46 protein-coding genes and 2 pseudogenes (1 of these 48 running past the window's edge) are annotated in these 54,920 nt (G+C 62.5%); 23 read left to right on the top strand and 25 right to left on the bottom strand.

Annotated elements, in window-relative coordinates; translation table 11 throughout:
• The 4 genes from QSJ30_RS13075 to QSJ30_RS13090 all read right to left on the bottom strand — a co-directional run.
• On the bottom strand, nt 1–457 hold the 5' portion of the coding sequence (locus QSJ30_RS13075) for a GreA/GreB family elongation factor (protein ID WP_285609946.1). The gene continues 14 nt to the left of window position 1, outside the view; the window shows 457 of its 471 coding nt (coding positions 1–457); its start codon is at nt 455–457; the stop codon falls past the left edge of the window.
• A gap of 50 nt (nt 458–507) precedes the next feature.
• A complete protein-coding gene (locus tag QSJ30_RS13080) occupies nt 508–1,488 on the bottom strand; it encodes a lysophospholipid acyltransferase family protein (RefSeq protein WP_285609953.1) in 981 nt (326 codons plus the stop codon).
• A gap of 67 nt (nt 1,489–1,555) precedes the next feature.
• On the bottom strand, nt 1,556–2,653 hold the full coding sequence (locus tag QSJ30_RS13085; RefSeq protein WP_285609955.1) for a glycosyltransferase family 9 protein: 1,098 nt from the start codon (nt 2,651–2,653) through the stop codon (nt 1,556–1,558).
• Nucleotides 2,654–2,673: 20 nt separating this feature from the next.
• A complete protein-coding gene (locus QSJ30_RS13090; protein WP_285609957.1) occupies nt 2,674–3,975 on the bottom strand; it encodes an arginine deiminase in 1,302 nt (433 codons plus the stop codon).
• Nucleotides 3,976–4,173: 198 nt separating this feature from the next.
• On the opposite strand from QSJ30_RS13090, the gene QSJ30_RS13095 reads away from it, so the two are divergent.
• Together QSJ30_RS13095 and QSJ30_RS13100 are read left to right on the top strand one after the other, a co-directional pair.
• Nucleotides 4,174–4,755, top strand: coding sequence for a peroxiredoxin (locus tag QSJ30_RS13095; RefSeq protein WP_285609960.1), 582 nt, complete (start codon nt 4,174–4,176; stop codon nt 4,753–4,755).
• A gap of 151 nt (nt 4,756–4,906) precedes the next feature.
• Nucleotides 4,907–5,518, top strand: coding sequence for a lysophospholipid acyltransferase family protein (locus QSJ30_RS13100; RefSeq protein WP_285609961.1), 612 nt, complete (start codon nt 4,907–4,909; stop codon nt 5,516–5,518).
• A gap of 3 nt (nt 5,519–5,521) precedes the next feature.
• On the opposite strand, the gene QSJ30_RS13105 is transcribed toward QSJ30_RS13100, so the two are convergent.
• Nucleotides 5,522–8,392: a DUF748 domain-containing protein gene (locus QSJ30_RS13105; protein ID WP_285609964.1), complete on the bottom strand. Its 2,871-nt coding sequence runs from the start codon at nt 8,390–8,392 to the stop codon at nt 5,522–5,524.
• A gap of 153 nt (nt 8,393–8,545) precedes the next feature.
• Here QSJ30_RS13105 and QSJ30_RS13110 point away from each other — a divergent pair, with 153 nt between their 5' ends.
• The 3 genes from QSJ30_RS13110 to QSJ30_RS13120 all read left to right on the top strand — a co-directional run bounded on the left by QSJ30_RS13110 (nt 8,546) and on the right by QSJ30_RS13120 (nt 11,511).
• On the top strand, nt 8,546–9,865 hold the full coding sequence (locus tag QSJ30_RS13110) for a cyclic 2,3-diphosphoglycerate synthase (protein WP_285609966.1): 1,320 nt from the start codon (nt 8,546–8,548) through the stop codon (nt 9,863–9,865).
• A 68-nt stretch (nt 9,866–9,933) separates the two neighbouring features.
• Nucleotides 9,934–10,998: an NADH:flavin oxidoreductase/NADH oxidase gene (locus QSJ30_RS13115; protein WP_285609967.1), complete on the top strand. Its 1,065-nt coding sequence runs from the start codon at nt 9,934–9,936 to the stop codon at nt 10,996–10,998.
• Between the two features lie 333 nt (nt 10,999–11,331).
• Nucleotides 11,332–11,511, top strand: a complete 180-nt coding sequence (locus QSJ30_RS13120; protein ID WP_285609969.1) for a CsbD family protein — start codon at nt 11,332–11,334, stop codon at nt 11,509–11,511.
• Between the two features lie 242 nt (nt 11,512–11,753).
• Here QSJ30_RS13120 and QSJ30_RS13125 read toward each other — a convergent pair whose 3' ends face one another.
• Complete coding sequence (locus tag QSJ30_RS13125) at nt 11,754–12,458, bottom strand: ComF family protein (protein WP_285609971.1); 705 nt, start codon at nt 12,456–12,458, stop codon at nt 11,754–11,756.
• Between the two features lie 113 nt (nt 12,459–12,571).
• On the opposite strand from QSJ30_RS13125, the gene QSJ30_RS13130 reads away from it, so the two are divergent.
• The 8 genes from QSJ30_RS13130 (at nt 12,572) to serC (ending at nt 22,623) form a co-directional block, all read left to right on the top strand.
• Nucleotides 12,572–14,080: an amino acid permease gene (locus QSJ30_RS13130; protein WP_285609973.1), complete on the top strand. Its 1,509-nt coding sequence runs from the start codon at nt 12,572–12,574 to the stop codon at nt 14,078–14,080.
• Between the two features lie 9 nt (nt 14,081–14,089).
• A complete protein-coding gene (locus QSJ30_RS13135) occupies nt 14,090–15,553 on the top strand; it encodes a heparan-alpha-glucosaminide N-acetyltransferase domain-containing protein (protein ID WP_285609974.1) in 1,464 nt (487 codons plus the stop codon).
• A gap of 13 nt (nt 15,554–15,566) precedes the next feature.
• Nucleotides 15,567–16,811: a hemolysin family protein gene (locus QSJ30_RS13140; protein WP_285609975.1), complete on the top strand. Its 1,245-nt coding sequence runs from the start codon at nt 15,567–15,569 to the stop codon at nt 16,809–16,811.
• A 384-nt stretch (nt 16,812–17,195) separates the two neighbouring features.
• Nucleotides 17,196–18,470, top strand: coding sequence for a glycoside hydrolase family 113 (locus tag QSJ30_RS13145; protein WP_285609976.1), 1,275 nt, complete (start codon nt 17,196–17,198; stop codon nt 18,468–18,470).
• Nucleotides 18,471–18,493: 23 nt separating this feature from the next.
• Nucleotides 18,494–19,216 carry a response regulator gene (locus QSJ30_RS13150; protein ID WP_285609977.1) on the top strand — a complete coding sequence of 241 codons (723 nt, stop codon included), beginning with the start codon at nt 18,494–18,496 and terminating at the stop codon, nt 19,214–19,216.
• A 169-nt stretch (nt 19,217–19,385) separates the two neighbouring features.
• Nucleotides 19,386–20,627: a DUF1015 domain-containing protein gene (locus QSJ30_RS13155; RefSeq protein WP_285609979.1), complete on the top strand. Its 1,242-nt coding sequence runs from the start codon at nt 19,386–19,388 to the stop codon at nt 20,625–20,627.
• A 12-nt stretch (nt 20,628–20,639) separates the two neighbouring features.
• Entirely contained in the window at nt 20,640–21,512 is an 873-nt protein-coding gene (locus tag QSJ30_RS13160; protein ID WP_285609981.1) for an NAD(P)-dependent oxidoreductase, read from the top strand.
• 10 nt (nt 21,513–21,522) lie between these two features.
• Nucleotides 21,523–22,623 carry a 3-phosphoserine/phosphohydroxythreonine transaminase gene (gene serC, locus QSJ30_RS13165; protein ID WP_285609983.1) on the top strand — a complete coding sequence of 367 codons (1,101 nt, stop codon included), beginning with the start codon at nt 21,523–21,525 and terminating at the stop codon, nt 22,621–22,623.
• Between the two features lie 54 nt (nt 22,624–22,677).
• Here serC and QSJ30_RS13170 read toward each other — a convergent pair whose 3' ends face one another.
• From QSJ30_RS13170 to QSJ30_RS13180, 3 genes are all read right to left on the bottom strand, one after another.
• On the bottom strand, nt 22,678–23,553 hold the full coding sequence (locus tag QSJ30_RS13170) for an acyltransferase (RefSeq protein WP_285609985.1): 876 nt from the start codon (nt 23,551–23,553) through the stop codon (nt 22,678–22,680).
• Nucleotides 23,554–23,670: 117 nt separating this feature from the next.
• On the bottom strand, nt 23,671–24,042 hold the full coding sequence (locus QSJ30_RS13175) for a metallopeptidase family protein (RefSeq protein WP_285609987.1): 372 nt from the start codon (nt 24,040–24,042) through the stop codon (nt 23,671–23,673).
• A 245-nt stretch (nt 24,043–24,287) separates the two neighbouring features.
• Nucleotides 24,288–24,410: a hypothetical protein gene (locus QSJ30_RS13180; protein WP_285609989.1), complete on the bottom strand. Its 123-nt coding sequence runs from the start codon at nt 24,408–24,410 to the stop codon at nt 24,288–24,290.
• Nucleotides 24,411–24,502: 92 nt separating this feature from the next.
• On the opposite strand from QSJ30_RS13180, the gene QSJ30_RS14515 reads away from it, so the two are divergent.
• From QSJ30_RS14515 to QSJ30_RS13195, 5 genes are all read left to right on the top strand, one after another.
• Entirely contained in the window at nt 24,503–24,742 is a 240-nt protein-coding gene (locus QSJ30_RS14515; RefSeq protein ID WP_420798790.1) for a multiubiquitin domain-containing protein, read from the top strand.
• On the top strand, nt 24,702–25,889 hold the full coding sequence (locus QSJ30_RS13185) for a ThiF family adenylyltransferase (RefSeq protein ID WP_285609991.1): 1,188 nt from the start codon (nt 24,702–24,704) through the stop codon (nt 25,887–25,889). The genes QSJ30_RS14515 and QSJ30_RS13185 overlap by 41 nt, the downstream gene beginning before the upstream one ends.
• Nucleotides 25,886–26,290: a ubiquitination-like system serine protease family protein gene (locus tag QSJ30_RS14520; protein ID WP_476620520.1), complete on the top strand. Its 405-nt coding sequence runs from the start codon at nt 25,886–25,888 to the stop codon at nt 26,288–26,290. Before QSJ30_RS13185 ends, QSJ30_RS14520 begins: the two co-directional genes overlap by 4 nt.
• 871 nt (nt 26,291–27,161) lie before the next feature.
• Nucleotides 27,162–27,431 carry a type II toxin-antitoxin system Phd/YefM family antitoxin gene (locus QSJ30_RS13190; RefSeq protein WP_285609993.1) on the top strand — a complete coding sequence of 90 codons (270 nt, stop codon included), beginning with the start codon at nt 27,162–27,164 and terminating at the stop codon, nt 27,429–27,431.
• A gap of 4 nt (nt 27,432–27,435) precedes the next feature.
• Nucleotides 27,436–27,903: a type II toxin-antitoxin system VapC family toxin gene (locus QSJ30_RS13195; protein ID WP_285609995.1), complete on the top strand. Its 468-nt coding sequence runs from the start codon at nt 27,436–27,438 to the stop codon at nt 27,901–27,903.
• Nucleotides 27,904–27,908: 5 nt separating this feature from the next.
• Here QSJ30_RS13195 and QSJ30_RS13200 read toward each other — a convergent pair.
• A pseudogene (locus QSJ30_RS13200) lies at nt 27,909–28,049 on the bottom strand (IS1595 family transposase); the annotation flags it as partial.
• Between the two features lie 459 nt (nt 28,050–28,508).
• Nucleotides 28,509–29,696: a DUF6161 domain-containing protein gene (locus QSJ30_RS13205; RefSeq protein ID WP_285609997.1), complete on the bottom strand. Its 1,188-nt coding sequence runs from the start codon at nt 29,694–29,696 to the stop codon at nt 28,509–28,511.
• A gap of 148 nt (nt 29,697–29,844) precedes the next feature.
• Between QSJ30_RS13205 and QSJ30_RS13210 the strand changes: the two genes are divergently transcribed.
• Nucleotides 29,845–30,603, top strand: a complete 759-nt coding sequence (locus tag QSJ30_RS13210) for a DUF6988 family protein (RefSeq protein WP_285609999.1) — start codon at nt 29,845–29,847, stop codon at nt 30,601–30,603.
• An 84-nt stretch (nt 30,604–30,687) separates the two neighbouring features.
• On the opposite strand, the gene QSJ30_RS13215 is transcribed toward QSJ30_RS13210, so the two are convergent.
• From QSJ30_RS13215 to QSJ30_RS13235, 5 genes are all read right to left on the bottom strand, one after another.
• Nucleotides 30,688–31,488, bottom strand: a complete 801-nt coding sequence (locus tag QSJ30_RS13215) for a HEPN domain-containing protein (protein WP_285610001.1) — start codon at nt 31,486–31,488, stop codon at nt 30,688–30,690.
• A 3-nt stretch (nt 31,489–31,491) separates the two neighbouring features.
• Nucleotides 31,492–34,347, bottom strand: a complete 2,856-nt coding sequence (locus tag QSJ30_RS13220) for a class I SAM-dependent DNA methyltransferase (RefSeq protein ID WP_285610003.1) — start codon at nt 34,345–34,347, stop codon at nt 31,492–31,494.
• A 120-nt stretch (nt 34,348–34,467) separates the two neighbouring features.
• Entirely contained in the window at nt 34,468–37,401 is a 2,934-nt protein-coding gene (locus QSJ30_RS13225; protein ID WP_285610005.1) for a helix-hairpin-helix domain-containing protein, read from the bottom strand.
• 131 nt (nt 37,402–37,532) lie between these two features.
• Nucleotides 37,533–38,207 (bottom strand): SOS response-associated peptidase, encoded by a 675-nt coding sequence (locus tag QSJ30_RS13230; protein ID WP_285610007.1) that lies wholly within the window; start codon nt 38,205–38,207, stop codon nt 37,533–37,535.
• A gap of 192 nt (nt 38,208–38,399) precedes the next feature.
• Nucleotides 38,400–38,630, bottom strand: coding sequence for a helix-turn-helix domain-containing protein (locus QSJ30_RS13235; protein ID WP_285610009.1), 231 nt, complete (start codon nt 38,628–38,630; stop codon nt 38,400–38,402).
• Between the two features lie 106 nt (nt 38,631–38,736).
• Between QSJ30_RS13235 and QSJ30_RS13240 the strand changes: the two genes are divergently transcribed.
• Both QSJ30_RS13240 and QSJ30_RS13245 read left to right on the top strand, forming a co-directional pair.
• Complete coding sequence (locus tag QSJ30_RS13240) at nt 38,737–39,147, top strand: hypothetical protein (RefSeq protein ID WP_285610010.1); 411 nt, start codon at nt 38,737–38,739, stop codon at nt 39,145–39,147.
• A gap of 174 nt (nt 39,148–39,321) precedes the next feature.
• The gene (locus tag QSJ30_RS13245; protein ID WP_285610011.1) at nt 39,322–40,026 is read left to right on the top strand and encodes an antitoxin Xre/MbcA/ParS toxin-binding domain-containing protein; all 705 of its coding nucleotides are present in this window, start codon (nt 39,322–39,324) and stop codon (nt 40,024–40,026) included.
• A gap of 47 nt (nt 40,027–40,073) precedes the next feature.
• Here the strand turns inward: QSJ30_RS13245 and QSJ30_RS13250 are convergent, their stop codons facing one another.
• Entirely contained in the window at nt 40,074–41,015 is a 942-nt protein-coding gene (locus tag QSJ30_RS13250) for a hypothetical protein (protein ID WP_285610012.1), read from the bottom strand.
• Nucleotides 41,016–43,559 carry a hypothetical protein gene (locus QSJ30_RS13255; RefSeq protein WP_285610015.1) on the bottom strand — a complete coding sequence of 848 codons (2,544 nt, stop codon included), beginning with the start codon at nt 43,557–43,559 and terminating at the stop codon, nt 41,016–41,018. It abuts the gene before it with no gap.
• 679 nt (nt 43,560–44,238) lie between these two features.
• On the opposite strand from QSJ30_RS13255, the pseudogene QSJ30_RS14525 reads away from it, so the two are divergent.
• Nucleotides 44,239–44,415: pseudogene (locus QSJ30_RS14525) on the top strand (XRE family transcriptional regulator); the annotation flags it as partial.
• Between the two features lie 6 nt (nt 44,416–44,421).
• On the opposite strand, the gene QSJ30_RS13260 reads toward QSJ30_RS14525, so the two are convergent.
• From QSJ30_RS13260 to QSJ30_RS13290, 7 genes are all read right to left on the bottom strand, one after another.
• Nucleotides 44,422–46,521 (bottom strand): AAA family ATPase, encoded by a 2,100-nt coding sequence (locus QSJ30_RS13260; protein WP_285610017.1) that lies wholly within the window; start codon nt 46,519–46,521, stop codon nt 44,422–44,424.
• Nucleotides 46,518–46,910 carry a hypothetical protein gene (locus QSJ30_RS13265; RefSeq protein WP_285610018.1) on the bottom strand — a complete coding sequence of 131 codons (393 nt, stop codon included), beginning with the start codon at nt 46,908–46,910 and terminating at the stop codon, nt 46,518–46,520. The genes QSJ30_RS13260 and QSJ30_RS13265 overlap by 4 nt, the downstream gene beginning before the upstream one ends.
• Before the next feature lie 20 nt (nt 46,911–46,930).
• Nucleotides 46,931–47,329: a hypothetical protein gene (locus QSJ30_RS13270; RefSeq protein ID WP_285610020.1), complete on the bottom strand. Its 399-nt coding sequence runs from the start codon at nt 47,327–47,329 to the stop codon at nt 46,931–46,933.
• Nucleotides 47,329–49,239: a hypothetical protein gene (locus tag QSJ30_RS13275; RefSeq protein WP_285610022.1), complete on the bottom strand. Its 1,911-nt coding sequence runs from the start codon at nt 49,237–49,239 to the stop codon at nt 47,329–47,331. Before QSJ30_RS13275 ends, QSJ30_RS13270 begins: the two co-directional genes overlap by 1 nt.
• On the bottom strand, nt 49,236–50,978 hold the full coding sequence (locus tag QSJ30_RS13280; RefSeq protein WP_285610024.1) for a hypothetical protein: 1,743 nt from the start codon (nt 50,976–50,978) through the stop codon (nt 49,236–49,238). The genes QSJ30_RS13275 and QSJ30_RS13280 overlap by 4 nt, the downstream gene beginning before the upstream one ends.
• A gap of 74 nt (nt 50,979–51,052) precedes the next feature.
• Nucleotides 51,053–52,216: a tyrosine-type recombinase/integrase gene (locus tag QSJ30_RS13285; protein ID WP_285610026.1), complete on the bottom strand. Its 1,164-nt coding sequence runs from the start codon at nt 52,214–52,216 to the stop codon at nt 51,053–51,055.
• Nucleotides 52,217–52,460: 244 nt separating this feature from the next.
• A complete protein-coding gene (locus QSJ30_RS13290; RefSeq protein WP_420798791.1) occupies nt 52,461–53,429 on the bottom strand; it encodes an integron integrase in 969 nt (322 codons plus the stop codon).
• Between the two features lie 498 nt (nt 53,430–53,927).
• Between QSJ30_RS13290 and QSJ30_RS13295 the strand changes: the two genes are divergently transcribed.
• A complete protein-coding gene (locus QSJ30_RS13295; protein WP_285610028.1) occupies nt 53,928–54,317 on the top strand; it encodes a hypothetical protein in 390 nt (129 codons plus the stop codon).
• Nucleotides 54,318–54,920 lie beyond the last annotated feature (603 nt).

The raw sequence follows: 54,920 nt of genomic DNA on the forward strand, positions 1-54,920 counted from the left end.
GAATGGTCTTCAGTTCCAGGATCTCGAAGCGCCGGGCACCCGCGGGGATCTGGACCCGCACTTCACTGCCCTCTTCCTGGCCCACCAGCGCCATGCCGATGGGGGAGCTGATGCTGAGATGCTGCGGGTGGCCATCGAGTTCCTCGGGGAGCACCAGCTTGAAGGTGAACTCCTCCTCGGAATCCAGGTCCAGGATCGTGACTTTGGAGCCGTAGGCGGCCCGGGACTTGGGCAGCCGGCTGATGTCCAGGCTGGCCACTTCGGAGATGCGCTTCTCGAGGGTGACCAGCTTGTTCTGGAACATGTCGCGCTTGGCGAGGGCCTGCTCGTATTCGGCATTTTCCGAGAGGTCGCCCTGGCCGGCCGCGCGGGCGATCTCCTGGGGGATGTCCACCAGGAGGGCCTGCTTGATGTCCTTGAGTTCCTGTTCGAGCTTCACAAGCACGTGCTTGGGCATGGGGATGTCCTGGAAAGGGAGGTCAAAAAAAGGCGGGCCGAAGGGCCCGGTCAAACAAGGGGTGGTTGAATCGATTCTACCCACTCCCGGGGCGGAAGCGGAGCCGGGAGGGGATGGCCTTCCCCGGGCCGGGTCTTGAAGCGGCGGTGCATCCAGAACCACCAGCGGGGGTCCTTGCGGATCTGGGCCTCGATGCGGGCGGTCATGAGCTGAGTGGCCACCCAGGCGTCCCGGGCCGCGTCCCCGGTGACCGGCACCTGGAAGGGGGGCTCGAAGCGCACGGTGGTGGTGCCGTCCGGGTTGGGCCAGCTGAAGACCGGCAGCACCGGTAGGTCATAGCGGGCGGCCAGGCTGCCCGCGGTGGAGAAGGTGGAGGCCCACTGGCCCAGGAACCGGACGAACACGCCGCTGGTGAGCGCGTCCTGGTCCAGCAGGAAGCCTACGCCCCGCCCCGCCTTGAGGGCCTTCAGCGTGTCGCGCATGGCGCCGTCCTTGAGGATCACCCGGTTGCCGAACCGGGTGCGGAAGGCCAGGGAGATGGGCTCCAGCAGGGGGTTGTCCAGCTCCCGCCCGATGGCGTCAATGGTACGGCCGTGCCGGCTCTGGGCCAGGGCGACCGCTTCCCAGTTGCCGTAGTGGCCCGTCAGCTGGATGAAGCCCCTGCCGGCGGCCTGAACGGCATCGAAATGTTCCAGTCCCTCGACTTTGATCCAGCGATCGAGCTCCTCGGGCGTGGCGCGGCGCAGGCGCAGCAGGCTGACGAAGAGCGACCCGAAGTGCCGGAAGCAGGCCCGGGACAGGGCCCGGGTCCCGGTCTCGGACAGGCCCAGATCCGCGGAGCGCATGTTTTCGCGGACGATGCGGCGGTGCCGGGGGTCCGTCAGGTAGAACAGGGTGCCGGCCCCCTCGCCCAGGGCCTGGACCGTGGCCCAGGGCAGGCGGCCGATGACTCCGTCCAGCAGGCGGAACAGGCCGTATTCCAGGCGATGTCTGAGCGTGGGCCGGAGGTCCGATGGGGGGGTGGGGGTCAAGTCAGCCCTAAAAAAAGGGGCGCCTCGGGGGACGAGGCGCGGAGAGATAGTCTAGCAGGAACCTCGCTCAGGATTCTTTCACCAGCATTTCCAGCATTTCCACGACCCTTGCCGGCGGGATGCGGTGGGCGCTGGACCCATGGGTGGGGAACCCGTCCAGGACGGCCGGATCGCAGTCCACGTCCGGCCCCCGCAGCGGCAGGGCCCGGGGCCCGATGGGGTTCACCCAGACCTCGGGGCTGGGCCCGAAGAGCGTGACCGTGGGCCGGCCGGTGGCGGCGGCCGTGTGGGCCAGGCCCGTGTCGATGGCCACGTTGCCCCAGGCCGCGGCCTGGATGGCGCAGGCTTCGGGCAGGGTGGTCTTCCCGGCCAGGTTGATGGCTCCGGGCACCGCCCCGGCCAGGGCCGCGCCGAGGGCCGCCTCGTCAGGCCCACCCAGGAGCACGGGGCGGATGTCCCGGGCCTGGAGCAGCCGCATGAGCTCCGGCCAGGTGCGATCCTCGGGGAACCAGCGCTTGCCGAAGCCCCGGGTGCCGAAGGCCAGGGTCGCGTAGGGCTCCCCGTCCCATCCTTCGGCCCGCAGCTTGTCCGGGCCCTTGTGCCCGCCCAGCAACGCCGGCGTGAGGGGCAGCCAGAGGGCCCGGTCATCGCCTGTGAGGGCTTCGAGCAGGGGCTGGATGCGGGTGGCGATGTGCAGGGGCAGGTTCCGGTAGCGGATGGGGTGGTGGTACAGCAGGCGCAGGTGGTTGTCCGCGATGCCGGCCCGGAGGGGGACCCGGCTCAGCCAGGCGGCGAAGGGCAGGCGCGCGCTCTGGGAGAGGTTCAGGAAGGCCGCGGGCGGGCGCTTGCGCCAGCCCCGCACGAGGGCCCAGGGATCGGGCTTGGCCGCCCCGCCGCCCTCGATGTGGGCCTCGGCGATGAAGGCGGGATCGGCCTCGGACAGCAGGGCGGCGCCGATGTGGTGGCCCACGGCGATCCACCGCAACTGGACGCCCCGCTCCGCCGCCACGGCGTTCCAGTGGTGCTGGAGGGTGCGCAGGAAGGGCAGCGTCATCACCACGTCGCCGAGCTGGCGGGGGAAGCGGATCCACACCTCGGGCGCGGCCCCTCCGGCCAAGGCCTGGTCGAAGCGGGCCAGGGCCGGGTGCCGGCTGGCGGCGCTCATGCGTCCTCCCGGACCGGTGCTCAAGAGCCCTCCCGGGCCAGGGGCATGGTCATGCAGCGGGGTCCGCCCCGGGCGCGGCTCAGCTCGCCGGCCTCGATCTGGACCAGGTACTTCTGCCCGTCCAGCAGGTCCAGGGCAGGGTCCGCCAGGACCTCCTTCGCGTTCAGCACCCGGTAGCCGGCCCGGTCCAGGGCCTCGGCCGTGGCGAGGTTGCGGCCGTAGCTGGTGATGACGCCCGGCGCCAGGCAGAAGGCGTTGGCCCCGTCGGTCCACTGCTCCCGCTGCTGGAGGATGAAGTCGTTCCCGCCGCAGAAGATGGGCCGGAGGTCGATGCCCACACGCTTCAGGGCCTTCAGCAGGCTCGGGTGGGTGCTCATCCGCAGCTCGGGATGCCGCAGGTCGATGCTGGTGACGTTCAGCAGCTCCCGGCTGCCCTCCACGAAGTAGGGCGGGTAGACCAGGCACTCAGCCTCGCTGGTGCGGGTGAAGATGGTGTCCAGATGCATGGCGCTGCGCTTCTTGGGCATGAGCACCATGAGCAGGTGGTCGAAGCTGCTGTCGTCCTCGGCCCGGTGGGCGCGGAGGCTCTCGGCCAGCAGGTGGATGGCGTCGGCCTGGGTGCGCTCGGAGCAGCCCACGGCCAGCACCTTGTGGCTCAGCACCAGGATGTCGCCACCCTCCATGCTCACGGGGGCCTTGATCTCGCCCCGGATCAGGGGCGTCACCTGGTCGAACCACTTGTCGTGCTCGGTGTGGTGCTTCAGCCGCGGATGGTGCCGGAAGACGTAGCTGAGGATCAGGGGCTCGCGCTCCCGGGCCCAGGTGGCCATGGAGTTCACGCTGTAGCCGTCGCCGATGACCGAGGCGGGATCCCGCATGAACAGGAGGTTCGGGATGGGCCGCACCCGGTAGTCGAACTCCTCCTCCCAGTGCGTGTGGCTCGGCATGTCGTCCCAGGGCAGGCCGCCGATGACGCTGCGGGCCGTGTCCGCCGGGGCCATGTCGCGCAGCAGGTTGCAGGTGTCGTCCGGCAGGCCCACCAGGCGCCGCAGGTCCTCCACGAAGGCCAGCTTCACCCCTTCATCCTGCAGGGCCTCGATGAACAGGTCCTGGATGTCCAGCACCTCATCCGCCACCCGGGCCAGCACCTGGCGGAACTGGGCGTGCTCCTGGCGGGCGAGATCGCCGTAGAGGATGTCGTCGAAGAGCAGCTTCTCCATCATCCCCGGCACCATCTGATCCACTTCGGGGCCGGGGTTGTGGACCACCACCTGCTTGAGGCGGGCGGTCTCGGAGAACACGGAGAGCTGGATGGGCTGCATGCGGGGGCCTCGGGGGTCCTGAAACCCCGCAGATTAGCACGGAAGCCCTGTCCCATCTGCATCTGCGTCGTTCAGTTGACCCCGGGGTTCGATATACTTTACCGATTTGGTCGGATATTTTCCTTGAACCGCCGTAGGGGGCGTCATAGCCTGATTATTCCCAATGAAACCCGGGGCAAGACCCCTTTTGGAGGCTCCATGGCCGCATTCGTCACCCAGACCGCTCCCGACTTCAAGGCCGATGCCCTGGTCAACGGCGAGTTCAAGCAGATCTCGCTGTCGGACTACAAGGGCAAGAAGGTCGTCCTCTTCTTCTACCCCCTCGACTTCACCTTCGTCTGCCCCACCGAGATCCTGGCCTTCGCCGACGCCCTCAAGGAGTTCGAGGCCCGCCACACCCAGGTCATCGGCGTGAGCGTCGATTCCAAGTTCAGCCACCACGCCTGGGTGAACACCCCGCGCAAGGACGGCGGCATCCAGGGCGTGACCTTCCCCCTGGTCTCCGACCTGAACAAGACCATCGCCCAGGACTACAACGTGCTGCTGCCCGCCGGCATCGCCCTGCGCGGCCTGTTCATCATCAACAAGGACGGCATCCTGAAGCACATCACCGTGAACCACAACGACCTGGGCCGCAGCGTGGAAGAGGTCCTGCGCCTCCTCGACGCCGTGGACTTCAGCGAAGAGCACGGCGAAGTCTGCCCCGCCAACTGGCACAAGGGCGAGAAGGCCATGAAGCCGACGACCGATGGCCTCAAGGCCTACGTGGCGTCGAAGTAGCTATCGGCTATCAGCGGTCGGCTGTCAGCAATCAGAGAGAGGGGCGCCGCAAGGCGCCCCTCCTGCATCTGACTTACCTTCCGGAAAGGGCGACCCCGGTTAATCTGTGGGCCCCCTCCTTCCGGACGAGACCACCTTCACGAGGAAGCGCTTGCAGAAGCCACTGGAATTCCCGATCACGCCCGCGGTCCTCCACCAGCCCCGGGGCTGGGTGTGGCGGGCCATCGGGCGGGTCTACCTGCGGCTGGCCGGCTGGCGCATCGAAGGGACCTTCCCGGCGGAGCCCAAGTTCGTCACCATCGTGGCCCCCCACACCTCGAACTGGGACTTCGCGCTGGGCGTGGCCGTGGTCTTCGCGTTGGAGCTGCGCGTCTCCTGGCTCGGCAAGCACTCCCTCTTCCAGACCCCGCTCAGGCGCTTCTTCTTCTGGCTGGGCGGCATCCCCGTGGATCGCCGGGCGGCCCACGGGGTGGTGGACGCCTGCGTGAAGGCCTTCGAGGGCGCTCCCGCCCGCCTGCTGGCCCTGGCCCCCGAAGGCACCCGGAAGGGCGTGAGCCAGTGGAAGTCCGGCTTCTACCGGATCGCCATTGCGGCCGACGTGCCCATCTGGCCCGTGGGGTTCGACTTCCGCGACCATGTGGTCCGCCTGATGCCCGTGTTCCGGCCCACCGGCGACCTGGAGGCGGACCTGCCCCACATCCAGGCCCTGTTCAACGGCGTGCACGGCCTGCGGGAACGCGCCGGCCGCGGCACCCGGGCCTGACGGCTAGTTGAGGCTGAACGCCACGACCGCGCCCTTGGCCTGGCCGCTCCGCACCTGGAAGACCCGGGCCGGATCGGCCTTGCCGGTGTCCAGCAGCCAGCTGAGGACGCCCTTGGCCCGGGCGTCCGCCAGCTGGGTGAGGGCGGCGGGATCCACCTTCTGGGCGCCCAGCAGGCGCTGCTCCATCTCCGCGGGGGGCGGAGGCGGAGTCGGCTGGGTGCCCTTGATCTCCTTCGGCGCGGGGAACGTGGCGTCGTAGGCAACCTTCAGCCAGCGTTCCCGCTCGGCCGGGGGCACCGCGGCTTCTTCCGTGAGCTTCAACCCCTGGGTCCGGGTGCGGCGCAGCAGGGCCTCCAGGGCGGCCTTCCGCAGGGCGCCGCCATCCTGGCCTTCATCCACCGCGCCCTCCGCCTCCAGCCTCAGCTCGGGCCGTTCCTGCAGGGCCTTGGCCAGGGCCTGGAGCTTCGTGGTGGCCGCGGCATCCAGGGCCGCCGCACCGGGTGCGAAGGCCACACTGCTGAGGTCGCCCGCATCACTGCCGAAGAGCTTGCCGATGAGGGTGAAGGGCGAGGTGGCGATCTTTCCCAGCAGGTTGAAGACGGCCTTCCACACCAGCTTGCCGTACTTCACGTCGGGATCGTCGAGGTTGCCCTCAATGGGCAGGTCGAAGGCGATGACGCCCTTGCGGTCCCGCAGGATCGCCAGGCCCAGCTTCACGGGGAGGCCCGTGGCATCCGGGCTCTGGACCTTCTCGCCCAGGTAGAACTGGTCGAGCTTCACGGCGTTCTCAGATTTCAGATTCCGGCGGTCGATGCGCAGGTGGGAATCCAGGACGAGCTTGCCCTTCTGCACGGTGTAGCCCAGGTACTTGCCGGTGTAGGGCGTGAAGTCCGTGAGGTCCGCGCCCTGGATCTTCAGGATCACATCCGTATCCAGGTCGCTGCGCAGGGGCATGGCATGGCCCGTGATGGTGATGGGCGCCAGTCCGCCGGCCCGGCCCTTGAAATCGACCTTGGACGAGGCATCGGGGCGGCTGGACAGGCCCAGGTAGCTGCCCTCCAGGTCGCTGAGCACCAGGGCCGCATTGGGCTGCAGGGAGCGGTCGATGTAGCTGAGGCGGCCCCCGGTGATGCCGAAGGTCACAATGGTCAGATCCGGGGCGCCGGCGGGCGTGGCCGGCAGGACGGCGGCGGTCGGGGCGGCGGGCTTGCCTTCCGGGGCCAGCCGCAGGGCCCGGGCCACGTTGGTGCTGCCATCGGCTTCCACCACCACCCGCCCTTCGGGATCGGTCCAGACCACCGTCTTGATGGTCATGGCGAAGGGCGCCGTGCGGACCTCGGCCCCGGACAGGCTCAGCTGCTTCCAGCGCAGGAAGGACTCATTCAGGGCCGTGTCGCGGGCCTCGAGGCCCTGCACGGAGGCGGCGCCCTGATAGGTCATGCCATCGGTCCGGCGCCCCTCGAAGGCGAAGCGCATGCGGCCATCGATCCCCAGCTTCCCCGAGGCGATGCGCAGATCCAGGGCCGAATCCAGGTAGGGATCCCAGGGCGCCAGGTCCAGCCCCTGGGCCTTCAGCTGGAGGTCGCCGGTGCCCTTGAAGGGGGCCAGGGTCCCCTCGGCCTTCAGGGAGCCGGCACCCAGCTTCAAGTCCAGCGAGGCCTGGCTGGAGGCCTTGGGATCCAGGCTCAGGTCCCTCCAGTGCAGGTTCACATCCGTGGCCTCGACCTTCACCGGGCGCGCGGGACCCAGGTCCTCCCAGCCCAGCCGGAAGCCCCGCAGGGCCAGGTCGCCGATCCGGAGCTGGAGGGGCTTCTCGTCAGGTTTCTTCGCCTTGGGCCTGGGCGGCGCGAAGAGCCGCGCCAGGTTCAGGGCCCCGTCCTTCGCGGCCTGGACGCGGACCACGCCCTGCTCCGCCGTGACGGCGCCCAGCTCCACGGAAGGCACCAGCAGGTCGGCCTTGCCGTCGCGGACCTCCAGGCTCGGCAGCTCGATGGCCGGGTCGGCCACGCCCTTCTCGGCGATCTTCAGGTCCTTCAGGTTGAGTTCCAATCCGGACAGCTCCGCCACGTGATGGCCCTTGGACCACTCGAACCGGTACTGGGCCCGCACGGTGCCCGTGCCGCTGCGGATCTCGCTGGAGACCTGCTCCTGCTCGTAGGGGCGGTACTTGGGCAGCGACAGGTTCTCCAGCAGCAGGGTGCCCCGGGAGGCGAAGGGCTGGAAGCCCACGTCCCCCTTCCAGGCCACGTGCTCCCCGGCCTCGGTCCAGGCCTCGAGGGCGACGCCGCTGCGATGCCCGACCACCGTGCGCAGGTTGTCCAGGCGGAAGGCGATGGGGCCCAGCTCCGAATGGAAGGGGGCCGAGGCGGACCGGTCCGTGAACTCCACCCGCCCATCCTGCAGCTGGAAGCGGCGGACGGCGAGGATCCAGGTCGAGGGGGGCGCCGTCTCCCGCGGCTCCGGGCCGTCCTCCTCGAGCAGGTCCTGGAAGTTGAGCCGACCCTCGGCGTCCAGGGCCGCCCGGACCGTCAGGCCGTCCACTTCGATGGCGGTGAAGCCCACCGTGTGGCGGAGGAGGCGCCAGACATCGGGATTCGCATAGACGCGCCGCAGGGTGATCCAGTCGCCGCCGCCCCGCTCGGCCACCCGCAGGCCCTCGAGGGTGGCCCCGAAGGTGAGGGGGTTGAACCGCACCTTCGCGACCGTGACGGGGCGCTTCAGGGCCGCCGAGGCCTGCCGCTCGAGGCGGGGCCTGGCCAGGGCAGGGATCAGGAAGAACCCGGCCAGCAGCCAGAGACCGTAGATCCCCGTCAGCACAAGGATCCACCGGCGCCACCGGCGGAAGAAGGCCGAGAGGGGGGCTGGAATGGGCATGGAAGAAGCATAGACCTTTCCGTCCGGTGTGATTCATGCCACAACCCCATTCTCAAGACACGGCCGGGACGGCTATCCTCCCTGGGTCGCGGTGCCGCCAGGACTGCCATCCCCGAGCGTGTCGGCGCACCGCTGGACCGAGAGGCATGTGTCATGTCGGCACGACGCTTGGTGATCCTGGGAGCCGCCGGACGCGACTTCCACAACTTCAACACCGTGTACCGGGACAACCCCGCGTACCAGGTGGTGGCCTTCACCGCCACCCAGATCCCCGATATCGCGGGCCGCCGCTATCCGGCCGTCCTCGCCGGGAAGCTCTACCCGGACGGCATCCCCATCCTGGACGAGTCGGAGCTGGTGGACCTCATCCACCGCGAGCGGATCGACGCCGCGGTGTTCTCGTACTCCGACGTGCTCCACACTACCGTCATGCACCTGGCCAGCCTCTGCATCGCGCATGGCTGCGACTTCGAGCTGCTGGGCGCGGACAAGACCATGATCCAGTCCACCAAGCCCGTCATCGGCATCACCGCCGTCCGCACGGGCGCAGGCAAGAGCCAGACCACCCGCTACATCAGCAACATCCTCAAGAAGCTCGGCAAGAAGGTCGTGGCCATCCGCCATCCCATGCCCTACGGCGACCTCGCCAAGCAGGCCTGCCAGCGCTTCGCCGACTACGGCGACCTGGACAAGCACGAGTGCACCATCGAAGAGCGCGAGGAGTACGAGCCGCACATCGACAATGGCTTCATCGTCTACGCCGGCGTGGACTACGAACAGATCATCCGCAGTGCGGAAAAGGAGGCGGACGTCATCCTCTGGGACGGCGGCAACAACGACCTGCCCTTCTACAAGAGCGACCTGCACCTCTGCATCGCCGATCCCCTGCGCTCCGGCCACGAGATGGCCTACCATCCTGGCGAAGCCAACTTCCGCATGGCCGACATCATCCTCATCAACAAGTGCGACAGCGCCAAAGAGGCCGACATCAAGGCCATCGAGGCCAACGCCGCCCTGGTGAACCCCAAGGCCCGCGTCATCCGCGCCAACAGCCCCGTGAGCTGCGACAAGCCGGAGATGGTGAAGGGCAAGCGCGCCCTGGTCATCGAGGACGGCCCCACCCTGACCCACGGCTCCATGTCCTATGGCGCCGGCGTGGTGGCCGCCAAGGCCATGGGCGCCCACGAGATCGTGGACCCCACGCCCTACGCCGTGGCCTCCATCGCCGCCACCTACCGCAAGTACCCCAACGCCCAGGGCATCCTGCCCGCCATGGGCTACGGCGACCAACAGGTGAAGGACCTGGAAGCCACCATCGAGGCCACCCCCTGCGACGTGGTGCTCAGCGGCACCCCCATCGACCTCACCCGCGTGCTCAAGGTCTCCAAGCCCATGACCCGCGTCCGCTACGACCTGGCGGAGATCCGGGAGGGGGTGCTGGAGGCGGAGGTGCGGAAGGCACTCCGCATGTAGGCAACACACGGCGGGAGGGGTCTTCGGATCCCTCCCGTTTCAGGTACGCTCGTGGCCCAGGAGTGCCCATGTCCCGCCTTTTCCAGCCCCTCACCCTCCGCGGCCTCACGCTGCCCAACCGCATCGCGGTGTCGCCCATGTGCCAGTACCAGGCCAAGGATGGGGTCGCCAATGACTGGCACCTGGTCCACCTGGGCGGCCTGGCCCAGGGGGGCGCGGGCCTGGTGATGACGGAGGCCACGGCGGTGGTGCCCGAGGGCCGCATCAGCCCGGATGATCTGGGCCTCTGGAACGAGGCCCAGGCCGAGGCCCTGGCCCGCATCGTCCACTTCATCGCCTCCCAGGGCGCCGTACCGGGCATCCAGCTGGCCCATGCCGGCCGCAAGGCTTCCAACCCCGCCCCCTGGAAAGGCAGCGGCAGCCTCTCCCTGGCGGCCGGCGGGTGGACGCCCACGGCGCCCAGCGCCCTGCCCTTCGACGAAGGGTGGACCGTGCCCACGGCCCTGGATGAACCCGGGATCCTGGCCATCATCGAAGCGTTCATGGACGCGGCCCGCCGCGCCGTGGCCGCGGGCTTCCGGGTGATCGAGGTCCACGCCGCCCACGGCTACCTGCTGCACCAGTTCCTGTCGCCCCTGTCGAACCAACGCACCGATGCCTATGGCGGCTCCTTCGAGAACCGGACGCGTCTGGTGCGCGAGGTGGTGGGCGCCCTGCGCAACATCCTGCCCGAGGAGCTGCCCCTCTTCACGCGGATCTCCGCCACGGACTGGGCGGAGGGCGGCTGGACCCTCGACCAGTCCGTGGCCCTGGCCAAGGAGCTGAAGGATCTGGGCGTGGACCTGGTGGACTGCTCCTCCGGGGGCCTCGTGCCCCGCGCCGAGATCCCCCTGGGCCCCGGCTACCAGGTGCCCTTCGCCGCCCGCATCCGCGCCGAGGCGGGCCTCCCCACCGGCGCCGTGGGCCTCATCACCGACGCCGAGCAGGCCGAGCAGATCCTGGCCCAGGACTCCGCCGATCTCATCCTGCTGGGCCGGGAACTCCTCCGTGACCCCCGCTGGCCCCTGCGCGCGGCGAAGACTCTGGGCGCCGACGTCGCCTGGCCCGTCTCCTACCTGCGTGCGCGCAGGTAGGAGTTCGTCGGATGATCGGACCTTTCAAATTGAACGGATGGTCCTCCATCCTGACTGGACCCCGGCCCCGACATCGGCCCGGTGAAGTGGTTTAAAGCATCCAAACAAGATGGATGCCATCGCGGAATAGATATTGCTCCGGAAGGCTCACTTGGGAGGCGCACCTCTTCCAAGGGCCGCCGTAGCGTCTGCTTGAACCCTGGTCGGTAGCCGGTGCGGACGGTGACAGAGACCAGGTCGGATCAGCCAAGAGTCTTGGCTCGGGAGAGCTGCCGTCGCGGCACGGGCCGCGCGCGGTGGAGTGAGGTCAACGCCATCTAAAGGAGAACGGGGATGAAATCCGGCATGAAGGACAAAGTGGCAGGCAAGTACCACGAGGCCAAGGGCAAGGTGAAAGAAGTCACCGGGAAGGTCATCGGCAAACCGAATCTGGAGGAAGAGGGCAAGGAAGAGCAGGCAGCTGGAAAGCTCCAGGAAAAAGTCGGACAGATCAAGACGGTGCTCGGGAAATAGGGCGTCTCGGTTCGACTTGAGCCGAGCTTGGAAAGGATGGATGTATGAGCCTTGGAATGATCGTTCTGATTGTGGTGCTGGTGCTCCTGTTCGGCGGAGGCGGTGGCTACTACTTCAGCCGAAGACGCTAGACAGCCATTCAACCGCCAGCAAAGGAATGCCCCCGGGCCCAGCCCGGGGGCATTCGGCGTGATGCGGGTGATTCGCATGGATACACGGCGTGCGCTGCATGGAAACGCCCCTCACAGCGCCCTGAACAACGTCAGCACGCGCACCTCTGCCGCGCCGCCCTCCTTCAGGGCCTGGGCGCAGCGGAGGAGGGTGGTGCCGGTGGTCCACACGTCATCCACCAGCAGGATGACCCCAGCGGGCACGGCGCCCCGCCGCAGGGTGATGGCCTTCCGCGGCAGGCGGCGGCGCTCGCTTTCGGTGCGCGAGGCCTGACGTCCGCGGAACCAGCCCTTGGCCAGCAGGGGCTTGAAGGGCCGCCCGATCCGGCCCGCCAGCGCCTGGCCCACCTCGGTGCCCAGGTCGAAGCCCCGCAACAGGCGTCGCGGGAGGGCGCTGGGGGCCGAGGTCACCCGGTCCACGTCCGAGATCCAGTCCGGCAGCGGAGCCTGGGTCAGGCGCCGGAGGAGGGCGGCACGCCACCCCGTCTCCCCCTGCTTGATGCCCGGGAGGAGGAGGGCGCCCAGGGGGGGCCGGCCGCCGTGGTAGTCCCACAGGGCATCGCCCAGGTCCCAGGCCACGGCCTCAGGGCAGGCGCCATCGGCATGCACCAGGGCGCAGCGGGGGCACCGGCCTTCGGGAAGCGGCAGCAGACCCCCCCAGCAGCGGGCGCAGAGACCCGCATCGGCCCCCTCCCCCGCAGGGCCCAGGCAGCCCCGGCAGAGGAGCAGATGACCCCGGGCCTCCGTGAGGCGGGGAAGGAGATCGGCCGGGAGCATAGGGCATGATAGCGGTCCGCATTCCCTGCTAGCATCGCCGGAAGCCCCTGGCCCACCATCCCCTGGAATCCCCTTCCGGGTCACCTGCCCCCGGAACGCATGGAGTCTTGTTCATGTCGAACGACCCGCGCCCCGAATCCCAGATCTTCGCCCGCAAGCCCCTGGCCCTCCTGCTGGAAGAGGCCAAGGGCGAGAACCGCCTCCGCCGCGTCCTCGGCCCCGTGCAGCTCACGGCGCTCGGCGTGGGCGCCATCATCGGCGCCGGCATCTTCGTGGCCACGGGGGCCGCGGCCCACAACATCGCCGGCCCCTCGCTGATGGTGTCCTACGTCATCGCGGGCATCACCTGCATCTTCGCGGCGCTCTGCTACGCGGAGTTCGCCGCCATGGTGCCCGTGGCCGGATCCGCCTACACCTACGCCTACGCGACGCTCGGCGAGCTGTTCGCCTGGATCATCGGCTGGGACCTCATCCTCGAATACGGCGTCTCCAGCGCCGCCGTGGCCACGGGCTGGTCCGCCTACTTCCAGAGCGCCGTCAGCAACCTCGGCATCCACATCCCCAAGCTGCTGAGCGAGTCCCCCTGGAAGTACGACCCCGCCACGGGCCACTTCGCATCCACGGGCGCCATGATGAACCTGCCCGCGCTCATCATCGTGGCCATCATCACCGCCATCCTCGTCAAGGGCATCCAGGAGAGCGCCACGTTCAACGGCGTCATGGTGGCCATCAAGGTGGCCGCCGTGCTCTTCGTCATCGGCGTGGGCGCCTTCTTCATCAACACCACCAACTGGCATCCCTTCGCGCCCTTCGGGTGGACGGGCATCAGCTTCTTCGGCCACCACGTGGCCGGCCAGATGGACGGCGGCGGCGCGCCCATCGGCACCATGGCCGGCGCAGCCATCATCTTCTTCGCCTACATCGGCTTCGACTCCGTCTCCACCCATGCGGAAGAGGCCAAGAACCCCCAGCGGGATGTGCCCATCGGCATCATCGTGTCCCTGGTGGTCTGCACCTTCCTCTACATCGCCGTCGTGGCCGTGCTCACGGGCATGGTCAAGTTCGACCGCCTGGACATCAACGCCCCGGTCTCCATCGCCTTCCGCCAGAACGGCATGCCCTGGGCCGAGGGCCTCATCGCCACCGCGGGCGTGGCGGGCATCACCTCCGTGCTGCTGGTGATGATGCTGAGCGGCCCCCGCGTGTTCCTGGCCATGGCCCGGGACGGCCTGCTCCCCAAGGCCACCTTCGGCGACGTGCACCCCAGGTTCCGCACGCCCTGGAAGTCCACCATCCTGGTCGGCCTCTTCGTGGGCGCCCTGGCGGGCTTCCTGCCCATCGACGCGCTGCTGCACCTGGCCAACATCGGCACCCTGCTGGCCTTCGTCATCGTCTGCGCCGCCGTGTTGATCATGCGCAGGAAGCACCCCGAGGCCGAGCGTCCCTTCCGCTGCCCCTGGGTGCCCTTCGTCCCCGTCATGGGCGTGCTCAGTTGCCTCATGCTCATGTTCTCCCTGCCCGTGGCCAACTGGTGGCGCCTCATCGCCTGGCTGGCCCTCGGCTTCGTCATCTACTTCCTCTACGGGAAGAAGCACAGTGTGATGAGGCAGCAGGCCAGCTAGGAACGTCCCATGTCTCTCTGGACTGACCTGACCCCATCCAAGCGCTGCGACTGGATCGACCAGCTGCGGGGCTGGGCGGTCATCGTGATGATCGAAGTGCATGCGGTGAACGTGTGGCTCCACGCCGGCCTGCGGCCCGACTGGCTGAACTACCTGAACGGCCTGGTGGCCCCCAGCTTCACCATGGCGGCGGGCTACAGCCTGGTGATCTCCACCTTCCGCACCGACGGCACCCTGCGCCCCTTCTGGCCCGACACGGCCCGGCGCCTGGGCTTCATCCTCCTCTGCGCCTACGCCCTCCACGCCCCGGGCATCACGGCCGCGGACTGGACCGTGCTCAACACCGCCCAGAAGGCGCGGGAGCTGTTCAAGATCGACGTGCTCCAGTGCATCGTCTTCTCCCTGCTGATCCTCCAGCTCCTGGCCCGGCTGGTGCGGAACCCGCGGATCTTCACCGGCCTCGCCCTGGCGATGGCGGTCTTCGTGCCGCTGATGGCCCCCTCGCTCTGGGCCACGGGCGTGGCGGACGGCCTCTGGCTGCCCGTCCGCGGCCTGTTCAACGGCAACCCCGACCGCGGCGTGCAGGCGCTGTTCCCCCTGTTCCCCTGGATCGCCTTCCCCGCCTTCGGCGCCTTCCTCGGAGGGCTCTACCGGCACTTCCGGGTCATGCCGGTGGAAGGCAAGGCCCTCTGGAGCGAGGCCCGCTTCCTCGCCGGGCTGGCCGTCTTCGGCGCCCTGCTGCTGGCCTGGGGCGCCTCCGCCCAGCACGCCTGGCTCTGGGGCGGTCAGTGGCTCCAGCAGAACGGCGTGTGGCTGCTGCACAGCAAGTCCGGCGCCTTCACCTACGCCGAGCTGGGCGCCATCGCCAACACCACCCTGCCCAGCGTGGCTGCCCGCCTCGGCTGGATCATGCTGGGCGGCAGCCTCATGGGCGCCATCGAGCTCCTGCGCCCCAGGTGGAAGGGGCCCAACCCCATCAAGGCCGCCAGCGGCGAATCGCTGCTGCTCTACATGCTCCACCTCAACCTGATCTTCAGCTTGCTGCTGGCGCCCGCCGTCGTCGCCCTCACCGGCTGGGGCTGGGGCGACCTGGGCTGGACCGGCACGCTGCTGCTGACCGCCGCGATCATCGCCCTGAACCTCGCCGTCGGCGTCTGGTGGCAACAGGTGCGGGCCACCCCCGACCGCATGCGCCGCCTCCAGCACCAGGCCGTGGCCGGGCTGGGCATCTGGTTCGTGCTGGGCGGCTGGTGGACCTTCCGCCACTTCCTCCGGAGCCCCGAGCTGGCGAAGGAGCCCTATGCGTTCCTGAACGCCGCCCGGGCCCGCAAGGGACTGCCGCCCACGCCCGACGGCCTCTGCCGCGACCCGGAGGAATACTTCCGCGAGGCCGAGCGGCTGAAGCTGCACCTCAGCGCCGAAGCCAGGGCGGATGTGGCCCGGCGAATCCTGGCCAGGCAGGAAACCCGTTAGAATCAATCCAATCATGGTTGATCCCGGCGGCAACGCCCCCCCATCCTGGCTCCTCCTCGCCGCCTTGGCCCTGCTCCTCTACCGGTGCGGAACCACGGCCCTGCTGTCGGCCTTCCACGCCCTGCCCTCGGTCCAGCGGCGGCGGCTGCTGGAGGAGGAGGCCATCACCGACCCACGCCTGGCCTCGCTGCTGGGCCGGCCCCGGACCCTCGGCATGGGCCTGGGCTTCTGGAACAAGGCCCTCCTGCTGATCCTGCTGGGCCTGCTCTGGCCCTTCCGCCTGGCCCTGCCCGGCGGCGCGTGGACGCTGGGCGCGCTCGTGTTGGCAGGGCTCTGGGCCCTGGATCTGGCCCTGCCCGCCCTCCTCACCTCCGGCGATCCGGCCCGCTGGGTGATCCGGCTGTTCCCCCTCTACGCGCCCATCCAGTCGCTCCTGGCGCCCCTGGTGGACCCCGTGGCCCGGCTCATCGACCGGCACACCCAGGAGCGCGCGAAGGAGACCGAGCCCGAGGACGCCACCGAGGAGGCCGTCACCGCCCTGCTCGAAGAAGGCGAGGCCGAGGGCATCCTGGAGGCCGGGGACCGCGAGCTCATCCGCAATGTCGTGACCTTCGGCGACACCCTCGTGCGCGAGGTGATGACGCCCCGCACCCGCATCGCCGCCCTGCCCCTGGAGGCCACCATCCCGGAGGCCTGGCAGACCTTCACCCGCACCCGCCACTCGCGGCTGCCCATCTATGAAGGCGGCATCGACCACATCCGCGGCGTGCTGCTGCTCAAGGACCTCATCCAGCTGCCGGACAGCGACCAGCCGCCCCTGGCGACGCTCATGAAGCCCCCCCGCTTCGTGCCCGAGAGCAAGCCCGTCATGGACCTGCTGCGTGAAATGCAGCGCACCCGCACCCAGCTGGCCCTCGTGGTGGATGAGTTCGGCGGCCTCTCGGGCCTGGCCACCATGGAGGACCTGCTGGAGGAGGTCTTCGGCGAGATCCAGGACGAGCACGAGGCCCCCGCCGGCCTGGTGGTGCAGGCCCCCGGCGTCTACCTGGTCTCGGGCCAGGCCCATGTGGAGGACGTGGCCCAGCGCCTGGGCCTCACCTGGGAGCGGGATGGCTTCGACACCCTGGCCGGCCTCGTCCTGGCCCGCCTCGGCCGCGTGCCCCACCCCCAGGAAGCCGTGGAAGTCGAAGGCGCCCGCCTCACCGTGCTGAAGATGGACGGAACGCGGATCGTGCAGGTTCGGGTCGAACGGACCTAGATTCCGGCAGGCTCGCAAACCTGCGGTTTGCGAGATGGGAAAAGCGTTTGGAACGGCGAAGCCGTTCCTATCTCCGATCGTGGAAGCCATAACAAAACCCCACGGCGCCGCGATGAAGCCAGTCGGGATGCACCGCAAGGAAGGGCCCGCAGGGCAACGTGGTTCGTTGTTCAAGGGACCTGACGCCGCGGGGGCGCCCGCCTGGCTTCATCCCTCCGGGCGAGGGGTGGCGGGCGTCGCGATGCAGCGTCGCGCTCGTCGCGCGTAGTACCCGCTACGCTTCGACTCGCGCTCCTCGCCTCGCTCGCCCGGCACCCCTCGCGCGGCGCCGTGGAGTTTTGTTGTGGCTTCCTCGCCGCTAGGCTGGAGATTGGAGCAACGCGCATGATCCGCCGCACCCTCATCCTGATGGCCGTCCTGGCCCTGCCCATCACCCTCTGGTTCGTCCACCGCTCGCAGCGGAAGGCGCTGGTGCCGCAGCCCCGGGGCATGGTGCTCGGCCTCTACGCAGGCATCCCGGACTACGACTACGCGGAGGAGCTGGACCGCATCGCAGGCACGGGCGCCACCTGCGTGAGCCTCCAGGCCATCTACCGCATGGACACGGGCCACAGCAACGAGATCCGCCGCCACCCGACCTCCAGCCCCAGCGAGGAGAGCCTGCGCCGCACCTTCCGCCAGGCGAAGGTCCGCGGCCTGCGCATGATGTTCTTCCCCACCATCAACCTGCGGGACGAGGCCGAGAACGCCGACTGGTGGCGGGGCAACATCGCGCCCTCGGACTGGGACCTCTGGTGGCGCAACTACACGGACTTCAACGTGCGCCTGGCGGCCCTGGCCCAGGAGGGCGGCGTCGAGTGGTACAGCCTCGGCACTGAGATGGCCTCCACGCACCCCTTCCCGGACCAGTGGCGGAAGCTGGCCGCGGAGGTGCGAAAGGTCTTCAAGGGCAAGCTGGTCTACAGCGTGAACTTCGACAGCCACGACAGCTTCACCTTCGGCGACTGCCTGGATGTCATCGGCATCAACACCTACGATCCCATCGCCAAGTACGACGACTACCCCACGCCCGACCAGATCCGCGACGCCTGGTGGTGGATCGTCTACAAGGCCCGCACGCTCTCGGCCCGCTTCGCCGATGCCAAGGGCCCCAAGCCCGTCATGATCACCGAGGTCGGCTACCCCAGTGTCGCCCATGCCCACGTGGGCCCCTGGGACTTCCGCACGGACAAGCCCGTGGACCTGGCCCTCCAGGACCTGCTGTTGAAGGGCGCCTTCGGGGTGCTGCGCCACTGGAGCGACGGCGACGCGGTGTTCTACTACCTCTACGGGGAGAACCTCAACCAGAAGCCCATCGGGGGGCCCCTCGACCGCACCTACGCGGTGTGGGGCAAGCCCGTCGAGGCCACCCTGCGGCAGTACTTCCGCGAGCCCATCTGGGAGGGCCACATCCCCCCCCGGGCCGAGAACCTCCACGAGGCCGTGGTGCAGTCCCTCGTGAGCTGGCATCGCAAGGTGCGGGACTACGAGGACGCGGAGCTGCCGCCCTGGGTGCTGGACTGGGAGGTCGGGCACCCCGGAGACGCCGCCGAAGCCCGGGCCATCCTGGCGAAGGAGCCCGCCCCGGCGCGCAAAATTCCCAAGGGTGAGGCCCGCTGACGACGGTATGCTCGACTGTTCCCATGAAGCCTGCCCCGCGCCCCCACCCTGATCCCGAGGCCCCTGCCCGAACCCTGCTCGTGGCGGAGGACGACCGGGCGACCCTCAGCCTCTACCGGGCCGGGCTGAAGGGCCTCCAGGGCTTCCGCATCCTCTCGGCCCAGAACGGCCGCGAGGCGCTGGATGTGCTCCGGCAGGAGCCCGTGCACGTGCTGGTCACGGACCTCGACATGCCCGTCATGGACGGCTTCAACCTGATCACCAAGGTGAGCCGGCTCTACCCCCAGATCCCCATCATCGTCATGACCGGCCTGGACGAGAGCCAGCACCTGAACACGCCCCTGGATCTGGGGGCGGTCCGCATCCTCAGCAAGCCGATCCGCCTGGGTTTCCTCATGGAGGCCATCCGCGCGGCGGTCCAGGCCGAGACCGTCGGCGTGATCCGCGGCCTCAGCCTCGGCAGCATCCTCCAGCTCCTGGCCTGGGAAAAGAAGTCCTGCACCCTGACCGTGACCTCCGGGACCGCCCTGGGCCACCTCTACCTGGGCCGGGGCGAGGTGGTCCATGCCTCCTACCTGGACAAGGAGGGCTTCCCGGCCGTCTACGAGATCCTCACCTGGGACCACCCGGACGTCGAGTTCGTGGAGACCTGCCGGGTGGAGCGGACCATCGACACCCCCCTCACCGAGCTCCTGATGAACGTGGCCCTGATCACCGATTCGCTGGGGCCCACCCCCGCGGGGTAGCCCCCCGACCCGTCTGCGGGCCGGGCCGGAGTTTGACAGATCGCGCCATCCGGCCCCCAAGTATGGGACTTTCGTCAAAACCGGCCGACAGAGGGCACCAAAGGGCACCCGCCGGGGAATAATGGCGCGTGTGCGGCCCCGAGGGGCCCCCCTTCCCAGGCAGGTGTCCATGTCCCAGCTGAAGCCCTTCCGCGCCTACCGCCCCCGGCCCGAGCTCGCGGCCCAGGTGGCCGCCGTGCCCTATGACGTGGTGAATACCCAGGAGGCCGCCGAGCTGGCCAAGGGGAACCCCCACTCCTTCCTCCACGTCGGGCGCCCCGAGATCGACCTGCCGGCGGGCATCGACGTCCACGCCGACGCCGTCTACGCCAAGGGCGTGGCGAACCTCATGGCCATGATCGAGAGCGGCACCCTCATGCACGAGGGCCTGCCCAGCCTCTACGTCTACCAGCAGCGCATGGGCGACCATGTCCAGGCGGGCCTGGTGGGCCTCTGCTCCGTGCAGGAGTACGAGAACGGCAGCATCAAGCGCCACGAGTTCACCCGCAAGGACAAGGAGGACGACCGCACCCGGCACGTCACCGAGCAGAACGCCAACGCCGAGCCCGTCTTCCTCACGTACAAGGCCGTCCCCTACATCGATCACATCGTCAATGACATCCGGAAGCTGCCGCCGATCTACGACGTGGTCACGCCGGACGGCATCGGCCACACCGTGTGGGTCGTCACCGGCGAGCCCGTGATCTGCGAGCTGGTGAACCTGTTCAACGGCGTGCCCGCCCTCTACATCGCGGACGGCCACCACCGCACCGCCGCCGCCATCCGCTACGGCCAGGCCCGCCGCGCCGCCGCCGGGGCCGCCGCCACGGGCGACGAGCCCTACGAGAGCTTCATGGCCGTGGTCTTCCCCCACGACCAGCTGAAGATCATGGACTACAACCGCGTGGTGAAGGACCTCAACGGCCTCAGCCAGGAGGCCTTCCTCGCCAAGGTGCGCGAGACGTTCGACGTGGCCCCCTCGGCCCACCGCGCCGCCCAGGCCCCCACCACCTTCGGCATGTATCTCGGCGGCGCCTGGTACGAGCTGAAGGCGAAGCCCGGCACGTACCCCGCCAGTGATCCCGTGCGCGGCCTCGACGTGAGCATCCTCCAGGAGAACCTGCTCGGCCCGATCCTCGGCATCGACGACCCCCGCACCAACACCCGCATCGACTTCGTGGGCGGCATCCGCGGCATGGACGAGCTGGAGCGCCGTGTGAAGGAAGGCTGCGCTGTCGCCTTCTCCGTGTATCCCACCTCCCTCACCCAGCTCATGTCCGTGGCCGACGCCGGCGAAGTGATGCCGCCCAAGTCCACCTGGTTCGAACCCAAGCTGCGCTCCGGACTGCTGGTCCGGATGTACGAAGGCTGAACGGAGATCCGCATGCACACCCTCATCGCCGACGCCTTTGACGCCAAGCTGCCGGAGCGCCTCGCCGCCTTCGGCACCGTCAGCTCCGACATGGCCACCCTCGGGCAGGCCAACGTCCTCCTCGTCCGCTCCAAGACCAAGGTGGACGCGAACCTCCTGGCCCAGGCCCCCGCGCTCAAGCTCGTCATCCGCGGCGGCGTGGGCATGGACAACGTGGACAAGAAGCTCTGCGCTGAGAAGGGCGTCAAGGCCATGAACACGCCCAGGGCCAGCAGCGTGGCCGTGGCGGAGATGGCCATGGCCTTCATGGTCGCCATCCCCGCCCGCCTCATCGAGGCCCACACCTCCATGAAGGAGGGCAAGTTCCTCAAGAGCGAGCTGAAGCGGACCGAGCTCTTCAAGAAGACCCTGGGCCTCATCGGCGCCGGCAACATCGCCACGGAAGTGGCCAAGCGCGCCCAGGCCTTCGGCATGGAGGTGATCGCCTTCGATCCCTTCCTCAAGGAGCACCCCATCGCGACGATGGTGAGCCTCGACGAGTTGGCCGCCAAGGCCGATGTCATCAGCATCCACACGCCCCTGACCGACGAGACCCGCGGCATGATCGACGCCGCCTTCCTCGCCAAGGTGAAGGACGGGCTCATCCTGATCAACACCGGCCGGGGCAAGTGCGTGGTGGACGCGGACCTCGCCGCCGCCCTGCACAGCGGCAAGGTGCGGGCCTACGGCACCGACGTGTGGCCCAGCGATCCGCCCCCCGCGGACTGCCCCCTGCTCACCGCCCCCAACGTCTTCATGGCGCCCCACCTCGGCGCCAGCTCCAAAGAGAACCTCGGCCGCATCGGCGACGAGGTGGTGGCCATCCTGTCCGATTTCAAGGCCTGAGGAGGTTTCCATGACCCATCGCGTGATCAACTTCTACGCCGGCCCCGCGGGGCTGCCCCTGCCCGCGCTGGAGCGCGCCCAGGAGGAGCTGCTCGACTTCGCCGGCACCGGCATGTCCGTCATGGAGGTCAGCCACCGCTCGAAGGAGTACGACGCGGTGCACGAGGAGGCCATCGCCCTCACCAAGGAGCTGATGGGCCTGCCCTCCAACTACAAGGTGCTGCTGCTCCAGGGCGGCGCGCACCTCAGCTTCGGCATGATCCCCCTGAACCTGCTCCGCAACGACCGGAAGGCCGACTACATCGTCACGGGCAACTGGGCCGAGAAGGCCACCAAGGAGGCCAAGCTCGTGGCCGGCGACCGCGTGCGCGTGGCCGCCAGCACCAAGGAGCAGAAGTTCAGCCGCCTGCCCTTCGAGAGCGAGATCAAGGTCGGCCCCGACAGCGCCTTCGTCCACTTCACGTCGAACAACACCGTGGAGGGCACGCAGTGGCACGCGTTCCCCAAGGTGGGCAACGTGCCCTACATCTGCGACATGAGCTCGGACTTCATGTGGCGCCCGTTCGATGTGAGCCCCTTCGGCCTCATCTACGGCGGCGCCCAGAAGAACCTCGGCCCCAGCGGCGTGACGCTCACCATCATCCGCGAGGACTTCCTGGAAATGTGCGAGGCCCAGGACCTGCCCAGCTACCTGCGCTACAAGATCCACGCCGAGAAGAACAGCCTCTACAACACCCCGCCCACCTTCGGCATCTACATCCTGCGCAACGTGCTGGCCTACAACAAGAGCATCGGCGGCCTGCAGGCCATCGAAGCCAGCAACAAGAAGAAGGCCGAGCTGCTCTACGGTTGCGTCGACAAGCACAGTGGCTTCTACAAGGGCTTCGTCACCGAGAAGGCCCACCGCAGCGTCATGAACGTGGACTTCTTCCTGCCCACCCCCGAGCTGGACGACCAGTTCGTGAAGGAGGCCAAGAAGGCCGGCATGGTGGGCCTCAAGGGCTACCGCGACATCGGCGGCATCCGCGTCAGCACCTACAACGCCGTCACCGTCGAGAACGTGAAGACCCTCGTGGACTTCATGGAGCAGTTCGTGAAGGTCAACGGCTGATCCTGGGGCGCAGCCCCTCACGCAGGAAGGGCGCCACCCGGCGCCCTTCCTGCATCAGCCGAGACCCAAAATGATCTCCTCGATCTTGTGATCCTTCTCAGTCCAGATCTCATGCAGCCAGCCCTGCATGCGGGCGCGGAAGGCGGGGTCGCCCTCGTAGTCGCCGCCCAGCAGGTCCTTCGGGATCTCCAGCTCCCGCACCCGCACCACCACCTGCTTCACCTTGCCGGAGAGCAGGTCCCAGAAGCTGGGCACACCCTCGGGGTAGACGATGGTGACGTCCAGCAGCGCGTCGAAGCGCTCGCCCATGGCGCTGAGGGCCGTCGCCAGGCCGCCCACCTTGGGCTTCAGCAGGTGCCGGTAGGGCGACTGCTGGGCGGCCTTCTTGGCGGGGCTGAAGCGCGTGCCCTCCAGGAAGTTCATCACGGAGGTGGGGATCTGGCGGAACTTCTCGCAGGCCTTGCGGGCCGTCGCCAGGTCCTTCGATCGGCTGCCGCTGCGGCGGCGCATGAACGGGAAGTCCAGGGCCCACCAGGCCAGCCCCATGACCGGCACGTAGAGCAGCTGCCGCTTGAGGAAGAACTTCAGGAAGGGCACCTTGCGGTGGAAGACGTTCTGCAGCACCAGGATGTCCACCCAGCTCTGGTGGTTGCTGCTCACCAGGTACCAGCCCCGGCGGCGCAGCCCTTCCAGGCCCCGCACATCCCAGCGGATGCGCTGCACCATCGCCATCCACCAGCCGTTCACGGCGATCCAGCCCTCCGCCAGGGCATTCAGCGCGCGGTCCACCCCGCGGCGGGCCGCGCCGAAAGGCAGGGCCAGCTTCACCAGGGCCAGGGGGATCATCCCCGAGAAGATGGCCAGGGCGTTGGCCGCCAGCACCGAGCCGGCCACGCTGCCCTTGAAGGTGGACCAAAGGCGTTTCAGCATCAGGACTCCGACCTGCCGGGCGCCGCGCGCCCAATGCTTCAGAATATCGGAGTGTCAGATGATCGGATGGAAGGAAAAAACGACCCATTCCCATCGCCTTCTTCTACCCTCCGCGGCCTAGCCCCAGCCCAGCTCCTCGAGACGCGCCTCGCTGATGCCGAAGTGGTGGGCGATTTCGTGGATGACCGTGGTGGCGATCTCCTCCCGCAGGTCATCCTCGTCCGCGCAGTCCTCCAGGAGGGGCCCGCGGTAGAGGGTGATGCGGGGCGGCAGGTCGCCGCTCTCCGCCCGCCCCTCCGTCAGCGCCCGCCCCGAATACAGCCCGTAGAGGGTCTCGTCCTCGGGCACGCCCAGATCGTCCAGCAGCGCATCCGGCGCCCAGCCCTCGATGACAATCGCCACACCCTCGAGGTGCGGCCGGAACTCCTCCGGCACGAGGGCCATGGCCTCGTCCACCAGCTGCCGGAACCTCAGGTGGGAGATGTGCATGGCCCGATCGTACCGCCGCGGGGCTCAAAATGAATCAGCCGCCGAGTGTCGGTGATGCGCGGGAGCCTCGTCACAGCCCATCCAGCGGGCTCGCCACGCCCCGGCCGCCGCGGTTCAGCACATGGGTGTAGATCATCACAATTATACGCATTTTGCGCTGTAAATATTGTGTGTGAGTGGCGCCATTGCTGGGTTCTTATGTTTTTTGGGTAGTCCGATGTAAATATAGGTGGCCTGGACGTGGTTCAAATGGGTTCAATCTTTACTCCAACATGAGCCCCCTGAGCAATCGCGGCAACAGTGTTTTTCGACAGGCCGATTGTCTTGGCGATCTCCCGGTAGTTCTGTCCCTCGTCAAGCAACCGCATCACCATTCCGGCGCTATTCCTAGACCAGGATTCTCTCTTGACCTGTTTGGAAACTTATTCCAACCTACGGCGTAGATCAGCTGGAGAAATTTATGCCAGAAATCAAGAATGTCACCATCTCCGTGAACACGATCGACCGCGTGGTACCTCACCAGAAGATTTCGTACGCGACGTTGATTGGGATGGCATTTCCTAATGCCACGGGTGCGAACTACATCGTTAAATACTACAAAGGTAATTCTGATAACTTGACTGGTACTCTGCCTCCCGGCGGAGAGGTAATGGTGAAAGATGGCATGGACTTCCGAATTACAGGCACTGGCGAGTCGTAATCCATTCATCGACAAAATCATCAACCAAGGCTACGACGTAGGATTCGTTAACGCGCATCTCGTCATTTTCGGCGTGCCCTACCTGAACGCCTCGGGTGAGTTGAAGTATCTCGACATGATCTGTCCATTGGATCTGCGCGAGGGATACTCGATCGACCGCCCATCGGATCATAAGGTCTATTTCGCGGGCGAGATACCGTGCAACATTGATGGGCAAAAAATCTGCACGGGTACTGCCGAAGAGGCACGAACCGTGTCGGATCAAATCGTGGGCAATAGAATGCTTTCCAGCAAGCCCGAAGGGATGAGGCAGTACGACTCCATAGAAGAAAAGATCAACCAGTACCTTGCCCTGATCTCTTCGCCTGCGATCCATAAGTACCCTGGCGTTACGCCTCGACGGGCCCTGAAGAAGCACCTAGAGTCCGCAATGAGTCCGTTGAAATTCCCTGACGCGCTGTCTGCCCGTGAAGGCGTAGTGGAACTGTCGCACAAGTTGCGACAGCACAAGGTGGCCATCATCGGGTGCGGTGGCACGGGCGCGTACGTACTGGACTACCTCGCAAAGACCCATCTTGAGGAGATCCACCTCTTCGACGACGACATCGTCCATGTGCATACGCTCTTCCGACTCCCCGGAGTATATGGTGAGCAACATCTCGGTCTACCCAAGGTCGAAGTATTGGCCGACAGCTATGTCAACTTTCATGGCGGAATCAAACCTCATGTTGAACGCGTTGATCAAAACAATATGGGGTGCTTGGCCCGTTTCGACTTCGTCTTCGTCTGTGTTGATGATGCCCCTTCGCGACAAATGATTGCTCAAGCCTGTCACGGTGCCTCGGTGCCGTTTGTGGACGTGGGCATGGGGTTGAATAAGGGTGCAAACGGTCTGTATGGATTCGTTCGTACCGCCGGCGGCGATCACGGGGATTTTGACAAACTTAATGGAACGCAGTACCTGCCCGCACAAAACGCCCAGGATCGGGATTACAGGAATCAGCCTCAGATTGCGGAACTCAATGCCCTCAATGCTGCGATAGCGGTGATTCGATTCAAGCAACATATGGGATTCTTCGACCGCCTGGCCAGTTCGCACGCCGTCGTATTCGACGTTGCCGAAATCACAATGGATGTGGCAACGTGAGCCCCCGTGTATATCGCATCATAGAGTGCGAAAGGCTTCCGCCCCAGGTAGGGCCATATGAGTTCCATTACAGCCGCCGTTTTGAGATGGCCGCTTTGGCCTGCGCATGTGGGTGCGGACACCGGGTCATGCTGAATCTGCTAGATCAACACCACCTATCTATAGAGGGGGGATCTCCCACCGTAACCCCTTCTATCCTGGTTTCAGATGCTCCTTGCTTGTCTCATTTCTTTATCCGAAGAGGTCAGGTGGAATGGGCCCAGCAGTGGTCCAAGAAGACAGTCGATAGGGTCATGAAATCCCAGGTGCGTCGCCACGTCGAACAGAGCAAGAAACGAGAACCGATACCTTCCTTCCTTCGCCGCTGCGTCGGTTGGTTCACGTCGTGGTTTGAGCGCTAATCTATTCGGCTCTGAATAACACCTTTAAGGCTTTTAGGTGGCCGTGAGGTTCCGCTGACTGGGGGCTCTGATTTCGAGCAATTCGATGAGGGTCTGGAAAACCTTCCTTGAATGAAGAACTCATGGAGCTTCTTGCCAGCGAGTTATACCCTATGAGTCGTTTTTGTGTGTGTGAGTGTGTATTAATGCACTATCAAGATGGCTTAAGTTCCTATTAGAAACATGAATTTTTTATGAAGAGAGGTATGGGCTGATCCCTCAAGTAGGTCATCGGCCAAGTTCTTCTACCCGCCAGATTTAGGACCGGGAGCTTATTAAAATCGGCCAAAGAAGGCCTGAATTTACAGAATGGGACGAGGCTTTAGACTTATGATACCGGCTAAAAATGGCCCGAAATACGAGGACCTGATTATCGGCGACCCTCAGCCTAAACAGACCTTGTATTGGTCAGGCAATAGACAAACAGAGGCTAACTATTTGAGCTAAATTCGGCTAAAAGTGGTTGCATGGTGACCACAGTTGGTTTACCCTACATCTCAGGAGGGAGGACACTATGAAGGCCGGACTCACGATTGACGATCTGATCGCGGCCTATGGGCCGACCATCCGATCTATGCCCTCGGGCAAGCCCAGGGACCCGATGGAGCGGGAGCTTCTCCGCCAGTTGGGCGACCCTACGATTGGCCGGGAGAAGGACGAATTGACGCGCCACGCTGGAGAGCGCCCTACGAATGAGAACGCAAGGGGTCGGCGATGACCCCGCAATTCGGCGGTCCCCCGGACGACGATGATCCGAAAGGGCGAGCTTGATCACCCTTCCAAGGAGGGGCTCGAACGGGCCCTTGAGATCGGACTGGATTGAGGAGATGGCATGACCAAAGCAGCTCGCGTGCCCACGGAAGAAACCGTCAACCTGCGGGAGGCCAAGGCCAATCTGAGCAGCCTGACCAAGCAGGCCAAGGGCGGAACTCGCGTGGTCATCACCAACCATGGGACACCCATTGCGGACCTGGTGCCACATGGAACCGGGGCCAATCCCATTCGCTTCCTGAAGCGCCCCGGGCCGCTCCCGAAGCCCATCAAGCTGAACGGCGAGGGTCCCTCGGCCACCGATCTCGTCCTGATGGATCGGGAGGGTTGAGGTGGTGGTCCCTCAACCCAAGTTCGCGCTCTACCTGGACACATCCGCCCTCGTGAAGCTGTTCATAGAGGAGGACGAGAGCCCTCAGGTGCGGGCCCTGGCAGAAGGCCGGAAGGGTGCGGAAGTGCTCCTGGTGAGCCGTCTCGGCTACACCGAGGCTTCCGTCACCCTGGCCCGAATGGTTCACCTGGGCCGGATCACAGCCTCAGAGCTTCCCCATCACCTGGGGGCGCTGGAGGACTACTGGGATCAATCCATCCAGGAAGTCCCCCTCACCGACGAGATCCTGGAAGACGCTCGCCAGTTGGCCCAGCGATTCCCGCTGCGGACCTATGATGCGATCCACCTAGCCTCAGCACGGGAAGCCAGGAAACTGCTTCGAGGAATTTTTGAGGGCGAAGTGCGTTTCCTTGCATTTGATGGCGCACTCCTGAAGGCCGCAGAATTGATCGGATTCACTATCCCAAGTTGAACGGTTTACCTGTTGGCCAGTAACAGCAGTAGTTGGGGCATGGCCGGTGTCCGGACTGCCACCGTCAGCAACCGAGACAGCATGGACTTCAGGTCGAAACGCCAGTTGAATCGGTATTGGAACTCGGCCAGATAGCGGTCCAGATGACCTAGAGCGAGGGAAGGGCTCCACGGTGGACTCGCTTCTGAAGGTGCTCAAGGCCCTCGATTCGCTCGAAGGGCTCGACTACTTGGCTCCAAAGGCCTCAGTCGATCCTATGGCTCTCCTGAGGCGGCGGGCGCCCCTTGTTCGTGTTCGCAAGACTCGCAAGCAGAAAGGCGAATTGTGAATCCGAACGCTGTCGAAGTCTGTATTCGGGGACAGCAGGATGGTGCCGTGGCGTTCGACCTAAGACCAACAACTATGCTTCAGCTATTCCCCCACATGGATGCGGACGGCCATTGAGCTGTCCCCTCTTCGCATGCCGCTTGCCGACCGCCGTCGCCCCTTTGTCTTACCGAAGCTGCCGAGGCTGACTTACTGTGGGCTCTCTGGAAAGCTGGCGGACGCGCTAGACCAGAATTTCTATAACGACTAGGATCGGCATCTAGGGTATGGATACGGCGTTATTTTTCTTTTCCCTGTACCGCCCTCGTGATGATTTCAATCGGAGTCGCTGGCCCGCCGTCATCCACGATTCCTGTGGCCGACGGCCTGAAAAGGACCGAGAGAATCAACTCCCGGTCATCGTCCTGCATGGCCTTGCCTCTCTTGAGCAATGCCAGATAGGCGTTGGACATTACGGCTCGCTCATCAGCATCCGTGTGAAGGTGGAGCTGGCTAAGCATCACCTTCATCAGAATCCGGATGATCCAGATCGCCATGGTTAGGCTGATCAGGATGAGCCCAAGTTTCCACGGCTCCGGCCATTTCCCAGGCTGAATGGTCGGGAGAAGAACCTTCACTTCCTGGATCAGTCCCAAAGTTCCGACAACCATCGCAACGAGCACAACCCCGACCATGCACCAGAGGGCGGTGAAGTGTTTTGAGGCTTTCTGCTTCCAGTAGAGAACTGGTGCCTGAAGAGCAAGCTGCGCTTCATAGGTCTTAGAGATCAAATCTAGTTGGGCCTGCCCTACACCAATGGCGTCATTGAACTGCTGGCGCGAATCGTCGAGGGCCGCCTGAGCACTGTTCTTGAACAGCGCGATTTCCTCCTCGCCCATCTCGTGCTGCCTCTGGATCAGGGCACTCTGCTCTTCGGCCTTTGATGCGTTTTGTGAGTAATGATTTGAGGCCTGGATGAATAGCTCATCCAGAGCTGCCTTCTCAGAGCTGGCGGTCCCCTTCAGTCCGTTTCGCCAGAGCATCGCTCGAAAGATCCCGTCAAGCGATTGGGAGGACTGAGTGGACATATTTAAAGACACGGGGGGGGCCGTCAGAGCTGCGGTAGCCCAGGCCGCGCTTACGGGAGATGTCTTCGAGAGTTCCAGAACGAACTTCCCAATGGGCATTTTGGAGGAGAAGGCGCGGCCACCGGAAACCCAATTTTCAAGGGCATTCTTTATTTCAGACCGATATAGATTAGGGTTGCCATGGTAATTGTTGATGAGGTTTTGAAGTTGTTGGCGCAATCCATATTGTCCCTGACTCAGGGCATTTGTGAGGTTCCCATCAGTATTCATTACGCTTATTAACCAATTCCAAGCCGCTGATTCTTCAGCATTCCAAGCCTGGAATTCCTCGAATGTCTTGAAGCGGAGTCGTCCGAATTGTGTTCCCAGGTCAAGGTCTAGAAATAGTTCATCTGCCATAGGGTCCTCGGATTGGGTTCACGAATGAGAGGCATGAGGAAAGTTTGGCTGCTATCTATCATAGTGATAGTGTTTCCCTATCATACCGCTATTGTTCGTTCTTCTACAGGTGAATTCTACACATTGCTCGAACTGAGGATAATTTGTTATGACACAGGACTACCGCCCCCATATTCCCACCGTTGAATGGGCAATACGACTTCTCGTTCAGGCTGAAGCCAAAGAATTAGACCCGAATTCCGCTGCTGCACTCAGGAAGTGTTCTGCATTGATTCGATCGACGTTTGGGGTGGAAGTGGCTGCCACTCCCACAGGAAAGGAATTGCAGCGCTTTCGTATATTCATGAACGAACTTGCACCCATCCTCGATGGGTTGAAATTCTCTTCGAGTATCCGCCTGCGAGTAGGGCTAGGGCTTCTCCACCAGTCTCTGGAGCATATGGACTCGATCTGCGAACTAATCTCCATGGGGCTCGTCGGGTCAGCCTTCGCGTTGTTGAGGCCTCAATACGAGGCTTGCCTCAGAGGCGCCTGGATTCTCGCCTCCGCTACCGACGGAGAGATTGATGCTTTCATGAGGGGAGGAGAACCTCCGAAAGCGGGTGTCATGGTGGGGGCTGTCGGAGCCATCCTTGGGGCAGAGAATAACCTGTTTAGGGTGTTTCATTCCGATGTCTATCCGCATCTACATGATTTCACCCACGGTGGCGCCATGCAGGTGAATTCAAGAAACTCTCCGACTGAGATCACCAGCGATTACGCGCCTGATGGAATGATCTGGCTGATGCGGAATTCCGCAGTAATTGCAGGTCTGGCCGCCGCCATGATGTGTGATCAAACGCAGCCAGAAGTCGGTGAAAAGGTGAGGGAAGTCTTTGGGCGCCTTTATTCCGATCTCCAGCACTGACTCGACTCAGGCGGGTCTACACGAACCCACACCTAAGATTTTAAGGAACAGATTGATAGCACACTCCTGGACGACAGTAGGCACTTAGGTCCAGTGAGCAGCAACATGCTGGCAGATCAGGATGCTGGCCTGATTCGCCAATACAGCATCAATAAGAGTGGTCTTCACCCGGTCGGGATATCGGACGTTGGGACTGCAATCAACAACACGAAGTAGGCGCTCCTCACAGCAAGGTAGACCAACCTTCGATGCCAGTAGGTTCAGATGAAACAAATTGTGAGGAGGTCCGCCCTTTGGTTTGGATCTGGGATTCCCTCCCTTTCTGCTTATGTAGGCACTCAAGGTCTTCTCGGCAGCTTGCTGAGAAGACCATTTAGAAAGCCCCGGTGCGGATGGCCTCTGAAGGGCATACCTCGGAGCGGCATCTAGGTCGGCAGTGAGAGGTGGTGGCAGGTTGGATCGGATCTCATTGAAAGCCTGGAACCCACGGATGATGGCGGCCAGGAGGTCCTCCATAACATCTGAAGGAAGTGATTCCAGGAGGCGATCCGTCACATTCTCGATCCACCTGAGCGGCTCGACCTTCACCGTTCCAAAAATGAGCGGATAGGTGACTACGAATGGGTCCTCGTTGATGTGAACCAGCATCTTGCCGACGTTCATGTCGATGAGAAGGCGGTCACCATAACGCGACTCGAACCACCCGTGGATTCGGGCGAATATGTCGCTGCTCATCGTGAAACTGACGTGGCATTCCTGAGAGACCATGCCGCAGGCTTGGAGAGGCCGAGCCGGGATATCTACCCCGTGATCCCTAAGCCGGGCATCCACGGATGCCATGTAGGTATCGAAGGCAGCCAGTGATTCAAGGTCCCGCCAGCGCATTGTCTAGACCTCAGTCACCTTGGATCGTTCCAGGTTCAAGGCCAGCAGGCGCCCTAGGAGGGCCTGCCCGGGCTCGGTGCGACCAAGTGCCAAGCCGAGGGCATCCCCCTGAGAGTTGGCGTCCCTGAGGGCATCCTCGGCGGCGAAGAGTGGCTCGGCCAGGTCCGACCAGCCGTAGGCCGCCAGCACAGCCCGATCCAGGTCTCGATGGAGGTTGTTGAGCCAGGTGGCCCGGCCCGCCTCTCGCTCGTTGTAGAGGGCCGTAAGGGTGCGCGTCTTCAAGGTGGCCTCGTCAGCCCCGTCGGGGTTCAGCCAGCGATCCCGGGCTTCATGCAGCTTCTTGGCGGCCTCGGCCACTGCGTCGGGGGGTGCCTCACGGAAGCCCTGGGGAAACGGGAAGGTCTCGAAGGTGGTGTTGGGGGTGTAGCGGGGGCGATCCTCCAGGGCCGAGCCCATCACCAGCGCCCATAGCTCATGAATGCGGCTGTGCAGTAGGCCGAAATCTTCATCACGATCGGTTGCGAAAATAATGAAGGAGTGGCTTGCAATGACATTCTCGGGCATCCAAACAAAGAGGCGATGTTTCGCGTGGATGACCGTTGCGAGAAATCGGGGGAGTCCAAACAGAGCACGGCGAAAACCTGAGCCCGGTTCCCTGTGTACAAACCAGGGGCGTCTGTTCCCAGTGCGAGTGGCCTCCCTCATGGGTTTTACGACGTCCTGTGCGTAATGGAACGGGGCCTCATAAAAGGAGGCCTCTTTTTCCGTCAGGTGGAGCATTCCCGGTACCGGGGACGCTTTCGACCCAAGGGGAAGTCCAAAATCAATAATCCACTTCCCGCTAGGCCGCCCGGTAATGTCCTCGCCGTTTCGCCAGGGTTTCAACACATCAGCGTTTGGCCTCCCATTTGGGTTCACGGGCAGAGCGAGCCACTTCATCGCAAGCTGTCCCGGGATCTCGAAGGGTCCCGCCTTGATATTTCCCATGAAGCTGATCCCCCTATTTTCGGGGAGCCGTTGAGCACTATCCATCGAGGCTGTGTATGCCAATTCAGAGTTAATCGCCCCGACTTCGCGCCCATCCAGAATGCATGATTCACCTTCTTCCATCGTCCCAAACCCAACCATGCTCACCCGAACGGCTGCCCCCTCGAGGGTCCACTCGCGGTCACTCTCGGCGAAGAAGATCTGCGATTCGCTGCAAATTCGATCTAATACCACACGATTCTTCCCCTGCCGGATGCTATTGGTGGCAAGTAACCCACTTCGTTTTGCTCGACCCGTCGTCACTGCCTCTCGGGCCTTTTCAAACCAATAACAGACATAATCTGCCTCTCGAGGCACGCGATGATCCCACGCTATAAAGAGGGCCTCCACATTGGCATCACCCAAAGCCGAACGAAGACGCTTACTTCCGATGAACGGTGGGTTCCCGATGATCGCGTCCACGGTGGGCCAGTCGAGCGCCAGGCTATCGCCTTGCACGATGGGCTGAAGTTTTTTCAAGATCGGGCGTTCCTGGATACGGTAGCCGTGGAGGCGCAGCCACTGGAGATGACCGATCCAGACCACCACACTGGCGAGGGCGTGGGGGAAGGCCAGGATCTCGATGCCATGAAGCTGCTGGGGACCCACATGGAAGCTGAGAGCCTGGGTGTGGAACCGCTCGGCCTGGAAGCGGACGACCTCCAGTTCCAGGTCCAGTAAGCGCTGCATGGCGACAACGAGGAAGTTGCCGCTGCCGCAGGCCGGGTCGAGGATCTGGATGGTGCCCAGGGACTCGCGGAACGCTTCCACTCGGCGTTGTAGGACCGCCAATGCGGCCTTGGAGGGCTTCGCGACCAGCTTGACCTCCACCTCAGCTTTCAGGGCCGCCCAGCGCCCCCGCCATGGCCGCAACAGCACCGGCTCGATGAGGTGGAGGATGTCCTCGCGGCTTGTGTAGTGGACGCCGCGCTTGGACCGGCTGTCGGCCCCCAGGCCGTACTCGTAGAGGTTCCCGAAGATGGCCGGGTCCACGCTGGACCAGTCGAGCCCAGCGGCGGCTTTCAGGGTGTCCAGATCGGCAGGTTCCAAATCCAGGGCCGAAGGATCCTCGAAGAGCCCGCCATTGAAGTGGGCAATCTCATTGGTAAAAGCCAGACCCTCATCCCCATCCCGCATGGCCGTGAACAGCTTTTCGAGCATTGGCCGGGTGAGTGTAGGTTTGAGCCGGGCCTTGGTGAGGATGCCCTCCACCAGCTTCTCGGGAAGCAAGTCGGCATCCTCGGCAAAGAGGGCGAAGACCAGCTTCATGAGGAAACGGGCCGCCTCCATGGGCTCGATGCCCCGGGCTTCCAGGGACTGGGCCAGCGCGGCGACCTTGCGGGCCGCCTCCTCGGAGACAAAGGCGATGGTCGCGCCCGGTCGCAGCTTCTCGGGGGCGTTGAACAGGGCCCGCAACAATTCCAGAGAGCCGGGGTCTGCCAGGTTGGCGACATTCAGCTCGTAGGTGCGCTTGGCCGTGTTGGTGAAGTTTGTGTGGATCACCAGGCGGTCGGTGTCGCACACGGCCAGGAGGGGCGGGTTCTCCAGATCCTCGCGGTACCGGAGCAGCTGTTCATAAGCAGCGCCAAGGTCCTTTCGCTTGCCCTTGTACTCAACGGCGAAGAAGCCCTTCTTCCAGACATCGGCGTAGCCGTCCGACCCATCCACCTTCTCGGCGAACCGTTCGAAGCAGAACGACTCACCCGTGGGGTCGGCCTCTGCGGGGGTGGGATGCCCCACCAGGCGGCAGAGGTCGAGGAAGTGCTCCTGGCAGGCAGAGCGCTCCTTCAGCTCAGACTTCGACCACTTGGCGACAAAGGATTCGGGGGTCATGCATCCAGCGTAGCCGCGGCTGGCCTGAGTCGGGGATCCCAGTGAGGGCATGGGTGAACGAGATGACCTTCTCCCTGAAAATGGGTCCGAACATTCAGTGCTACCCACCTCCCTTCTGCTTTACCGAACCTCCACTTCGAACACTTGCAGCCCGTCTTGCCGCGTGGTCTTCCCTGCGATGCTCAGCGTCTCCCCTACGCGGTAGGGGCGCTGACGGCGCTGGATCACATCAGGGAACGCCACTGCTTCGCAAAGCGCCGTCTCGTCTTCCAGCGTGAGGAACTGCATCGCCTCGCCCTTCTCGGTGGAGACGACCTTCTCCGCCACCACCAGGGTCCAGAACCTGAGACGGGTGCCCTGGGGCTTCATCAGCGCATCCACCGCCCGGTCGGGCCCGCTTCCTTTCCGAATTCTCATCAAGGCCGCGGGATGGATCTCCAGGGTCAGGCCCATGGTGGCGTTCTCCAGGTCTGCCCGGTCGAAGGGGTTGGTTGGCCTCGGCCTCACTCCCGCTGGGACGCCACCCAGCCTCGCCCACATGAGGTGGGTGCGGTCGCCATTCCGGGTCCAGAGGTCGAAGGCCCCGGCCGCGCAGAGCGCCTCCGCCGTAGTCACGGACAACTTCACACGCCGCAGGAGGTCGTCCAGGTCCTTGAATGGTCCACTCTCCCGTCGCTCATCCAATAGGGCCTTCACCTCTTGCTCACGGGCCCCCATGACCTGCATCAGGCCCACCCGGAGCACCTGGTCCCCCTCGGCCGTGAAAGCCCAGTCCGATTCGTTCGCACTCGGCCCCTCCACCACCAGACGGTGGCGCCGGGCGTCCCCCAGGTAGGCATTGGCCGGGTAGAACCCGCCCTGATTCGTGATCACAGAGGCAAAGAACACGGCCGGATGGTGGGCCTTGATCCAGGCGCTCTCGAAACTCACCTGGGAGTAGCTGGCCGAGTGGGGCTTGCAGAAGGAGTAGCCGGTGAAGGTCTTCACCATGTCCCAGGCTTCGTCCACCACCGCCTGGCGGACGCCCCGGGCCGCGCACCCCCGGCGGAACTTGGCCTCAAAGATCGGTAGCTTGGCCTCGCAGTCTGGCTTGCCGAGCAGCTTCCTCAACTGGTCGGCCTCGTAGTAGGTCCACCCGGCCAGCTCGACCCCGACCTTCAGCACATCCTCCTGGTAGACCAGCACCCCGTAGCTCTCGGAGAGCAGCCGCTCGAACACCGGGTCTGTGGGAATGTAGGTCTCCTCGCCCCGGGCTCGTTTTACATAGCGGTCGATCCAGTGGTAGGCCGCCGGGCGGATCAGGCTGGAGTGGATGACCAGCGTCTCGAAATCCCCCTTCCGCACCCGTTGTTGGAGCTGGCGCATGGCCGGGCTCTCGACGTAGAAGACGCCCATGCTGTCCCCCCGGGCGAGGAGGGCCTGGGTTTCCGGGTCCTGCCGGGAGTTTGTTCCGGGATCCTTCGGCACGGCACTTCCCAGAACCCGGTAGGCGTCCCGGATGACTGCCAGGCTCCGGTTCCCCAGCAGGTCGATCTTCACCAGGCCATAGTTCTCCACCCCGTCTTTGTCCCAGGCCGTGATGGAGGTGTTCTCCTTGGCGGGGGCGGGCTGGAAGGCCACATGCTCCCAGAGCGGGCCCGTGGTCACGATGGTCCCGCCGGGATGAACCGAGAACTGATTGAAGTGCCCCTTCAGGAGCGCAGCTTGCCGGAGGATCTCAGCCCAAGCGGGGTTCTCCGCCGCGATCCCAAGCCCTCCTTCCCAGCCCCGCACCAACCGGGCGAGTTGCCTCAACTCGTCGTCCGGCCGGCCGTGAATCTGGGCCACCGCCCGAAGGGCTCCCTTGGCCTTGAAGAAGGTGTGGTTGGACACCATGGCCACCCGGTCCCGTCCGTACCGCTCGAACACGGCCTGGATCACCTTGTCCCGCTCGTCCCAAGCGAAGTCGATGTCCATGTCCGGGGGGTCCTTCCGCTCCAAGGTGAGGAACCGCTCGAACATGAGGTTGGTGCCCACGGGGTCCACGTTGCTGAGGCCGAGGGCGTAGCTGACCAGGGAGGCGGCGCCGCTCCCCCGGCCGCAGATCCGGCTGGGAATGCCCTGGTGCTTCAGGGCCTGGACGATGTCCTGGACCAGGAGGAAGTAGGTGGCGAACCCCTTCGCGGCGATGAGGTCCAGCTCCCGCTCCATGCGGGCGAGGATGTCTCCGCGGAGTTCGGGGAACCGTTCCTCGACGCCGGCCCGTACCCGCTCTCGGAGTACGGCGTCGAGGTCCGAGCCGTCCAGGTTGAGAGGCCGGGAAACCACCCACTTCCCCCAGTGGATGCGCCAGGCAGCCACCTGCTCCAGGAGGTCCCGCGTGGCCCGGGCGACCTGTGGCTCGGCCGCGGGGAAGCGGCCCTCCCAGGTCTGCCGATGCACCGCCGCCTCACCAGGAGTCCAGAGGGGCTCCGTACGGATGAGGGTCTGCTGGTGGTGGATGGCCCGCTTGACGCGGTGCATCTCCAACCCCTCCGGCGTGCGGTACCGCAAGACCTGGGGCGCGACGACCCGAAGCCCACGGGAGAGCGCCTGGCGGGCCTCCTGGACGCGACAGGGGTGGCCGAGCAGGGAAGCCTCCACCCCGGCCTTCTGGAGCGCCTCAAGGCCCTCCAACGTCTCCGTGAGGACCAGGCAGCCCAGCGGTGGCTCACCCTGCACCCGGAGGGTTCCCGCCTCGTCCATTCCGTGGGCTTGGTCCGTGAGCAGCTTGTTCAGGGCCGCATAACCCTTGTCGCTGGTGGGCAGGGCGCCGTAGGCATGCCCATACCAGGTGAAGCGGCACCCCAGGTGAACCCGGAACATCTCCTCCTCGAGATCCGGAGGGAGGCCCTCCAGTTCCCGGGCCCGGCGGGGCCACTCCAGTTCCTCCCGTAGCTTCGGGTAGCCCTGTACCCCCGTGTCCCAAGAGACAAGGTCCTGATAGCCCAGGCACCGGGCCAGCTTGAGAAGCTGCCGGGCGGGATAGACCCCCTCGCCCACGCTGAAGTCGGAGATCCCGAGGGCGAAGCTCATCGCAAGCCCCACGCCCGTCCTGCCCAGGTCAGGGCCGTCCCGTCATGCCTCCACCACGCCCACACCGAACCCCTCCGAGGGGATCCAAGTATGGCGAATAAAAAACGAAAATCAAGCCTCGTCTGGGGAGCCTAGGCTACGGGCAGGATCAACTCTGGCCCGTCACTCCGAACATTTCCGACCGCAGGGCTTACGGGGTGGGCGGCCATCCGGTCGCTCGGGAATGGGACGAGCAGGGGCTGGACCTCGCGGGGCTGGGAGGCAGGATCCAGCCAGAGGTCCCAGGTCTCCTTGGGCAGGATCACGGGCATGCGGTTGTGGATGTCGGCCATGAGGCTATTGGGCCCGGTGGTGATAATGCAGGCGCTGATCATCACCTCTCCGTTGGGGCCCTGCCAGTCCTCCATCAGGCCCGCGAAGGCAAAGAACCCCTCATCCTTCGGGTGGATGTAGAAGGGCTGCTTTCCTTTTCCCTGGACCTGCCACTCGTAGAAGCCGGTGGCCGGCACGATCACGCGCTTTCGCTTGAAGGCCGCGCGGAAGGTGGGTTTCTCCGTCAGGGTTTCCGCCCGAGCATTGATGGGCTTTGAGAACTCGTTGGGGTCCTTCACCCAGGCCGGGATGAGCCCCCAGAAGGCCACATCGGCGAGTCTTCGCCCTCCTTCCGGGCGGACGATGATGATGTACTGACCCGGGGCGATGTTGTAGCCATCCCGGATGGCGAAGCCCGGCGGCACCAAGCCGAACGCCTCGGTCAGGTTGGCAGCACTGAGGGTGAAGGTGTATCGACCGCACATGTGGGGCATGATGCCCGGAGGCTATGATTTTCGGAAGAATTCAGAGATAAAACCTCACGATGTGGATTTGATTAATTTCCAAATTTACAGGCAGGTCAGGGTCGTAGGCTGCTTTCAAGTATCGAGGAATATCTTGTCTATTCGACCAGTTGATCGCTAGGCACGATGAATGGTCGGCAGGGTAGCCAATGGCGAGGGGGCCTAGCCACGAAGCATTTCACTCAGTTCAACCCCAAGTGCATCTGCCAAGGCTTCCATATTGTCGACCGAAATATTCCTCTCGCCGCGTTCTACCGAGCCCACATAGGTCCGGTGGAGGTTGACAAGATCGGCCAGGTCCTCCTGGGAGAGGCCTTTCTGCGTCCGAATACTGCGAAGGTTCTCGGCGAACCGGAGTCTTGCAGGTATACGCCTTACGCCCTTCTTGGCCATAAGGGCGATCGTCGGCAATTGACGACTATGAATCTACAGACTATAAGTAGCATTGTCGAGCTAATCTTGCAACATCACCCCTACCTGAGGGCGGATGGAGAGAAGCATGCAGGACGAATCGCAAGGCGCCTTCAAGCGACGATTGAGGAAGTACCTTTCAGAAATGGAAAGGGCCCAACCGTTACACGCGCAGGGACATCGAGTCTCTGGTGGCAGGTGCCATCTTGACGCAGAGACATTCGAACTGCTGACTCGCCACTTTAAGAGAGGGAAGTATTCCAAAGGGATTATGGAAGGCTTTGTGCGTGTGATTGGTGTGACCAGTTCAGCAGACCTCCAACGGTCCTCCAACGCCGCCAAGCTACTGAGGTCAGAGAAGGGAGGGCACATCGTGCAGGTCTCGGCCTTCAAGAACGAGATGGACGAGGTGAAGAAGGCCGCTGCTTTGGCTGATTTGACCGTACCAGCCTTATTGGAGGCATGCACATACCTGTTCGTGCGAGTCGGGCTTCACTGAGGTTGAATGAATAATCAATTCCAAGCGAAGGAACTAGCGGGGGCCGGCGCCCGATTACTTCTCACTGGATTTATCGCCTGATGGCCAAAGCTCACTCAGAGAAGACTCCGCCCCATTATGATGGTCAGACAATTCTTGTCTAGTTTGACAACCGAGATTGTAGATGAGCCAATCATGACTGAAACTCCAGAACAGCGTAGAGTCAGACGATTATTCACTGCGACTCCCGAGGAGCTCGGGGCGGCTGCTGTGCGAGGGGCCCTGAGGAGGAAAGAGCACGGGGCCCTTCCCGATTTCCCGTCAGTCTGCCCCGATGCTTGCCCATACTGCGGACAAGAACTCGGGTCAGGGTGCGAATCCCAGGAGGTAGAGGCTGGGGTCGCCTATTCCTGCGCGACGTGCCACAACATTGTCTACTTCGTTCCGAAGGACCCCTCGACAGTTGATCTCGGTCGTAAATTCGCGTTAGAAGAGGACAGATTCGCGGCCCTGGATGCACGGGGGTGGGCCAGTAATCTCTCGGATGAAGAGAGAATGGCCGAGGCTGTGAATAAGGGATTGGTCCCCGCCGGGCTGAGGGCCTACTTTCGAATCATGCACCTATGGGGTATCGGCGAAGAGGAAGCCTCGGTTCTCTTGGGGTTCGACCATAAACCTACAGAGATCGAGATTGGAACCGATCCCCTGAAGCGGATCTCCCATACCATCGGAATCTACAGAGCACTACACACCCTGCTTGCTCTCGAATCCGCCAACGCATGGGTGAAACAACCAAACACTGATGAGCTCTTCAGGGGAAGGCCGGCCTTGGAGCTTCTTCAGACGGGGACCCAGGGATTCGAGCAATTACGGAACTACCTCGCAGCGAACCTCTCGTAGGCAGGCAGTTCCAAGGGAACCCATTGTTACAGAATTGATTGTTGTGGTCACATAAGTTCATCTTCATCAGCCTGAATCTGGGTGTGGGAAAGCAGATGGTCCCACCTCAGGATAGGCGATTCCCCAAGGTGTTTCCCGATCAGCCTGAAGACCTTTTTCAGGTCCATCAGCACATTATCCCGGAGATCTACGCAGAATCGCTTCCAGCGGAAGTCTCTGACTTCTGCATGCACATTACCCATGTCGTCGTTCATCGAGCCGCGCGCATTCCATCCGATGGGGGCCGTCAATCTACCCAGTTCGACACTGTAGGTGCGTTTCACCGTTGCGAAGTCTTCCTTCACGTGAGCGAGATTGACCATACCGCCCATCCAGTTGTGTTCAGATTCCCCAAGTTTGACCAATCCGTATCGAACCCGATTCAAATGGCGAACCCATTTTTCAGGGGGGGAGAACATAACCAGCCTCGCCGGATCGAGGGCTACTGACTTGCCGGGCGAGTAATCCTCGGGTGCATTGGTTGGTACAATCTGTAATACCTTGCCGCCGATTCGAAGGATCGATTCTGAAGGGATCCAAAGGAGTCTCGCAGCCTTTAGTTGGCGCGTGTGGACCCCTTGATCCCAGCCTAAGCAAAGTTCATAGGTGCTTTTCCCATAAGAGACCATTTCCTGTGCCACCGCAGCTACGAACCACTTCACTGCATCCTGAAGGTCCTCGTGGTAGCGATCAGTTCGGAGGCTTCCTGCTAGGATCCGCTGAAGGTCCTGTGAACAGCCATCTACCCAGACGGACTTCTTCAACGAGCCGGATCGATCGTGTTGAACACTGTTGAATTGGTGAAAGATCTGGTTGTTTACATCTTCGGCGCACATCCAAAGTTTGGACCCAGGATCATCTAGGCGGGACTTGATACCAATGTGGTGGTACCAAACAGACGCCCGTTCCCACTGGAGGGTTTCTTCTGAGTCCGCTCCGTGAAGTCGCATTTACTCACCTTCGCCAAGGTTGAGTTCGCGTAAAAGGCTTTCAACCTTATACGGCAGGGACAGTCCTTTGGCCGCTTCCTGTTTGGCAAGGTACAGAGCTCCGAACACCTCGAAGGGTTCCTGGTATGGGTTCCCTAGATGAAAGCCCATCGCATCAATCAATGGAGGGATGGTTCGCGGCCCCCTGGACGTACGTGGATTGAATCCGAAGATTTCCTCTGATTCGATTCCACGCCGCACCAATCCCTCACGAAGCGTCCTCTCCCATTTCAGTCTCTGCATGGAACTGGGTGAGAACATCGGAACCATTGTTGGATTATCGATGCAGTGGAATTGATCCTGAACGAACGCAGATGGATCGGGCGAGTTTTCAATCAGTTTGTCCCATAGAATATGTGCGGAGTCCCAGCAACCTGATTTATCGATGTCCGAATAGATCAACGCCAAGCCTGAAAGGGTCATCAAATCTAATTGGAGATCCATCACAACCGAATTCCTGTAATTTGAATTCCTCGGATCGATACGCCTCAGTAGTTCGGCTTTGATGGCTTCACTGGCGAGTAAATATGCTGGGAATAACTTCGAGAATGACTTTTTATCTTTCTCATCAAGCGCCTTGACGAGTTCATCCCCGATATTGGCTCTCGCAATTCCAAGTACATCCGGAAGGTCCTCCTCACCAATGGCACTGGAACATAAACCCGGGACGACCTCAGCCCAAATATGAATGAGCTTGGAGTGCGATATCTCAATGGTCTTTAGAGCCTCGTCGCCTCTGCTCTCAGGGTCTGCCCCATTGGGTTCACTGATGCTTTTCAGATTTGCGTAAACGTCTTTCAGAGTGTGGACCTGTATCATCCCCTTCTCGCATGCTTCCAATCCACGAATCACGAGAATGCTCGCCCATAGGGGCGCCTTTGATTGGACCAAGAAGGCAATAGGTTGAACGAGCCCTCGATCGATGTTGGTTGGAATCTGCGCGATTTGAGCTTTGATAACATCCGCATAGGCCAACGCGACTACCCGTCTGACATGCCTTGGTTGCGTTCGCAATTCCCCTTCCACTTCGAACTCGAATTGAAGGCGTGAAGCGAAATCCTCAAGAACGCGGAGAACCTGCCGTGGGTGGGCCACCTTATAGATTCGCCTTCTATCCAACGACAAAAGATCATCCACGGTGCCTTCGATCAAATCGTCGGTGTTATGGGCCAACTCTTGCGCAGGGTGGAGGATCGGCGCTATCGCCGCAAATCCCAGTAGGTCCGCAAGCTGAAGATGCTTCTTCGGTTCCTGCAATGGTTCAGCCTGCGATAGGACCTGGGTGGTTCTGGATATCATTTCATCCAGTAGGCCCTGTGCAGAGGTGTTTTCATAGACCCGCGAAAATGCTTCAACCAAGTACCCGTAGTCCAAGAGGAGCGTGGCCACATCATCCAAGGCATTGCGCTCCACCAGGGTGGACAGACATTTCATGAGCATGGATATGCAGCGGGTCTCAATTTGTTGATGATCCGCAACGGGAGCCGAAGTAGGCATGGTTCCCGTTTCAAGGGCAATGGATGTGGAAGAACTATTCATCGACTGAAAGCGTTGGAACTCCGCTTTTTGGGGAAACCATCGACTCGTGCTCGGGATGGATGTCTTCACGATTGCATGAGCTTTCGCCACATGTACGACCGCTTGCGCCAATGAGAGTATGGCGTCGTTGCGCGGGTAATCGTCCCGTGTGACCTCTAAAACCAAATCTTCGAGGATTAGAACTTGTTCATTCGCTCTATTGCAAGCGTAGACCTGGAACGATGGATCTAACCATAGGCGTCCTCCCCGCGTCATAGTCTGAATCTGTTGGACGAAGGTTTGAATCGGCATTGGTGCAAGCGCCGCTGGATCAAACAATCGGAAGATTTGGCTTCCAATTGGGATGAATCCCAACAAACAAAGCCCAGATAATAGGAGCATGTATGCGATGAATATAGTTGAAGGTGGGACATCGAAGCCAGTTAGGGCCACCCCAAGAATTGAGGTCATCGCAGTGTGGGAAAGCAACCTGATGTATCGGCGGTTGAATTTGTCTTGCACAATTAAATTGCGAACTGCAGGTTTCACCTTTAAGAAGGTGGTACTGGCCACGATGCTCATGGCGGTGAAGAACAAAGCCAGTACCGCCGCAGAGGCTTGGGCGATGGTGATTAGCAGCGTGATGTAAATTCCCAGATTGAAGGACGAAATGAAGGATTGCCACGCCTGGAAAGGACCGTGGCTTTGGAAATGCGCCGGCAGAAGCACTAAAAGGATCACCGCCAGGATCGAATAAATTCCTTGAGGCGTGACCTGGCGAAGAAGCCATTTAGTAGCTCCCAACCCATCTCGCCCGTCTTTCATCTGTTCAATTTGAATATGGAGAGTTCTATCTCTTCGAAAACGCAGGGACTCGATTTTTCGCGAGGCCCAAATCCCGAGTTCGGTTCGCCTCACCAAAAACAAACCAAGTTGTGGCGAGCTTGCCTGGATCCATCGATTGAAATGGGAAATCCAACTCTGCATCCCATGAATCCAGCGAAGGCTAGACGTTCGGGATTGGTGAGTTGACTGGACCATTATTGCCTTAGTGTGTGAACGGAGTATGGCAGACCGAATCTTACTTCGCGAGTCTCGGCGACTGTCTACCGCTCTCACACAGCTTTAGCGTCACATCCCATGCAAATCCGCGCTCAGAGGATACCCGTTGCATTGACACCATTGAATCGGAATTGGGAGTCGAATCGGGGGCTCTGCCCCCGTACCCCCGGGGTTTATCGCATAAGGACCAAAGCTCTCGCTGAAAGAATCGATCCCAATTTGCGGCCAGGTAGAAGAAGGGCCTCCTTGTGGGAGGCCCTTGAAGCGTGAGCTTCGGCCCCAGCTCGGCGCTCGGGTCGCATCCCTGCGTTGCCCTATCCTCCGGCTGGCTGGAAGAAGGGTAGGCCCACAAATCTCCCTCGACAAGTCCTAGCTGTGTTTCCTCCGACCCGGTGCTGACGGTGGTTCAAGTGCCTGCCCTAGTGCATCTGCGTCGCCGAAGAAGGCGGCCTAAGGAATGTTGGGATTTACCGATTCCATTCGGCGACTCTTGCGCCTTGGATGCCGGGGGCGGAATATTCTCTGAGAGGTCCGAGTGCCGAAAAAAAATCTCAATGACTCACGGCCTTCCTCACAACAGGCGGGAGAGGATCAAGAGATTGCCGAGATCATTAACGCGGTTCTCCCCTTGGCTGGGTCAGAACCAGTAGCATTCGCATGGTATCGCTCTCAGTGTTTGCCTTCCTTTGGGGACCGAACTCCAGAGGATCTCGTTCGAGAAGGCAGAGCGGAGGCGGTGAAGTCTTACATAAGTCGAATCGCCGTCGGTGGCCAAGCCTAGCGTTGGCTACTTCTCAGCATGAGCTAGGCCGTGGTTTCTCCTGAAGGGAGCCGGTGGCGCTTCAACAGCCAGCTTGAGCGCGCCTGCATCGCCGATGAAGACGACCTGTTCTGTGGCACGGGTCAGCGCCGTGTAAACCAAGGTCCGCTCAAGAAGACGGCTCCTGAATACTGGGGCAACAACTCGCCTGAACTGGCTTCCCTGAGCCTTGTGCACTGAGATGGCATAGGCCAGATCCAGTGAGTCCAGGTCAGAAACCCCCATGTCCATCAGCTTGTCATGTCCATCCCAAAGGACGGAAAGCGATGTGGGGCCTGCGGCCTGAACCACACCGAGAGTTCCGTTCCAGATTTTCCGGTCGTAGTCGTTCTCCAGCCAGATCACCGGATCGTCCACCGCAAACCCCTGCCACTGGTCCCGACCGGCCGCCCGTAGATGGTGAAGCGCGGCATTGATGGCCTTGATGCCAGCGAGTCCGTTCTTGATGGGAGAGAGGATCTGGACCTCGCCAGGGCCGCCAAGTTCCGAGACCAATTCGATCACCTGAGCCTGAGCCTCTGCACTGGTGCAGGGCATGAACGAGATGCCAGCTTTTGGCCCCTCGTAGGATTTCAGCCCAGGCATGGTCCCCATGCGAATCTGCCCAGCAACCTGAGGGATCCCTGTCTCTTTAGCCTGTCGGTGAACCTGCATCAGTTCCACCTTGGGGACTCGATCATCCTCAGCGTAGACACCGAACACCAGACCCATCCCAATGGGGGGAAGCTGGTAGGGGTCGCCTACCATAAGGAGCCGTGCGTCCTCAGGGATTGCTCGCATGAGGCTATAGGCCAGCGGGAGGTCCACCATTGAGGCCTCATCGACCACCACCAAATCTGAGCCGCCTAGTTCCAGTTCGCCGCGTTCCGCGGCTCCGAGGAACCCGGCGATTGTTCTGGCCGGACGACCCGTGGCCTCCGTCATGCGGATCGCCGCTCTGCCCGCCAGGGCGACAGCATGGACCGTGCCCTGCAGCCTCTCGGCCCCCCACATGATGGCCTTCAGCACCGTGGTCTTCCCCGTGCCGGCGCCGCCAAGGATCATCCCCACTCGCTGGGTTAGGGCCATCCATACGGCCTGCTTCTGCTCATCCGTAAGCTTCAGGCTGTTCTCGGCCTGGAACTCGGCCAGTAATTCATCCACCTTGGCGTCTGACGGGGCGGCCCAGAACAGATGCCCGGCTGGAACGTGCTCGGCAGTGACCATCGCTGCCAATCGGTCCCGAAGATAGGTCTCCATCACGTGGGGTCCTAGGGCCTGCCATCGACCTTCCCCTAGCCTCACCACGGCCTGGTCTCCTTCCGCCAGCTCCAGGGCCTTTTCCGCCCCATCCCGGCCCACCTTCAGGAGCCTGCCCACACCCAGCAGCAACTCCCCTTCCTTGATGACTGTGTGCTTGTCGGCCATGGATAGGTAGCAGACAGTCTCCACGGCCGCGATCTGACGCGCCTCTGCGTCCTGGGGGAAGCCGATGAGCTGGGCTGCACGGTCGACCTGCTCCCAGCCGGCCACGGCCAGCATGCGGTAGGGGTTCTCCTGGATCTTCTCTGGCGCAAGAGCGCCCCAGAGCTTAACCACCTTCGCCGCCAGGCGGACCGGGAACCCTTTCTGGTCCAGCCACTCCACCACACGGGCCTCGGCACGGGCCTCCTCCCAGGCCTGGACCAGCGTCCCGGCGACCTCTTCTCCGATCACCTCGGCCAGGGACAGGGCATCCTTGGCATCCAACAGGGCGATAAGACCCTTCCCGAACTTCTCCCACAGCATCTTGGCCCGAACATCTCCGACCCCCTGAAAGGCCCGATTCCGGGCCAGAAAACGGCGAAGGTGCTCCCCCTCGGGAACCATAGGAATCGCGAGGGTGGCTTCGAGTTGGAGGCCCCACTTCGGATGAGTTCTGTTCTCCCCCTGGACCCGCCAGAACTCCCCGGGCCGCGGCGGCCGGGAGATGACATTCTCGCTGGCGATGACCTTGTGGGTGGCACCCGCCTGGTCTTTGCCCTGGAAAACCGCACCACCTTTGGGGCCAAGCCATACCTGCGAGACGGTCAGGGTCAGCTCCGTCACGGGATCACCCGCCTCCCAGTCTCGACCATGTGCTGCTCGATGTGCTGGTACCGCCTCAATTTCTGCCGCAGTCCCTCCACCTCGGCCTGGAGGGCGGCGTTCCGTGTCTCCAATGTCTGGATGCGGCGGTCCTTGGCGTCGTCCTTGGTCGGTCCCGCCTCCCGGGTCCCCATCGGGGCAAGACCCAGTTCCTGGGCGGCGGCTTCGAGAATCGCCCGGCACTTAATGTTCTTGTAGATGCTCTGGAGGTCCACCCCGGAGGCCAGGGCTACAGCCTTGGCTGAGACCTTGCCATCGCGGGACGGGACCCCTTTACCCTCCGCTCGCAGGGCCTCCAGGTACCGCGCGAGGGTCCGGGCGTAATCGTCCCCGATCTGTTTTCCGTTCATTCGGGCCTCCTCCGAGGTTTTCACGAATCACTCCTCAGCAGGGGGATCTCCTTATCCAGAGGTTTCTCGAGGTCCTGAGGCAGTTTGTCCCAGCGGATGGCTCGCTCGATATGGCGCAGGAAGCGCAGGTCGTACTCCGCCAGCGCCTTCTCCAACTCCTCCACTCGGGCTTGGAGGTTAGCGATCTTCCGCTCGGCGTGATCCTTCTCCACCAGGTTCTCGCGCCTGCCACGCCGCGCCAGGTAGGTGGCCTTGATCTCAGGCTTGCGTTCTAGCGCCTGGCGGGTGAATTGATGCTTCAGGTGGATTCCGACTTCTCGGCACACCGCCTCCCAAGTAATTGTCGGCAGAGGCCAGGCCTTGATGATCGCGCAGACTTGGACGATATCGTCCTGGGTGAGATGGCGGAAGGCGCTCATCAGCAAGCCTTCTCTCTCTTCCGGTAAGGAGAAAGTTGGACCAAGTACCCAGAGGGGATCTTCGGATCGAGGTGGATGTCCAGCATTCGCACTAGGCCTTCCCGGCGCTCCATCTCCACATTCAGCCAGCGGTCCTTGTTGAAGTAGCCGGCTTCGGTCTGCTTCTGGTACCGGGCGATCGTCTCATCACACTCTGCCAGTTGCTCCTTGGTCTCCTTGATGTGGCCTGCGTTGCCCTTAATCACGATCAGCCCCGTACACCGTGCGCAGGCTTCCGGCATGGTGGGCGGGGTGGTGCCTTCCGCATGACTACACAGTCCCAGCCTGGAATAGCTGATATTCCCGAGCATGGTTCCCTTGAGCTCTGCCCGGCGGATCGGGTCTTTGATGTTCTTCAGGATATCGGCCCAGGGACCGATGAACTCACCTCGTTCCAAGGCTTGGCGTACCACCTCCAACATCTCCCAGGGCTGCATGTGGTCGTAGTTGCGGTTCGCTACGGCAGGATTGCGAGAGCTCCTATTGAAGTAGCCTGCGATTTCCAATTCGCTCAGCCCCGCCCGCTTCATCCAGGTGGTGAGCGTGTGCCGGGGGTCGTGAGTGGAAAAGCCCCAAAACTTTCCCGAGTCGGGATCTCTCTTGTCAAAGCGCTCGAAGCAGGACTTTACGTTTGTGCCTCCTGCTAGGAAGTGGTTGATCTTCATTGCTTTCAAACGGTCTGCGGTGCCGTTCAGGCCATTGCGGCTTCCCATGAAGAAGCCGCTGCTGATCACGAAAAGAGATTCGTGCAGTTCCTGCGGCCAAGGCTCCATGACCACCTTGCCCAGGAAGCTCCTAGAACGGACAAGTTCGCGAATGTCCGGAGTATTGAGGGCGTACCGCATGCCGCCTCTTCCCTCGCGTAAAACCATTGGGTAGGTCCCGGATTTCCCAAGAATCCTTCCCGTGGATTGAGCTGTGACACCAAGCAGTTCCGCGGCCTCAGCCGCGGTGTATGCCCGATCATTCTCCAGACCCGGCAGATTCACGCGACCCTCGTAGAGGGCACGGGCGTTCTCCCGGAAGGGATCCGTGATCCGCCGAATCTCATCCAGGCATTCCTTCATCAACGGGATGAGGTCGCTGGGAATCCACTTGGGCTGCGTCGCCTCGGAGAGACCATTCTTCTCAGGCACGTAGCCCAGGAACACTCCCTCCAGGATCCGACCCTGGCTGTCCCTACCCGTTCTTGGATGCCAGCAATCTACCGGCATCGAGAGAAGTTCGTTGATTCTGAAGCCAGTACAGAGCAGCATCGTCGCCGTACAAGCCAGTAGGCGATCCTGGTCATTGTCTGTCCCCTTCATGATCTCCTGCCAAATTGCCCCGAACCCTTTGATCGCACCCGGCGGGATCATATGTTCATCGCCGTTCGACTCAGGCAGGGAAAATGGGTTGCGGAAGGTGATCAGGCCTTTCGTCAATCGATTCAAGTTGAGGGCATTTGCCAAGCTTGCGAGTTCTTTACCATTGTTAAATTTGGTCACGTCGGTCAAATCGTCCCTATTTCGCAAGTCTTCGACCGCCTGATGGAAGTGGTCCGCAGATATGGTGGTGAGATCCTTGACCCCAGCAACCACCCTGGAAAAATGCCGTGCAGACACTGTGAAATTTTTACAACTGAACCCACTCCTGCCGTTCTTCGGGGCGCTCTCATTGGCGACAACAGCCTTGAGAAGGCTCTTGAACGGTTCCTCGAACCTAGAGAAATCGTGGCGGCGGTCCATCCTGCCTGCCTCGCGTTTAGAAGGCAGCTGCCAAATGTCGGAATCGAAATCGATACCGAAGGCAGCCATGACGAGTCGTCGTCCCTCGATGATGTAGGCCTGAAGCCGCTTCGCCGATTCGGTGAGGTGAGGGTCAATACTCATTTGGATGCCCCCTCCAAACGCTGGATCTTCATGATCACGACCCCCATTGCGGCGAGGTGCCTGTCGTACCGCTTATACTCAGCCTCTGGCAGTCCCCGGTGGATTAGGACCTCTCGCCGCGCCCAGAGCGCGTCGTAAACCTTTTGGTGGGGAGCCTCCACGATGGGTGTGTATGTCGGGCACACGTAGCAGTCGATCGAGCCGTTCATGGCGATCGGGCATCCAGAGGCCCCAATGCAGCCGCAACGCCCCGTCCCGCCGACTTGGGTTCCCTGTTTATCGATTTCCAACCAGGGAGGAAACGGCACCAACTTCTCAGGTTCCACCTCGTCCGCATGGATCGGCTCGTTCGGCTCGAAACATTCCGCTAGCTGGGAGAACTCCGGCACCTGGTTCAGCCTCTCCGTGAGCCGCACCCCAGGCCCGAAGTACGGCCTGATGCTCTGGACTTGCTTGTTATGCAGCGCCGCGATCACCTCGAGAGGCGTTCCGGACAGGATGTGGTTGGTAACAAACCCATCCCGGAAGGAGTAGAACGTGGGCACGATCACCCCGCCCTTGCCATCCGGTATCCGCAGGGCCTCAAATAGAGTTCGGAGGTCAGTCAATAAGACATTCGCCGGCTTCTCAAACCCTTTAGCAAGATCCTCGTGGGGAAGACCGTAAACCTTGCGAGCCCAGGAACCGGTCCCTTCTTGGGCTGTCATGAACAACGGCCAGTCCAGGGAGTTGTCGAGACCCACCCGAGCTCGAATTTCCCTGTTCTCCGCGATAAGTTCCGGCACCAACCGAGCGAGTTCGTTGCCCATGGGCAACGGCCCCTGGATGGCCTTGTAGTCAGCGTGGCGGATCTTACTCTCCGGCATCCGAATCTGTGCCAGCGCCGTCTCGCCCTCAACCTCGATGAACTCGAAATGGCTTTCCCGCAGTTTGCGGAAAGCGTCGGGTCGGTCACCGAATCGCCAGGCCAGCCAGCCCAAGACCAGATCAGCAATACCCACGTGGGAGGGGCGCAGAAGTTGGCCGCCCTTGCGGATCACACAGTACTTACCCTCAGTTCTTCGGGTTTCCCCTGAACGAAGCGGGCGGTACAGTACTTGTCCATCCCGCAGGAGGCCCTCGGCCTTATTGAAATACGCGGCAATCACCGTGAGTGTCGTCACATCGTAGACCTCCCGGTTCTTGGCGGCCTTGCTGCGCGGGGCGCCAGGCGCCGCCTCCAGGCGCTTCACGAGTGGAACGGGTGCGTCGATCCTGACCTGCTTCAGTTGGACGCAGACATACTTCGTGAAACCGGGGATTCCCTTGCCTGCCGCCCAGGAATAGAGACGTCTCACGACTGAAAAATAGTCCCTCCAGGCGCCAGTGTACAGTTCTCGGAGATGGCGCTGGACGGCCAGGATGTCCGCCAATTCGATCTCCTCGGTCCGTTCCCAGGGTTCAGTCAAGATGTCCCAGTTCTTGATACTGAGGATTCGACGAAACTCTGTCAGTGCGTGCCTCTCCGACTTGCCTTGCAGTAAGGCAGCGACGTAACCCATCAGCACGCGCAGCATGATTGGCGTAGTTTCAACACGGGTCCAGTCGATGATTCCACTGCCGAGTTCGGGGGGCAGACGCCAGACAAGGCCCGAGGTATCGATGATGTGTCCCTCTCGGGCCTGAATCGAGGCTGGGATGGACGACAGCACCTCCCTGAGAGGGTCCCTGTTGGGCTCCGTTTCTGCCCGAAGGGCCATCCCGGGGTTCAAGGAGTCCTCTTGCGAAAAACCGGAGTGCGCTTTGCATTAAGCACTTGGTGACTCCACAGAAGTTAAAAAGGCATTTCTTCCCGGATCTTCATGGCCTCGTAGATTCGCTCGGCAGAGGTCTTCTCCAGGACCTTCCCACCGAGATCTCGGAGCGCAATCCGCATGTAATGACTCGGCATCTTGCTACGCTCGGTCCACCCCATCTCGTAGCGCATCGTCCGGTCATCATTAGCGGTCCAACCCTCATAGCGGGCCAGCAAGTATCGGACACACCAGTCATGCCGAAGGTCGTGGGGTGAGAAATGAGGATCGAATCCCACCTTCAAAAGCTGATGTCCATTACGGCGCTCCGGATAATGCCTTCGCAATATCTCGAATAGAGCTGACAGGCGGCGCACGGAGAGGGGGCGCACGGCTCCCTTCAGAACGTCCAGCCGCTCGGAAACGAATACATAAGGGCATTTTGGAGCTCCTGGGAACCTCTTCTCGTCCATCCGGTCAACCTCAAGCCACCGCTGAAGGGTAGCCATGCTGAGGGAAGAGAATAGGCGCTCCCGACCCTTTCCACGCTTGGCTCCGCTCGGAGCGCGACCTCGAGTTTCAAGCCTGTCATTCCTCCTCGCCGCAATGCGGAATACCATGCGGTCTAAGAACACATCGTCAACCCGCAACGCCAAGAGTTCCCCCATCCGCATGCCGTGCTCATACAACATGAGGAGAAGCGCGTAATTCCTGACCTGCATGCCCGGCTCAAAAGGATTTAGAGGGCTCCCAGGCTGGATGACGCTTAGGAATAGCTCACGCTGTGGTGAGGTCAATCCAGAGCTTGTACTAGAAGTCTGGTTCGGGTTGGTCTCAGTTGATTCATCCGTGACCCAGGACCCAACCCATTTCTCAAACCGTCGGTCCACCACCTTGTGAGTGGAGCCCTGGAGTTTGTATATGTAACCGCTGGCCAACCAGCAGAGATACTCGCGGAGGAACCCGACACGGGCAGCCTTGATGTGCGGAGCGACCCGTAGCTGCTTGGTGGCCTTCTCGGGGTCATGGAGATGAATGGCGAGCCCCATCAGGGCTTGGGCCTCGGAAGTTTCGCCGGGCGACAGAAACTTCCCGCTTCGCACTCGCTCCGCCCAGTCCAGACCCGGCCCGCCCTGAAATGAGAGCCAGTGGGCCACCGCACGGAGTTTAGAAAGCACAGTTGCGTAGGCGTTGCCCTTCGGCACCAAGCTTCCGAGCGTCCAGAACGTCGTCTCATAAATTGGCAGTTCGTCACGGCACAAGAGCGGTATCCGCAGCCCGGAAGCCAACCGAATATTACGGATCCTGTATTGGCCGGGTTTGGGTGGCTCCATGACGACTACCTCTACAATTAATATAGTTCCGGGTAAGACGCCCAGCAAGATAAGCGAATGCAATGCCAAAATCTTGCTAATGTCTAGCATTTTTTGCAATAATAACCGGTATTCTTTACAGCAACCCATAGGTGCGAATTATGGTGGTGGCCACGTCCTTGTGCCCCAGCAGCTCCTGCACGGTGCGGATGTCGTGGCCCGCCGCCAGCAGGTGCGTCGCGAAGCTGTGGCGCAGCACGTGGGGCGTGACCGGCTTCACCAGCTCCGCGGCCCGAGCCGCCAGCCGCACGGCCTTCTGGACGCTCTCCGCGTGGAGGTGGTGGCGGCGGACGAGGCCGGAGCGGGGATCCGCCGAGCGCTGGGCCGAGGGGAAGACCCACTGCCAGCCCCAGGCCCGCGCCGCCTGAGGCGACTTGAGCCCCAGCGCATCCGGCAGGCCGACCTCCCCGAAGCCCTCGGCGAGGTCCCGGGCATGCAGCGCGCGCACCCGGCCGAGGTGGGCCCGGAGCGGCTCCACCAGGCGATCTGGGAGCATGGTCACCCGGTCCTTGCCCCCCTTCCCGTCCCGCACCACGATCTCGTGCCGCTCGAATTCCACATCCTTCACCCGGAGGCGCAGCCCCTCCATGAGCCGCATCCCCGTTCCGTAAAGCACCTGGGCCAGCAGGGCCATCCCGCCCTCCATCTGGTCGAACAGCGCGCGCACCTCCCCCGGGGTGAGGACCACCGGAAGCCGCGGCGGGCGCCTGGCCTGGACCACCTCGGACAGCCAGGGCAGGTCCACCTCCAGCAGGTTCCGGTAGAGGAACAGCAGGGCGGCCTTCGCCTGGTTCTGGGTCGAGGGCGACACGTGGCGCTCCACCGCCAGATGGCTCAGGAAGGCCTGCACCTCGGCAGCCCCCATCTCCCTCGGATGCCGCTTGCCGTGGAAGAGGATGAACCGCCGCGTCCAGTCCACATACGCGTCCTCTGTCCGCAGGCTGTAGTGCCGGACCCTCAGGCTGTCCCGCAGCTGGTCCATGAACTTCGGCGGCTGCACCCCCACGATCCGCCCTTCACCCGTCTGCCTATTTTTCCCGAGCATAGGACCCACCCCGATCGCCTCAGATCGCCTATTGCGCTAACCTGTGCCAGCTTTCCACCGCAGAATTGCTAGGGTTGACACAATTTATCGCCTTTTTTTCGCCCGTCAAGCCCCCCCAAAAGTTCGCCCATTCCCCCAAACCACAACCTCACCCCGCCCCCACCCCCCCAGGACTAGGCGAACTCCGACCCCCAAACCACCCACTGTCCAATTTAAAGTTAGGCCGCCCAACCAGCGGAGTACGCTCTAAATTTTAGGCCTGCATCGAATCAATAGGCTCCAGTTGCTCCAAAACCTGCTTCATCCGTGATTTTTTGGTCTGCCCATTCAAATAGCTCCGTTCAATAGCTCCACGGTAAAATTAGCAATTACATCCTTCTCAAACCGGATTAGGCGAACTACGAACTGCTTCGTTCTCGCCGTCCAAATCTAGTTAGGCCTTACACTTCTTCCTATTTCCAACCTCCATCAAAACCACTACAAGCTACATGGACTAAAATGAAATCGATACTTATAGCCTTTCTACTACTTTTCTCAATCAACGCAAGGGCCACAGAAGAAGGTGGCCCAGAAAGCGGTGTCGCATTTCTTAAAAACGAAATTCAAAACAAAAGCATCGATGATGGAATTTTCGACGGTAAGCCAATGCTGTGCGAGTACAGGCTGTATATAAGCATCAAAGGTTATGATCGTCAGCGCAGTCAGAAAATACTTGAAATTCTGACCGCAGAAGGAAAGTCGCAGCTTTATCTTTACAACCCAACCAGCAAACAATTTGAAAAAATATATGAAATCAAAATCAAACAGAACGATTACAAATTCGTGTACAAGGACGTTGGTTATCGATTCTGCTGCAGCATTGGTGTCGCCCATATTGTTGTTGACTAAACTCTTTCCCCTTCCCAATTCCGGCCTAACCCTTAGCTCAACTCGGACCCAACCTGCACGATCTGGTTTCCTGTCTCTTGCAACGTCTTTCTTAACTCCGTTCAACTCTCGGTCGCAGGTTGGTCCGGTTAGCTGCTTTCGTTAGGGCGCTACCACCACAAGCACAGGAGTACCCTTGCATTCATCCATTTCAAAACAACTGACCATGATCGTAATAATGGTCATTACGATCGGATGTATGAAGGTAAATGTAGATCCGACTACACCGCTTCTGGGCACTCATGCGTATCGCACAGAAATAAAAACTGATGAATCAAAATATTATTTGTTCTCATTGGAAATTCCCAATAAAGACGGTGACTTGGTTTGGACTTCAACCTCCCAGGAGCCGATCACCTTCTCCATCACACAAGGCAAGCCATTCACACTCATCTCTTGGAAATCAACGGCAGCTCGAGTTGCTTCTGACGTCCTCCCCACTTCTATACCAAGGATGTTGAGAGTCCTGGGTTAAGGGTTGTCTCGCTGGGATTCGCGGAGGGAGGCGTAGCCGACCGGAGTGAATCCCAGCGGCGCGCGGCTTCGGCTGGTGTTTGATCGCCG

The sequence above is a fragment of the Geothrix edaphica genome (assembly GCF_030268045.1).
GTDB lineage: Bacteria > Acidobacteriota > Holophagae > Holophagales > Holophagaceae > Geothrix > Geothrix edaphica.

Coding starts and splice junctions, on each gene's coding strand:
- QSJ30_RS13085 (WP_285609955.1), bottom strand. CDS start 2,653: ATGAGCGCCGCCAGCCGGCACCCGGCCCTGGCCCGCTTCGACCAGGCC.
- QSJ30_RS13150 (WP_285609977.1), top strand. CDS start 18,494: ATGAAGCCTGCCCCGCGCCCCCACCCTGATCCCGAGGCCCCTGCCCGA.
- QSJ30_RS13275 (WP_285610022.1), bottom strand. CDS start 49,239: ATGAGTATTGACCCTCACCTCACCGAATCGGCGAAGCGGCTTCAGGCC.
- QSJ30_RS13250 (WP_285610012.1), bottom strand. CDS start 41,015: ATGCGACTTCACGGAGCGGACTCAGAAGAAACCCTCCAGTGGGAACGG.
- QSJ30_RS13125 (WP_285609971.1), bottom strand. CDS start 12,458: ATGCTCCCGGCCGATCTCCTTCCCCGCCTCACGGAGGCCCGGGGTCAT.
- QSJ30_RS13220 (WP_285610003.1), bottom strand. CDS start 34,347: ATGACCCCCGAATCCTTTGTCGCCAAGTGGTCGAAGTCTGAGCTGAAG.
- QSJ30_RS13170 (WP_285609985.1), bottom strand. CDS start 23,553: ATGCTGAAACGCCTTTGGTCCACCTTCAAGGGCAGCGTGGCCGGCTCG.
- QSJ30_RS13255 (WP_285610015.1), bottom strand. CDS start 43,559: ATGCAGAGTTGGATTTCCCATTTCAATCGATGGATCCAGGCAAGCTCG.
- QSJ30_RS13160 (WP_285609981.1), top strand. CDS start 20,640: ATGCACACCCTCATCGCCGACGCCTTTGACGCCAAGCTGCCGGAGCGC.
- QSJ30_RS13265 (WP_285610018.1), bottom strand. CDS start 46,910: ATGAACGGAAAACAGATCGGGGACGATTACGCCCGGACCCTCGCGCGG.
- QSJ30_RS13095 (WP_285609960.1), top strand. CDS start 4,174: ATGGCCGCATTCGTCACCCAGACCGCTCCCGACTTCAAGGCCGATGCC.
- serC (WP_285609983.1), top strand. CDS start 21,523: ATGACCCATCGCGTGATCAACTTCTACGCCGGCCCCGCGGGGCTGCCC.
- QSJ30_RS13135 (WP_285609974.1), top strand. CDS start 14,090: ATGTCTCTCTGGACTGACCTGACCCCATCCAAGCGCTGCGACTGGATC.
- QSJ30_RS13090 (WP_285609957.1), bottom strand. CDS start 3,975: ATGCAGCCCATCCAGCTCTCCGTGTTCTCCGAGACCGCCCGCCTCAAG.
- QSJ30_RS13115 (WP_285609967.1), top strand. CDS start 9,934: ATGTCCCGCCTTTTCCAGCCCCTCACCCTCCGCGGCCTCACGCTGCCC.
- QSJ30_RS13180 (WP_285609989.1), bottom strand. CDS start 24,410: ATGCGGTTGCTTGACGAGGGACAGAACTACCGGGAGATCGCCAAGACA.
- QSJ30_RS13240 (WP_285610010.1), top strand. CDS start 38,737: ATGCAGGACGAATCGCAAGGCGCCTTCAAGCGACGATTGAGGAAGTAC.
- QSJ30_RS13295 (WP_285610028.1), top strand. CDS start 53,928: ATGAAATCGATACTTATAGCCTTTCTACTACTTTTCTCAATCAACGCA.
- QSJ30_RS13235 (WP_285610009.1), bottom strand. CDS start 38,630: ATGGCCAAGAAGGGCGTAAGGCGTATACCTGCAAGACTCCGGTTCGCC.
- QSJ30_RS13155 (WP_285609979.1), top strand. CDS start 19,386: ATGTCCCAGCTGAAGCCCTTCCGCGCCTACCGCCCCCGGCCCGAGCTC.
- QSJ30_RS13215 (WP_285610001.1), bottom strand. CDS start 31,488: ATGCGCTGGCGGGACCTTGAATCACTGGCTGCCTTCGATACCTACATG.
- QSJ30_RS13185 (WP_285609991.1), top strand. CDS start 24,702: ATGGCATGGACTTCCGAATTACAGGCACTGGCGAGTCGTAATCCATTC.
- QSJ30_RS13145 (WP_285609976.1), top strand. CDS start 17,196: ATGATCCGCCGCACCCTCATCCTGATGGCCGTCCTGGCCCTGCCCATC.
- QSJ30_RS13130 (WP_285609973.1), top strand. CDS start 12,572: ATGTCGAACGACCCGCGCCCCGAATCCCAGATCTTCGCCCGCAAGCCC.
- QSJ30_RS13210 (WP_285609999.1), top strand. CDS start 29,845: ATGACACAGGACTACCGCCCCCATATTCCCACCGTTGAATGGGCAATA.
- QSJ30_RS13230 (WP_285610007.1), bottom strand. CDS start 38,207: ATGCCCCACATGTGCGGTCGATACACCTTCACCCTCAGTGCTGCCAAC.
- QSJ30_RS13245 (WP_285610011.1), top strand. CDS start 39,322: ATGACTGAAACTCCAGAACAGCGTAGAGTCAGACGATTATTCACTGCG.
- QSJ30_RS13205 (WP_285609997.1), bottom strand. CDS start 29,696: ATGGCAGATGAACTATTTCTAGACCTTGACCTGGGAACACAATTCGGA.
- QSJ30_RS14515 (WP_420798790.1), top strand. CDS start 24,503: ATGCCAGAAATCAAGAATGTCACCATCTCCGTGAACACGATCGACCGC.
- QSJ30_RS13105 (WP_285609964.1), bottom strand. CDS start 8,392: ATGCCCATTCCAGCCCCCCTCTCGGCCTTCTTCCGCCGGTGGCGCCGG.
- QSJ30_RS13110 (WP_285609966.1), top strand. CDS start 8,546: ATGTCGGCACGACGCTTGGTGATCCTGGGAGCCGCCGGACGCGACTTC.
- QSJ30_RS13290 (WP_420798791.1), bottom strand. CDS start 53,429: ATGCTCGGGAAAAATAGGCAGACGGGTGAAGGGCGGATCGTGGGGGTG.
- QSJ30_RS13175 (WP_285609987.1), bottom strand. CDS start 24,042: ATGCACATCTCCCACCTGAGGTTCCGGCAGCTGGTGGACGAGGCCATG.
- QSJ30_RS13140 (WP_285609975.1), top strand. CDS start 15,567: ATGGTTGATCCCGGCGGCAACGCCCCCCCATCCTGGCTCCTCCTCGCC.
- QSJ30_RS13225 (WP_285610005.1), bottom strand. CDS start 37,401: ATGAGCTTCGCCCTCGGGATCTCCGACTTCAGCGTGGGCGAGGGGGTC.
- QSJ30_RS13280 (WP_285610024.1), bottom strand. CDS start 50,978: ATGGCCCTTCGGGCAGAAACGGAGCCCAACAGGGACCCTCTCAGGGAG.
- QSJ30_RS13120 (WP_285609969.1), top strand. CDS start 11,332: ATGAAATCCGGCATGAAGGACAAAGTGGCAGGCAAGTACCACGAGGCC.
- QSJ30_RS13190 (WP_285609993.1), top strand. CDS start 27,162: ATGACCAAAGCAGCTCGCGTGCCCACGGAAGAAACCGTCAACCTGCGG.
- QSJ30_RS13270 (WP_285610020.1), bottom strand. CDS start 47,329: ATGAGCGCCTTCCGCCATCTCACCCAGGACGATATCGTCCAAGTCTGC.